Here is a 57671-nt window from a genome sequence, read left to right as displayed (position 1 = left end):
TGACTGGTCTATCTTCTGTATCTATCGCAATGACGTTAGGAAGATTCAATTCATAATCTGCTTTACCAAAAATAGCTTTGACTGAATCATTTCCGACATCGATCGCAGCAATTCTACTTTTACTCATGCCATCATACCTTTCATCAATTTTTATGGTAAAAAATGAAAACTAACACCTAACATAAGAATATACTAGATTATCAAACTCATCAACGTTAATTTTTCTGTACACAAAACCTAATCATTGTATTCATTTTTGTATACAAATTGTTAAACTCGCACACACATTGATACAAATGGATGTATACGGATATGAATACATGTACACAGTTATGAAAACAACATGAATTCATTCTGTATACAAGTTTACTTTATGCAAACAAATGAAACGTAAAAAAAAGACACGAACAATCGTGTCCTTTGATTAAGTTTTTATAACGTATGTTTTAGCAATGAAATCATGAAGCGCTTGCTTTTTTTTAGTAAGCCCAGCGATAATATATCCTATATACAAAATACCAGATAAATAAGTAGCAACTGTCCTTCCAAGAGAACGCCAAAATGAAATACGTTGACCATTATAATCGATTACTTTTAATCCAACAAGCTTTTTACCGATAGATGCTTGCCAAGTACTAGAATGAGAAATCGCAAAATATAACAAATAAATTAAGATAGCAATGAATAAATTTAAGACGTAAGCGATATCAACGAATAATGCAATCCTGTCATTGTAATCATAAGCCCCTGTGATAAAACTCATTTCTGCTAAAAATCCAATTGAAAAACCAACTATAAAAATTGGAATTGTAATGATTACACTATCAATTATAAAAGCCGAAAATCGGTGCCAAAAGCCGGCATATGTTTGAGCAGTTATCGTTATTAACATATTTCCGCAATTTATACACATCTCTTGTTTGTCTAACGTAACCTCACCGCACGATTGGCAAAAATTTGAACTTTTCATTGGTCGAAAACCACACTGAATACAAAAATCAGCTTCAGTTCCAATTGGATTGCCACATTGCCTAGAAAACATATTTATATTCTCCTAAGAAAAAATTAAAAAAACTCCCACTCCCCAACTCTCTTACCTTCTTTTAATTTTTTACCAATTAAATATCCATCAATAACAACAAGTGGCGTTGTTAAAAAAAAAGATGTTCCAAATGTAAAAAAGGCAATTATCATGCTGCCAACAAGCAATGTTGCACCTTTTTTTACTTGACCAACAACCATTTGACCAAGTCCTGATACAAGAAAAGATAACAATGCAACGAGCCATGGTTCCATCACTTGACTGTAAGAACCTGCAACAGGCTTATTTAAAAAAACCCCGCACTCGATACAGTATTCTTGATTTTCCTGTCTTACTTTACTTCCACAGTCACTACAATAGTAGTTCATCCGAAATGGTCTTACCCCACATTTCGGACAAATTTCAGCTTGCTTAGGAATTTGTACACTACAATTGGAACAAAACAATCAATGTACCTCCTATATTACACCTAACAACAGCTTACCTAATTGTCTACCGTGAGTAATTCCATATACGATTAACCAATAGACAATAAAATCAGTAGCAATCCCCGCAGATAATCCTGTGAATAAACGTCTTACGTTCGTACTTTCCCATTTACCGACAAATTGACCAAAGCCATCAACCATCAGTGGTACGAGTAATAATAGTGCAAAAAGAAATGAGATCGTTCCAAATAATAAAAAATAAACAAAGCCAAACAAATAGCCGATTAAAATCCCAGTACACCGTGCACATATTGGAAACTGCTTACCTCTAAAAAAGAAAGAACGCTCAGGTATTCTATGACAAGCAAATAGGACATGCAACAGTTTTTCCATCCAAAATCTACCTTAATATTTAATAACCAAGTGCAATTTCTGCTAAAATACCAAAAATAATCGCAAGTATGTAGAGTACAATTCCGATGCCGAACCCAATAACAGCCCATTTACAAACCGACTTTGCTGAACGTGGTTTTTCATCACGCCAAACAAAATACAAAATCAATCCTACAATTGGAAAACAACATGCAGCAAAATTTACGAGTCCTGAAGGTTCATCATTTGCACTTGCAACAGCTTGTTTATTAATGACTAATTTTGCACCACAATTAACACATAACTCTTGCTGATCCTTAGTCTCACTGCCACATGATTGACAATAGTTATGACCATTTAAAGGTCGAACACCGCAATTTGTACAAATTTCAGCATTTTCATTGACGCTGTTACCGCATTCACGACAATACATACCAATTCCCTCCAACAATAAAATAAATACAAAGCAACATGAATTTTACTAGACTTTAGAAAAAATGACCATATTAAATAGTAAATACAAGCTGTTAGACCTACTAATCACCAAATACAAACGTAGTCTAAACGATCCATTTCAAAAATTAAAAATAACAAATATATGAAGAAAGACTGATTCCAAATCTCCAATCAAAAAAATCCTTATGCTAAAAAGTTGTAGCTTAGAATGCGCTGAAATGATTAAACGATTTCATCCTAATTCTTTCCCTAATCAACATGTAACCAAAAAATTAGCTCAAGCAATCCTTAAATCCGAGCGCTTAAATAGTGTATTTCATTCAGAGGACAAACGTTCAACGATTCAATTGTAAAATCTATCGATAAAAACTTAGACAAACAAAGCGTTCGTCTGCATCATCAATCACTACATTCCATTTTACTTTCCAAGTCCGACAAAGAATTATTTCACAAATTAACACAGTAATTACTTGTTCATTGTTAATCACTTTGTTTTCTTATTGAAACTTGTGCCATCATCGGCTTTAGCTTTTTATCTCATTCTCATTAAATTTACGACAGCTGTATCTATGAAAGACAAAAAACTGGCTGTCTTCCTAGGCCAGTTTGTGTTTATCAATTATGATGTTTTATCTAATATCTCTGCCGCTTGGCTTTCCGGGATACCTTTAATCAATGCAAGTTCACTAATCAAAAGTTTACGAGCGTTATTAAGCATATCTCGTTCAGTCGCATTTAAAGACTTTTCTTCACTCAGTGAAACGAGGTTTTGAACAACTGCATACGTAGCTTCCATGTCACCTGTTTTCATTTTTTCTGAATAAACTTTAAGTCTTTCCGTCCATGTTTTGGTCACTTTTGGCTTAGTTGTCACTTGCTTCGTTCGCAATATACTGTCAACTTTGTCTTTAGCGACAGCAGAACGAATGTGCACCTTCTCTACATTAGCACAAGGTATTTTAACATCCATTTTACTGATTGGAATGTTAATGACGTAATAGCGCTGATTTTCCCCTTGAACCTCAATCGTTTCAATCGCTTTTACAGTCCCTGCCCCATGCATTGGGTAAAAAACTTTATCTCCAACTTGGAACAAATAGACACCTCCATTTGTATATATACAGAAGTATACTATATAGAAGTAAATTTGTCAAAAATTATAATAATATCATTGTAATTTATATACGTCAATAGATTTACACAAAAATAATCCTATGTATAATCAGATTGTTATTAGTCATTCATTGACTATTCATAATTAAAGTATTTATAATTTGATTTATAATCATTCTTGGAGGGGATGATATGAGCCATCGTTCATTATTACTGTTAGGGTTATTAATTTCACAAAGTCAACACGGCTACCAAATCCATGATTTTATTGAAAAAAATTTAACATACATCACGACTATGAAAAAAGCTACTGCTTATTCGCTACTCGATAAGTTGAGCAAAGAGCAATACATAGACGTGTCAATCGAATACGATGGAAATCGTCCACCCCGAAAAGTGTATTCCATTAATAAAAAGGGCACTGAATATTTCCAGAAATTATTAATGCAAAATTTAGCTTCAGCTGAAACGGCTACATATAAAAATGAAATTGGATTTATGTTCCTTGACCATTTACCAAAAGAACAAACGATGAACTTATTAAAGAAAAAACAATCTGAACTAGAAGAAAAATATAAGGCATTAAATAAAGTCCCAAACCATGAAGAAAAAGGAATAAACATAGCATTTTTACATAAGAAAAAAATGCTTGAAGCCGAAATTTCTTTTATTACTGAAATTATAGATAAGCTTGTACTAACTGGAGTGAACTAACTTGAACACTAAAAAAGCGTTGCCGATCTTATTTGCAGTCATGTTTCTCGTTATGGTTGGATTTGGAATTATTATTCCTGTCCTGCCTTTCTATGCTGAAGATATGGGAGCTTCTCCAACTCAACTTGGTTTATTAATGGCCGTTTATTCAGTCATGCAGCTATTGTTTGCACCGATGTGGGGACGCATTTCGGACCGAATTGGCCGTAAACCTATTATGGTTATCGGGATAACAGGACTTTCTCTCTCTTTTTTCTTAATGGCGATTGCAACTGAACTTTGGATGCTTTTCGCCGCTCGCATTATTGGTGGCTTACTTTCGTCAGCAAATATGCCTACTGTGATGGCGTATGTTGCTGATATAACGACAGAAGAAGACCGTGGAAAAGGAATGGGAATTGTCGGTGCTTCTGTCGGATTAGGCTTTATTTTTGGACCAGCAATCGGTGGGATTTTCTCTAAAACTAACTTAAGCATGCCGTTTTATATCGCGGGGATATCATCTTTCATAACCGTTTTTCTCGTGTTACTTGTTTTAAAAGAATCGTTACCTCAAACGAGAGAGCATGTACAAGCAGAAAAACGTTCGTTCCGCGAAGCATTTGTAGGCTCGATATCGATTTTGTACTTTCTACAGCTGTTCGTCTCACTCTCTCTCGCTGGATTAGAAGCAACGTTTGCTTATTTTGCAGCAGAAAGAGCAGGGCTAGGTACTGTACAGCTCGGTTATATATTTATGATTATGGGCTTAGCGGGGGCCATTGTTCAAGGCGGATTAGTCGGACGGCTTACGAAACGATTTGGAGAAGGATTTGTCATACAAATCGGTGCCGTCGTTTCAGCAATCGGGTTTTGGCTCATCTTGTTCGTCGACAGTTTTACGACAGCAGCGATTTTTTTAACGATTTTCGGTATCGGTAATGGAGTTATTCGTCCAGCAGTATCAGCACTACTAACAAAAACATCCACGACAGGCCATGGTAGCACGACAGGTATGCTTTCATCGTTTGATTCACTCGGACGAATTATCGGTCCACCGTTAGGTGGCTGGCTCTTCTCAATTACAATTGGACTTCCATATATTTCCGGTATTGTTTTATCCGTTATCGCTTTTATCCTCTATCAAGTGTACAAAGCGCAAACGAATAAAGTAAAACAAGTGACAACATAAAAAAGGAAGGTGTAGAAGCCTTCCTTTTCATCACATATCAACCGCTTGAATCGTTGTAAACAATGGATATTCTTTAACGATCCATTGCATTTCCACAGATTAACACTGTAAACCTTGCTAAAAACGAGCCCCACCGCGTCAGATGGCTTAATAAAACAGTTTACCGTTTCAGTAAAACCGCTTCGCTTAACGCATTTTTATGAAAACAATGTCATCACTCTTGTTCACATCCAGTATTCAAGTATACTAACATTCCCTAACGAGCGTTCTTAACGTTCTATTTCAAATTATATGAATGTAAAACTTTTTACACGATATCTCACTAAATCTCCGGAAATGAGCCTCCACTGTTGCGAATCTCCGCTTTATGTTGAATAGCTTTCAAACCGTTTAAATAACGAAGCAGCTAAAAGGACGAGCCCGATAATAAGTAAGCAAGTCGTAATAACCGTCGGGTAAAATGTATCATTCCCGTTTCCAGTCAGTAAAAACTGATTCGCTTCACTAAATGCATTTGCTGGGCTCCATTTCGTGAACTTCGGAAAAAGTGTGCTAGCGATCGACAAACCTGCAATGAAAAGTATGCTTGTTCCTGCAATGCCACCTGCTTTTTTAAGCATCGTTCCGACTAAAAGTGTTACGGTCATCGCAAATACAATCCATAAACAGTAAATCGCAAAGCTAGCGAAGAAACGCACTAATGAAACGTCATGAAAAAGGAGAATCGTATAATAGTAGGCCAGCCCGTAACTAATACTAAATGAAACGATTAAGATAATCGCATGCGCAAACCATTTGCTACTAATATACTGTAAAGGTTGCACTGGACGAGCCATAACTAATGACAATGCACCGCTATTCCGCTCATGCGAAATGCTTCCCATCACACTTAAAACAATAATTGCAGTTCCGATTAGATTAAATTGTGAAAGCGTGCTAGACAACACTTCTTCACCCGACGGAACAGGGATATCGATAACAGCTCCTTCTGGTAAATTTCCTGAACTAGATAAAATATCTGACATGTAGTATAAGGCAATCGGCTGGGAAACAGCTAAAATAATCATAACAATCGGAAGCCAAATCAATTTTTTATCACGCCACGCTTCAAGCCATTCTTTCTGGAATAAAGTTAGAAACGTTTTCATCCGTTCATCACTTCCTCATACGCATCTTCAAGTGTATGCTTTTTTAACTCAAAATGAATGACGTCCAATTCATCTTGGACACAATCTTTTAAAAGATGGATTCGATCACTTTCGTTTTCTAGCATTATTTCTGCAGACAATGGTGTACGAAGTTTAACAGTCGTTACATACGTTTTTGTTCGGAGCCAAGGCTCAAGCTGCTTTTCTTTCGTTGTAAGCAAATAAGTAGCATCTCGCTTTTTATTTTTTAATACATCTAACGTCCCTGACCATTTCAGTTTCCCGTCTTTAATCATGACCGTGCTGTCACATACTTGCTCAGCATCATGCAACACATGAGTTGAAAATAAAATCGCAAGCTTTTTTTTCAACTGTTTCATCATATGCAAAACGTCGCGACGTCCTGTTGGATCTAGTGCTGAGACTGGTTCATCTAGTATTAGTAGCTTCGGTTCATGCAGGAGCGCTTGAGCAATTCCTAATCGCTGTTTCATACCACCTGAAAACCCGCTAATCCGTTTATTTTTTACTTCATCAAGTCCAACAAAAGCAAGCATATCATCAATTCTAGTCTTTAATTCTTTTTTTGGAACGTTTGATAATTTACCAGCGAAGTTTAAATATTCACGTGCAGTCATCCACGGAAAAAAAGTTGGGTATTGCGGCAAGTAGCCAACTTTATGTCGATCGATACCTCGATTACCCATAAACGTAACTTCTCCTGATGTTGGTGTTAATAAGCCAGCAAGCATATTAAGCGTCGTCGTTTTTCCAGAACCATTCGGACCGATGAGAGCGACACATTCATTTTCATTAATTGCAAATGAAAGTTTATCAACAGCAGCTTGCGAGTTATATATTTTCGTTAATTGATTCACTGTTAAGAGCACGTCGTTCCCTCCCCTTACTTCTTACGACCAATGAGAAAATAAAGAATCGGTCCAAAAATATTAACTAAAATAATCACAAGTATCCAAGCCCACTTTGGACCGTTCGTTTCTTCGTCTTTAATACATGTAACAAGCGCCACAATCATCAAGATTATCTGTAAAACAATTAGCGGAGCAACAAGTCCCCATGAAATTTCCATACTATTCTTCCCCCCTCAACACTCATTCGTACTGTCAAAAGTTTTTTATGAACATTGTAAAACCTTGAATATTTAATGGACAAAGTGTTACCCCCTTTTTTGAGAGGGAATTAACATCTGTTGATGCATTAAATTGAGTCATGAACATGACAGGCTATAAAGCCTTACGCAACAAGGATTGCAACGTCTTTACATAACGTAGATGCTCAATGTCAAGCCATCTAAATTCGAAGAGTTTCATAGAAGTTTTAACACTATCCACTCATTTTCTTTCGATACGGTCGAACGACAATAAAGTAATAAAAAATGGTTGGCATCGGACATTGGAGCAATCCCCATATCCCCCAAAACCACGCCTTCGCTCCTTTTTTCTTCGCATCAATAAACAAAAGCGTGCTTTGGGTAATCATAATCGGTGACACGAGTAAAAGAAGAACGAATTCATTCACTTTCATCTCGAAACACCTCACTTCGACTGTTTTTTCGTCGATGTCCGAATAAAAGGAACATCGGGAAAACGAAAAGGGCGATGCCTTGAATCCATATGAACACAGTCGTCAGCTTTAGTGCGATAACAACATAGGAAGTTAAAACGACAAGTGCTGTAATGAAAAAGACTATAAATTCACGAACAAATGCTTTTTTTTGCTCTTCTTTAAATTGCCTCAATGTGATGAGCAGTTCGTCTTCAGCGGGAACGCGAACGTGATGAACGTCTTCAAAAACTGTCAAGTTAGCTTTAAATTCCTTTTCCCAATGATGTTCATCGTTACCTTTCATGACGACCACTCCTTTCGAATACGTTTTATTCCGTGATGGACACGAGATTTTACCGTTCCTTCTTTTATGTTCAACATGGCGGCAATTTCAGAAAATGTATAACCATAATAATGACGCAGTAATAACGGTGCGCGTAGACGTGGAGGCAACTCTGCGAATATTTCCATATGCTCCGTCCATTCATAACCGTTTGATAAAACGCTCCATTTTAACTTTCGTTTTTCTTCTTGTTGAAATTTTTCGAGCCGTTTTCGCTCGCTTTTTTGCTTCCGCTCGTAATCGATATACAGCCTTGACGCGATAGATATAAGCCACGTAGAAAATTTCGCTTCCCCTTTAAAACTTTGCAGGTGGACGTATGCTTTTAGCATCGTTTCTTGGACAAGATCTTCTGTTAATTCAGGTTGTAGACAAAGTTTGATTAAATATTTATATAAAAATGTGTAATTCGCTTGAAATAAGCGAGCAAATGCCTCATCATTCCCCCGCTTCGCGAGAATTATTTGTTTTCTTTCTTCTTGCTCATTCAACTGAACATACGCCCCCCCTTCCGTCTGTTCTACCTATATGACGTACGCAACGTTCTAAACGTTCAATTATTCTTGAAAAAGAAAACTCGCCTCTTTCGGCGAGCTATAAATATTTCCTTTCTTAATCGTAGTTCATACACCGTATGTAACCACGATTTCGACTTTCAAGCCATTCTCCTATTTGGAACAATGCATCTTCGTTTCCATTTTTACTCATGAGTTGAACGCCAATAGGCATGTTCTGTTTGTCCGTTTGAATTGGGATCGTCAATGACGGAAGCCCCCACACATTTGCGTATGCGACGTACGGCATATATTTTAAAAATGTTTTTCGAATGGAAAAAATCTCTTTGTATACACGTCCATGCTTCAAGGCACTCGTATGGTAAACAGGGAAGAACAAAATACGTTCGTCTAAATAATCTTCAAGCTGTTCATCACCTTTTGCAAGATAATGATTGATTTCTTGCACTCTTTTTTCCGAAGGTTTAAATAGATTCGCCCCTATTAATGCCCATGACAAAAATCGATGAACATCGGATTTCCCTGTTACAACTTCCTTCATATACTCTGTCACAGCGTTACTTTTATCAGCACCAAAGGTTATTTCAGCGATACCTTGGCCCCCATCGACCGACATTATTTCTTGCCAGAGTATCGCACATTGATCAAAAAATGGCGGAACAGCCTTCATCGTTTCATATTCATCTTGCAACTGTTTTTGGATCATTACTAGCATATTTTCCGTTTCATCTGACATCGGGTAGTTTGTCCGTGGCAAAATTGTCATTGTAAATCGGGATAAATCCTTTGCCTCTGCTGGCTTTTTCGCAATAATGTTATACAGCATTTTTGCGTCCGCAACAGACTTCGTCATCGGACCGATGCCTAGCATCCGTTCTTGAAGATCAATATCAATAGGTGGGAAACTGCCCACTTGTGAAACTTGCCGGTTACCTGACTTAAACCCGATGACTCCATTAAAATGGCTTGGAAACCGTATCGAACCACCAATATCTGAACCGATACCTGCAGCCGCTCCTCCAACAGCTAACAGTGCTCCTTCACCACCGCTAGAACCTCCTGTCGTTTTCGTTAAATCCCATGGGTTGTTCGTCCTACCATAGAGCTTGTTATCTGTTTCCTGACAGAAGCAAAGCGTTGGCGTATTCGTTTTACCTAAAAAAATTGCACCTTCTGCTTTTAAAGCAGTAACAACATGAGAATCTTGCTTTCTAACAATATGTTTTCTATGTATGAGTCCACCCGTCGTTTTCATTTCGGCAACGTCGAACGATTCTTTCATACTCATTGGAACACCGAGAAGCTTTTTATGACCTGCCCCATTTTGCTTAATTTCAGCATCTGCTTTCTCAGCTTCTCTTAAGGCTTGTTCAAACCGATCTTCAACGAGACCATTTAAAACATGATTTACCTTTTTTAAATGTGAAATAAACACACTTGTTGCGTGTTTGGAAGTGATTTCTTGATTGGCAATTTTTTTTGCAAGCGTACTCGCATCCATTGACAATAATTCTTGTTCACTGACAACGACTCGGTTTTGTTTCACTTTAGTCATTTTCCAGCCTCCCCCTTACCTCTCGTTCATTTTTTGACTAAGTACTCGTTTCGACAATTAGAACGATAATCCCTTTTTATATGGTTCGCAAAAACGGTTTATTTTCTAACCTCAAACGTATAGCCAGGAAATTTGTAATAACCGAACTAGCGTAATATCGATCTTTAACAAAAATCTTTGCGAATCGAAAACTGTACATTTCGATATTTCTCGTTTCTAGTATACTTCCTGACGATATGAAAAGAAGATATCAGTTCCTCTTTCCGACTCAAAACTTCGTTTTTGCTTCAAAAGACGGAAAGATTGCGTATAAAGCGAATGGCAGAATTCCAATCTATGAAAATCGTGATGACGCACTCTTACTTTTGCCGGGTTGGGAGGAAAAATACGAATGGAAAAACTTTATTCCACTTTCCGAGTTTCCAATTGTTCCTTCCCTCGACGGTAACAAGCGATTCACAACATGATTTGCAAACAATAACAACCCAACGATTAAAATGGGAATGATTACAAAAGTGACAAAGATGCTTTTCTTCCATTTCCAACTTTTCTGTTTAACATCAACTCTACTTGTGCCATAAAACCCCCCATTTATTAATGTTGAAATTTATTAAAATTTAAACATTTTTTATTTCAATAACATATTTGGAGCAGGATATTTCTATATAATCACGAATATAAATACTAATGGAAATATTAAAAAAAGGATGAATGGCATGAACGCTCACGATATCAAGCAAATAATCGTTGCACAACGTCTTTTTTTTGAAACGGAACAAACGAAAGATGTCAACTTTCGTTTAAAACAGCTCGATACACTTAGTAACGGACTGCTACGCTATGAACAAAAACTTTTAGATGCTTTAAAACAAGACTTGAACAAATCCGCTTTTGAAGCGTTTTTAGCTGAATTTGGCATGATTTTAGAAGAAATTCGTTACGTCAAACGAAAACTACGTTCATGGGTTCGTCCGCAACGTGTTCCAACACCAATCACACTATTCGGTGCTAAAAGCCGTATATATTCAGAGCCATACGGAGTCGTGCTCATTATATCTCCGTGGAACTACCCAATGTACTTAACGTTCGGTCCATTAATCGGTGCGATTGCAGCTGGAAACTGTGCGATCATTAAACCCTCCGAGCTCGTTCCGACAGTATCAGGCGTATTATCTGAAATGATAACGGATTTATTTCTGAAAGAATACGTCACTGTCATTGAAGGTGACGCTGAAACGAGCAGAACGATTCTCGAAGAAAAGTTTGACTATATTTTTTTCACTGGAAGCACTCATATTGGACGAAGCGTGATGAAACAAGCGGCCAAGCATTTAACACCGGTCACACTAGAACTCGGTGGGAAAAGCCCATGCATCGTAGATGAAACCGCAAATCTTCGACTTGCTGCAAAACGAATTGCTTGGGGAAAGTGTTTAAACGCTGGACAGACATGCATTGCACCTGATTATTTGCTCGTACATGAAAATATTAAAGAACCACTCATTGCAAAGCTAAAAGCAAACATTGCTAAATTGTATACGAACGACCCACTTACGAATGAAAATTGGCCCCACATCGTAAACGATCGTCATTTTGACCGGATTGTTCGTCTAATCGAAAATGAAAACATTGTCACAGGAGGAAAAAGTGATAGAGCGTCGCGAGCGATTGAACCAACCCTCCTTAACGATGTATCGTGGGACAGTCCTGTTATGCAAGAAGAAATATTCGGACCTGTTTTGCCGATCATCACGTATACCAATCTAGACGAAGCGATCGCAAAAGTTAAAGAAAAACCGAAACCGCTTGCTCTTTATTTATTTTCCGAAAATAAAACGAATCAAAATAAAGTGTTGCGCTCAGTATCGTTCGGAGGTGGTTGTATCAACGATACGATTTATCATATCGCAACCCCACATTTGCCATTCGGCGGAGTTGGAGACAGTGGTATAGGTGCATACCATGGGCGCTCGAGCTTCGATCTTTTCTCACATCAGAAAAGTATTTTAAAGCAAACAAATCGCTTCGATTTGCCCGTTCGCTATCCAACGATGAAAAATGGCTTATCACTGCTCAGACTCATTTTTACACGTGGTAAAAAAGTCGAACAAGTGCAGGAAAAATATGACGAAAAAGGATGAAGGCCATTGGATGAACAAGCAATGATTCATGAACTTACGAACATTCTCGGAGCAGACAGAGTAAGTCAAGCAGAAGACGTCGTAACAAAATATGCACGTGATACGTGGCCGTTTCGTCTTGTCGAACGCAAGTTTAGATCAATTCAAGAAATGCCACTTTGCGTCATTCACCCGAAAACGACCGAAGACGTATCAAAAACACTCGCTTTTTTAAATAAAAAAGGAGTAAACGTCGTCCCTTACGGTGGAGGCTCAAGTGTGACTGGCGCCGCTGAATCAACGCGACATAGTGTCGTCATCAATATGGGAAAGATGAACAACATCCTCCATCTCAATAAAGAAAATTTAACCGTTACTGCACAACCAGCGATTATTATGGCTCAACTTGAAAAATGGCTCAATGAACAAGACTTTATCGCTGGTCATTATCCACAATCGATTGAGCTCGCACAACTTGGCGGACTTATATCGACACGTAGTTCAGGTCAATTTAGTACGAAATACGGCAACATAGAAGATTTACTCATTGGACTAGAAGCTGTTTTGCCAAACGGAGACATCGTCCGAATAAAAAATAACCCACGCCGTTCAACAGGACCCGACTTACGCCAACTTTTCTTAGGGGCCGAAGGCATTTTCGGCATCATTACTGAAGTGACGCTAAAAGTTTTCCCGAAACCTGCTGATCGATGGAGCCAAGCATATGCTTTTGAAAGCGTTCGAAAAGGGCTCGAAAGCATTCAACAATTTATGCAAGCTGGCTGGAAACCAGCGGTCGTTCGTCTACATGATGAATTCGAGACATCACAAAAATATACAAAATATTTAAACAAAGGTGAAGCGATTTTATTACTTATTTCTGAAGGACCTGAGGGGTATGCCCAAGTCGAAGGCCATGCCCTCAACAAAATCGTTCAAGCGAATGGCGGAAGACCGTTAGGTGTTGGACCTGTTGAAGCATGGTTTGAACATCGAAATGAAGTTGGAGCTTTAGAAAAATTAACGAGCAGAGGAATGATCGTTGATACGATTGAAATTTCAGCGATGTGGTCGGATATTGCTAACATTTATGAACAAGTGACAAAACGACTGAGAAATGAGGTACCTGAATTAATTGCAATTTCAGGACATGCTTCACATGCGTATATGCAAGGAACGAACATTTATTTCGTTCTTGCGACGAAACCGTTGCAAAACTTAGACGAAGTGAAGCGAGTCTATTGGTCAATTTGGAACATTGTAATGGAAGTGACACTCGCAAATGATGGTTCAATCTGTCACCATCATGGAATTGGAAAATTACGAGCACAATGGATGCCCGCAGAACTGGGAAGCTCTTATTCACTACTTGAATTAATAAAACGCTCGCTAGATCCGAATGGCATTATGAACAAAGGCACACTGTTACCGTTGGAGGAACAGAAACTTGTCGATAGGTAAGTTTAAAAGCCTTAATTTTAATCCTAAAACAAACTGCGAAGAGGAGGGAAAACAATGCAAAAAAAGTTCATCCTTGCGATTGATGCTGGAACAACAGGGATTCGTACCGTTCTTTATCGCCATGACAGCACCCAAGTTGCATATACCTATCAAAAGATCACACAGTTCACACCGCAACCTGGCTGGCTCGAGCACGATCCAATGGAAATCTATGAAACGATCGTTCATTTAATTAAAACGACATGTAAACAAGCAAACATCACATCAGATGACATTGCCGCAATTGGAATTGCGACACAGCGCGGAACGACTGTCGCTTGGAGTCAAGCAACAGGAAAACCAATTCATCGTGCAATCGTGTGGCAAGATTTGCGCACTGTTGAACGATGCACTGAACTCACGAAGCTCATCGGAATCGACATAAATCCAAACTCAGCTTTTACAAAATACGAATGGCTGCTAAACAACATACCAAACTGCCGTGAACGAGTAGTTACTGGTGATGTGCTCATCGGAACATTAGATAGTTGGCTCGTATGGAAACTAACCGGCGGGCAAGCATTTATAACGGATGTTTCAAATGCAGTCGTTACAACTATGTGGAACCCTGTTTTAGGCAAATGGAGCCCTGAATTAGCAAGCCTGATCCAAATGCCTGTAGATAAGTTAGCAACGATTAAACCATCAAGCACCATTTATGGATTTACAGCAATCCCAGAAATGAATAGTAAAGTCCCGATTACTGCGATTTCAGGCGACCAGCAAGCAGCCATGTTCGGGCATCTTGCGACAGAGCCTGGCAATGGAAAAGCGACGTACGGCACTTCAGTGATGGTCAATGTCAACACAGGAAAACAGTGGGTTTTTGCTAAGAAGGGGTGTTATTCTTTAGCACTATGGCGTATGCACAATGTGGACACGTTTTGTTTGGAAGGCACTGTCATCACTGGGGGAGCAGCAATCGAATGGGCAAATGACCTTCGTCTTTTCGACTCTCCAGAAGAATGCGTAAAACTAGCTGAAAGTGTTCCACATAGTGGCGGTGTCTTTTTCATTCCTGCTCTCCAAGGACTCGGCACCCCATATCGAAAACCGGAAGCATCTGGTGCATTACTCGGTTTATCTCGATCAACGACAAAGGCACATATCGCTCGAGCGATACTCGAAGGTATTGCATTCCGTACCCGTCAAGTTGTTGAAACTATTAAGGAAAATTCACCTGTTGCTCTATTTGATACACTCCGTGTTGACGGCGGAATCGCAAAGAGTGACTTTTTCCTGCAATTGCAAGCAAACGTGCTTGGAATTCCTGTTGAGCGAGCAAACACTGTTCAAGTGACATCGCTAGGTGTAGCATACATGGCAGGTTTAGCTGTCGACTACTGGAAAAGTATCGAAGAGATTAAAGCGATGAAATCTACAAGCGCAATTTTCACGCCAGATGATAACCGAACAAATGTCGAGAAACAATTTGACATATGGACTACACTCATAAACTCTGTAACAAGCATACACTTAACGGAAACGGAAATTTCTTAATAAGGAGAGATGATTTGATGTCGGTCCATCCGTTTAGCCCAGAAGGGCGACTGCAAGCACTCAAAAATATGGAAAGTGAAACTGTTGATCTACTTATTATAGGTGGTGGAATCACAGGCTGTGGACTTGCTCGTGACGCCGTACTCCGAGGATTAAAAGTAGCACTTGTCGAAAAGGCTGACTTCGCTTACGGGACATCGAGCCGCTCCTCAAAGCTTGTACACGGCGGTATTCGCTATCTTGCTAATGGTGAAGTCAATTTAGTCCGTGAATCTGCTCGTGAACGAAAAGTACTGCAAACGATCGCCCCACATTTAATTCACCCGATTCCTTTCGTCATACCACTTTACAAAGGGAATAGTACGGCAAAATACCGCACAGGCTTCATCATTTTTGATAAATTAGCCGGAGTGCAACCATCCGATCAACACAAACTATTAAAAGCAGAAGAAGTTCGCAGTATAGCACCTTTGCTTCGCGAACCACTAAAAAGTGGCATCGTATATGGAGAATACATTACGGACGATGCACGCTTCACATTAGCAAATGCACAGTCTGCGGCCAAACACGGGGCATACATTGCAAACTATGCAGCCGTCACTCATTTTACATACGATAAAGACCGTGTCACTGGAGTAACTGTACAAGACTCAATTACGCATAAAGAATACAACATAAATGCAAAAGTGACAGTCAATACAACTGGTCCGTGGGCAGTAGAAACGTTACTAAGCTCAAATTTGTCACCACCAAAACGAATGCTACTTAGTAAAGGCATTCATTTGCTTTTCCGTTCCGATCGCATCCCTCTCGAAGGTGCCATTGCGTTACGCTCCCCATCGGGAAAAGAAGGCTTTGCGATTCGCCGTTTAGACTATGTATATATCGGTACTACTGATATCCCTCACGAAGGTGCAATCGATGAGCCAACAGCCGACTCACAAGCAATTCAAGAACTTTTAACGATGGCTCAACAGTGCTTTCCAGATGCGAATATAACCGAATACGATATTATTGGCACATGGGCTGGTCTGCGCCCGCTCATTGACGAAGGCAAATTAGCTAGAGACACATCACGTCATGATGAAGTCTGGAAAATAAAAAACGGATTACTTTCGATTGCCGGTGGAAAGCTTACAACGTATCGTCAAATGGCAAATCGAATTATGCAACTAGTTGCAAAAGAATTACAAGTCGAACTAGGAAACAATGACAAAACGGCAGAAGATATATTGCCTGGGGGTCACATCGAGCAAGACTACGATTCCTTTCAAAAGAACATGCAAATCAAGCTAATGCAAAAAGGAATCAAACAAAAAACCGCCGAACGTCTCACATGGCTTTACGGAACATTTATAACCAATTTACTTCACTATGGTGATGAAGACCCAATTTGGCTTGAACCGCTCGCTGAAGATGTGCATGCAATTAAAGGCGAAGTCCGACTTGCAGTTGAGCAAGAAATGGCACTTACGATTACTGACTTCATGGATCGCCGCTCCGCCTTGCTTTTGTTTAGTGAAAACCATGGTCTCTCTGCAATTGGCACAGTTGCTGACATCATGACCACGTTACTCGGCTGGGATGATGCGAAGCGGCAAAATGAAGTGGATCGTTACATTGACATCGCCAGTGCACATTCAGTTCCTATTATTAAAAACTAACTCTATTGTAGTCAGATTCTTTCAATCAAGCACTTGAATCTCCTTTGGTAGATCAAGAAACGACGGTTTACAAGCAATTCTCAATGAGTTGAGATGAAATCGATAAACTTATCGACGATAGAATCTAAAAAACTTAGCGTCGCCTCATCAATTAATTCACCAGAAGAGTCAAATTTCTCAGCGGCAAATGGAATTAGAATTTCATGTCCCCCTGGTGCAAGTACATTCGCTTGAATGCCAGGTGCTGATAAAATTTGTCGCAAATGCAACTGAGCCCGGACGGTACCAGCCATTCCGATTGTCACACCGACCGTCATGACGGGTTTGCTATTAAAAACTTTATCGACGCGAGACGCCCAATCAATTGCATTTTTTAACACGCCCGGAACGGACCAGTTATACTCAGGTGTTATTATCATCACCCCATCAGCTTCCAAAATGTCCTGTTTAAATTTTTTTACAACTTGTGGAGGAGCATGTTCTTCATCTTGATTAAAATGTGGCAAAGCTCCAATATTCGCTATTTTTAAATTCAACTTATATTTATATCGTTTTTGCATCATTTTTGCCAAATGCATATTATAAGATTCCTGTCTTAAACTGCCAACGAGCACAATGATGTTCATAAAATAGGTTCCCTTCTAAAATGTTTACAAATGTAATGTTATCCAAAAAATGAATGTAACCGACTGCAATCTATCATTGCAACAGTAAAAGTCCCTCATAAGGGAGACTGTCGATGTGAGAGCGCCATTCTTACTTATTTCATCTTCCGCATGAGATCAAGCGGTTTCACAGGCGCCTTTACTTTTGTTTTTACAATCATCATCGCTTGATTTGCTTTTTCAATCGGGGTCCCTTCTTCATTCCACAATTCTTCAATCGTTTGATACGAATGGGTAAAGCCTGGTCCGTAAAATTCCACTTCATCGCCAATACTAAAATGATTTCTCTGCTGGATTGTGGCGATTTGAGTTTCTTCATCATAATCTAACACTTGTCCGATAAACATATAACTAGGAATTTTACGTTGTTTTCCGAATAATTGCTGGTTTTCATCTGGAATCCCATAATAAAAGCCTGTTGCTAATTCACGTTGTGCCACTTTCCACAATTCATCTTCCCACTCTTGTTTGAAAACAAAGTTCTCAGGATCTTCACAGTACGCATCAATCACTTGACGATACACATTTGAAACCGTTGATACATAATGAATGGACTTCATTCGTCCTTCAATTTTCAAACTTTCGACCCCATTTTCAATAAAATCAGGAATTTGTTTAATCATGGACATGTCAACTGCACTCATTGAAAAAGCCTCCACAGGCTCTCCTGCCAATAACGATTGGCGTTCATTTAGCTCAGGCATTTCAAACAAATCGTATTTCCAACGACACGATTGTGAGCAGCCGCCTCGGTTCGCATCCCTATGAGACATATGATTTGAAAGCACACAACGACCTGAATATGAAATACACATCGCTCCGTGAATAAACGCTTCAATTTCAATATCGGTATTTTGACGAATTTCACGTATTTCATCCATACTCACTTCCCGAGCTAATACGACGCGCTCGAGTCCTTCTTCTTTCCAGAAATTAAGAGCTTCATAGTTTGTCGCTGACGCTTGCGTTGACAAATGGATCGGTAAGCCAGGCGCTTCCATGGCACAAATTTCAATAAGGGCCGGATCCGATACGATAACAGCATCAATCCCGATGTCACGCAACGTACGAAAATAGTCACCTGCTCCTTCCGTATCATTTTCATGAGCAACGATATTTGCAGCAACATACACTTTAGCGTTATGCTCTTTCGCAAACGCTAGCCCCTCTTGCATCTCTTCAATCGAAAAGTTTCCAGCGCGACTTCTCAGCCCATACTGCGTACCACCGATGTAAACGGCATCTGCACCGTAATGAATCGCCATTTTTAACTTTTCAAGCGTTCCAGCTGGTGCTAACAGTTCTGGTTTTTTCGTCATTGTTTTCATGATTCGTTTTACCCCACTCCTACTAGTTAATTTCACTTGGACTTTTTAAGAAAAATCCAGTATCCAACATTCTACTTTCAGGATGATATGTCAGTAACTCACCATTTAACTTCTCATATAATTCCGGCGACCCTTTCCCTTCAATAATCGCCCGTTTTGCTTCGACGAAAAGACTCGCAATCTTGACAAACCGCTCACCTTTCGTAAAAATTCCGTCCAACTTCCAACGAGTCAAGTTCGCTTGCATCAACTCGTCGACATGCTTCAATAAGTTAATGTCATACGTTGCAAAAATGTGTGTACCATTTACATCTTCAAAGACAGAGTATTGCGTATCTGAATTTTTATATTCGGATAAAAATAAACCTTCTTCTTTTGACGGTGATTTCGTTTGCTCTGTAAAATTAAAATAGTTGTTAACGAGCGGACGCTTCGATTGATAAATACACGTCGCACCATACACTTGCACCTCAATCGGAACGGACACTTGTTGCTGAATCGCACGTAATTCTTCAAACGTTAGTTCCCTCGCAACGACAGCACCTGTTGCTCCTCGTTTAACCCAAAAGTTAATTTGGTTTGCGCTCGTCACCATCGTCTGTGCATCATAAATATAAGGAAGCGCAATTTTATTTTTTCTTAATAGATGAATAACACCCGTATCGCCAACTGTAATCGCATCGACACGAATCGATTGCAAAAACTCTAAGTACTGCACGACCTTCGCTATTCGATCATTATGCATAATCGCATTAACTGATACGATTACACGCTTGTTTTGCTCATGTGCAATTTTTACGATTTCGGCAATCTCTTCTTTTCCCAAAGAAGCTGGCATACGGAGTCCATACGTATCTTCACCTGCATAAATTGTATCGACACCTGCTGCAAGCAATGATGTTGCTTGTTTAACCGATTCTGCAGTTGCTATGATTTCAATCATTCTTTTAACTCCCCTAAAAAAACATTCTTCCTTTTAATGTACTAACTTTTCGTTGACAAGACCAACGTAAAATTTGCCATTCAACGTGAAAGACAGGCTATCTCAATCTACTAGCATTATAGGTAATCACTAGCTAAACGACACATTTACAAACTTTTTATGGCAAAGTATAATACCCGTCGTAGATGTCATTCGCTTGTTTTTTAGATACACGATGATACGTAACATCTTCGAAAGATAGCGTATCTTTTCCTTTCATTTGAAGCGTTGTTGAATAGCCTGACATCGTTACTTTTATTTCGGATGAACTTACGTGCTCAATGTTCGTAAATTCATAATGAAACATAACGTCTGAAAATGCAACTGCACAAGCCCAATACGTATTCGTAATATGACAAGCCTCACTTTTATCTGTGCTTAACCAATATCCTTCCGCGTCACCAATCCCTTGTTCTTTCAATTTTTCTTCTGATTTTTTCCGCTCTTTTTTTACTTTTTTGGCTACTTTACGTTCTTTCTGTTCTACAGCTTTCACTTCTACATTTTCTTTCGCTGTTTTGAGCAGCGACTCAAATTTGTGCTTTACGCCAGTGAAAGCAGGATGGCTTAAATCTTGTTTTAACACTTCTTCAATTACTTTTATCGTATCATGATACTTTTCATTATCAAATTGGTCTTTGGCGGTTTGATACGTTTCTTCGTACATTTTGATACTATCCTTAAATTTGTCAATATCTTCTTTTAAAACACTCGCTCTTTCAACTAAACGTTCAGAACCGTCTTCTATCTCAGTCACTTTTACTACTGCATCATTTGCAGCTTCAAGATTGCCTTTATTGAACTTTAATAAAGCGAGTTGAAATGATTGTGTCTGCTTGAGTAGGGTTATTGCTTTATTATCATCTTTTTTCTCATCTAACGCTCGTTTAAAACATGCTTCAGCTTCTATATATTCTTCGTTCTCAATTGCATCGTAACCTTGTTGCATCACTTCTTCGTAAGCCTTATTGGAGCAGCCGATCACGAATAATAGACTTGCAAAAATAATGACTACATAAAACTTCCGCATATCCATCTTCCCCCCCCCCAATCATGCAAACACATCCATAAAGCGTGTTAATTTTATCAGAACTGGCAATATTATAGCATATAGAGCCCCAAAAAAAGACTGCTAGGTTCTAGCCTAACAGTCCAAAATCGTAACCTCTTTAATCGTCATGTTGATAATCGACTTCGACTTGAATGAATTGAGTGCTTCCTGAAGTTTCAACATGTTTCCCGACAAGTTTCTCTCCATTATCTCCATACGTATCACGAATCAATCTCCATTGTTGACCCGTGCCTGGATTAAACTCAAATGTGAAGTACGGTTCTTCAGAATATTCGTAACCCATTTTCAAGTCAAATGTTCCGTCAGGATTCACTCTTGTCGAATCCCTTTTTGACGTCCTCGAATATTTACCTGTAATATAGCTACCTTCATGCAAATTTGAACGTCCTTTAATATAGAAAAACTCTTTATCATCTGTTATTTCATCAACTTCAATCCAAACGCGGGGATCGCTGTAATCTTCAGGCTTTTCCTCCCACTCAAGTGCTGTTAATTCGTGTGTATCTGTATCTGCGTCTTGAGTTAATTGAACACGGACTTCCGCCCTTTTCTTCACTTCATTCCAGTGTTCATCTAAATAAACGTAAGGACCTTCTAATTTTTCACCATGCTCACCATAATGCTCAATAATCTCTTCATCTTGTAAACTTGAAAAATCGAACGTTATGACAACTTCCGCATCGCCGTACTTGTGATGGTCCATTTCCATTTGAAACTTGCCTTTGTCTGAGACGACTTCAGTCGTATCAGTAAAAACCTCTTCTCCATCGTCAACAAGTACTTTACCCGTTACTCGTGAACCAGGAAGCAAATTGCTTTCACCTTCAACGACAATTTTATCATCTTTTTCAATCACTTTACCGCCAATTTCAACTTCGACATCGCCAAGCTTCTTTCCGCAAGCACCAAGTAAAACAACTATACTTAGCAAACTAGCAATGACAAGCTTATTCTTCATTTTCTTCCTCATCCCACGGAATCCGTTTTTCTATAAACTGTTTATCCGTATTGTATTTATTCTGTTCAACGAGCTCGCCGACAAGCTTTTGTCCATTTTTCCCGTACGCTTCCTCAATTTCATTCCATTGAAAATTAGATGGATCAAATGTTATGACAAGATCTTCATCCTCAAGGTATTCATAATCAAATTTAAAATGAAATGACCCGTCAGGTAATACTTTCGTTTCGTCTCGATTATACCTATATTCAACTTCCAACTTACTTCCCTCAAGAAGATTGCTACGGCCACTTATATAGAAAAATTCTCCGTCTTCTGTAATTTCATCAACTTCAATCCAGACACGCGGATCGCCATAATCGTCCGGAAGCTTATTCCATTCTGGCGCTTTAAAGACGAGCTCATTCTTTTCATCTGGATGATAGGCTATGCGAGCTTCCGCTTTTTTAAAAATTCCATCATATTCCTTATGTTTGTAAATAAACGGTCCTTCAAGCTTTTGTCCACGTTCACCGTAATGACGCTTAATTTCATCTTCTTGGACACCATTTAAATCAAACTTAATGACAATTTCTGCCTCTCCGTATTTGTGATGATCAATTTCCATCGTAAAGCTCCCGTCATTAGCGACAACCTCAGTAGAATTTGCAAATGGCTCTTCCTCGTTATCTTCAACCCAAACTTCGCCGACGACTCTCGACCCTGGTAAAAGATTCGTTGTTCCATCTATGATGAAAGCGCCGCCTTCCTCTGTCACCGTTCCGCCCAATTCAACGTGATAGCTTCCAAGATCACCGTTCGCACTTTCAGCTTTTTCCTCTTTCGTTTTTTCTCCATCTGATTCCGCAGCATCACTGCCTGCATTCTCATTCCAACTTCCACACCCGCTTAAAAGGAACGCACTCAACAGTACGATAAACAGCGTGATCGTTTTCTTTTTCAACTCGCATACCCCCATTTTCTTATCTTAAATTAATAACAATTTCGACACGTCGGTTTTTCGCTTGCCCTGCTTCAGTTTCATTTGATGCGATCGGCTTCGTATCACCATATCCTTTAGTCGTAAACGTCGCATTTTTTACATCACCTTGCTCAGTAAAAAACTTTTTAACTTCTTCTGCACGTTGCTCTGAAAGCTTCATATTATAGTCGGAATCACCAACATTGTCAGTATGCCCGTTAATGACAATCTCAGCATCTTGTTTAAATTGCTTAAGCGTCTTGCTAATTTCCGTTAACGTCTTTTTTGCATCCGCTTTTAAATCGTATTTATCAAAGTCAAATAAAACATTATCAGGAACACTCATCGTCACTTCTGTTCCGTCTATCGTTAAATCAACATTATCAGGTACTTGAATTTCTGTTGATTCTAGCTCAACTTCCTTTTCAATAAACTGTCGATCATTATATTTATTGACGACTACGAGATCGCCGACGAGCTTTTGCCCATCTTTTCCATACGCTTCTTCAATCGTATTCCACTGATAATCAAACGGTTTAAATTCGATAATGAATGGTGTATCTTCTTGATATTCATATTCAATTTTTAAATCAAACGATCCATCAGGCATCACAAGAGTCTCATCCTGATTAAGATGAAATTTACCTCTAATTTTACTGCCTTCAAGCAAATTACTACGCCCGTGCAAATAGTAATACTCTTGATCATTATTAATTTCTTCAATTTCAATCCAGACGCGTGGATCACCGATATCTTCAGGGATCTCATACCAATCTGGTTCCTTAAAATGTCGCACCGCTAGCTCTTCCTCTGGTACGAACGTGACTTCTGCTTTCGCTTGTTGGTATATATCTTTCGGAGAACGACCGCCAACCTTACGCTGATGTTGATAAATGTATGGTCCTGTCAGCTTTTGCCCCCGATCACCGTAATGTCGTTTAATTTCATCCTTTTGGTTGCCATCAAAGTGGAAGCGCACTGCTACTTTCGTTTCTTCTTTATAATCGTGATGATCAATTTCCATATGGAACGTTCCATCTTCTTGTACGAGTTCAGACGTATGTGCAAACACTGTATCGTCCTCTACGAGCACTTCTCCAATGACGCGTGAGCCAGGCAGAAGATTGCTTTCCCCATGAATTATAATTTTGTCTTCGGTTTCAATCATTTCTCCGCCAAGATAAACATCATAATCACCTAATGCACGTTTATCGCCTTCATCATTCTCTTGTTCGTGTTCCTCTTCTGTTTCAACACGTTCTTCCTCTTCAACCGGTGTTTCCGTTTCCTTTGAAGGTTCTGAATTTGCTTTTTCCTGCTTATTCTCGTCGTTACAAGCGACGAACAGAAGCATACTCATTAATAAGCAAAGAAGAAATAGGCCATTCCGATTCACGCCCACCGCACCGTACCTCCATCCCTGTATTTAATTTCTTTTCCCACATGTCAAATATCTGTACATCCTTCGGATTACAGTTACTATTAACCAGATAAGTCTCTTTAAAAATTGGCGAGAAAATCATTAAATAAAGTCTCGCTATATAGATTACCGCATAACGAATGAAAGAACGTTACTTTTTGTTAAAATGAGAGAAAGAACCAATGTAAAAGGTCTATTACTTTACATTAAATAACAATAATAAATTACTTTAGATGCGGAAAGAGACGAGAGGGAGATTTGTCTATCATACGAAAGAAGGGATTAACTTAAAGAGAACTTTACAAGTTATTAATGTTTTGACGATTCTTGACAATCGATGGATGGCGCCTATTCAATAATAACCTTAAAGTTTACAACCTTAGGAGGCATTTGATTGGAGGACAAAACATACGCTTCAAAAATTAAAGGAATCTGAACGGAAAAGTCGAAAGCAATTGATTATGACAGCCACTATTCACCTATTCGGAAAAGAACAAATTTCAAAAGTCGGTATGCATGATATTGATCATGAAGCTTGGTTCACCAGCTCTTATTTATCGGCATTTTAAAGCTCGAGATGAGCTATTGATCGAAGCTTTTGTTAAAAAAAGCAAAAAATGATAAAAGGGTTTGAACCCCATCTTTCTAACCGACAAGCTGTCTCGATCAAAAATTCTTCCGCTTTTTATTAAATAACTCTACACTGTTTAGAATGATAGCGTATTTTTACTCGAACATACGCTTGTAGAAAAACTTACTTCATTAATTGGAGAATTATTTATGCAAGCCACTACCAATGAATAACGCCCCAATCGATGCAACAGCAACAACTAGTTTCCCGTCCAATACATAGCTCATCGTTATAGCCTCTCGCTCATTTTTTGTAATGTATGAGCATACGTACTATAATCTTCTTCCGAAAATAACACCATAACCACTTTTCCAAAATGAGTAACCTGTAAAAATTGCATGAGCGTAGTAAGAGCCACTTGTGAGGCACGATCTACCGGAAACCGATACACGCCTGTTGAAATCGACGGAAATGCAATACTCGTTAACTTATATTGTTGTGCAAGTCGCAAGCTATTTTTATAACAATTAGCTAGTAATGCTTCTTCATTATAGCCTCCCCCTTGCCAAACTGGTCCAACGGTATGGATAATGTATTGCGCTGGCAATTTATATCCTTTTGTAATCACGGCATCCCCAGTTGGAAGCTCTTCTCCTTGCAACTGTTCTTGGCGGATTATTTTGCACTCAACGAGCAATTCAGGTCCCGCAACACGATGAATCGCTCCATCGACACCACCTCCACCGAGTAACGTTCCGTTAGCCGCATTCACAATTGCTTCGGTCTCCTGTTTCGTAATATCATCAGTAACAAGCATCAACGTGTTGCCATTTACTTTAATTTCCATACGTTTCACCTCTTGTAACATAGCATCATTCTTCTTTCTATCATACAAAACTTTCACCTTTTTCAAAAACCTTGCAAATTTTGTCGTTTAATATTGAAAATGAGTCTTTCCTAGTAGTTATAAGTTCGCTATTTTTGCTTAATTTCTATGGTAAACTATTCTTAAACCAGGTGCTTTGCAATAAATATATATTAAGAAGGGAGCTGAAAATCAATGGGCATACTCATTGGTTTTATTGTAATTATTGTAGTCATTGTTGGGTTTTTCATCGCTTCATACAACTCACTCGTTAAATTAAGAAACTGGGTGAAAGAATCGTGGAGTCAAATTGATGTGCAACTGAAACGCCGCTACGACTTGATTCCAAACTTAGTTGAAACCGTAAAAGGGTATGCAGCACATGAACAGGAAACGCTTGAAAAGGTGATCCAAGCGAGGAATCAACTCGTACAAGGAACGCCTCAAGAACGAATTGAAGCTGATAACATGATCCAGGGAGCTTTAAAATCAATTTTTGCCTTGTCTGAAGCATATCCAGACTTAAAAGCGAATCAAAACTTTTTAAAACTTCAGGAAGAGCTGACCACTACAGAAAACAAAGTCGCCTATTCACGACAGCTTTACAACAAAACAGTCGCTGACTACAACATCAAACGCGAAACATTTCCAACTGTATTAATTGCTAGCACGCTCGGATTCCAAAAAGAAGAACAGCTTACAATTCCTGAAGAAGAACGTGAAGCACCACGTGTTTCGTTTTAACTTGGGAGGATAATTGATGCTTTATAAGCAAATCGAACAAAATAAGCGTAAAACTATTTTACTAATGTTGCTATTTAGTGTAACTGTTCTCGTAATTGGGTGGGCAGTGGGCTATCTGTTCAATGGAGATTACTTTTCAGGACCAATCATTGCGCTTATCATTCTGGCAATTTACTTGCCAATTACTTACATGAGCGCCAATGCACAAGTGCTTAAAATGTCTGGTGCAAAAGAAATTCAAAAAGAAGACAACCCGATGCTTTTTAATATTGTCGAAGAACTTTCACTAGCCGCCCGTATCCCGATGCCAAAAATTTATATCGTTAACGACCCTGCACCGAACGCATTCGCAACGGGAACGAAGCCTGAAAATGGTGTCGTCGCATTCACAACAGGGTTACTTGAGCGGCTGAACCGTGAAGAACTTGAAGGGGTTGCCGCCCATGAAATTGCACACATTCGCAATTACGATATTCGGCTGATGACCGTCTGTATCGCATTAGTCGCTGTAGTTGCGCTCATTGCAGAAATTGGAATGCGTATGTTTTATGTCCGTGGGGGAAGAAACCGCAATCAGCGTACACACCCCGCCTTGCTTATTTTAGCGATTGTTTTCGTCATTTTAGCTCCGCTTGCAGCTCGGTTTGTCCACTTTGCAGTATCGCGTAACCGCGAATATTTGGCCGATGCAACCGCAGTGGAACTAACGAGAAACAAAGTTGGTTTAAAAAACGCACTTATAAAAATAAGTCATAGCGATCTTGATGTAAAGAAAGCAACAGAAGCATCTGCTGCTATGTACATTTCTAACCCTTTTCGAAATAAGACAAAGAAAAAAACAAATTGGTTCGCAACCCACCCACCGATCGAAAGCCGAGTCGAACGACTCGAAAATATGTAAAATCAGCTCCATCATACAAAAGTGTGAAGGAGCTATTTTTTTGTAAGACTCGTATATTAAACATTCTAAGTAAATAGCCTATGTCGATGACCCTATAAACAAATAAATTGATAGACCTAATGAATCATTAATTTTAGAAATCGATTTTCACCACAAATGAATAGAAGTAATTTAGCACTTCCACCAAAATAGAATGACAGGTATACAACAATGAAAAATAAAGCAAGGCACAATAATAATTATAATCGTGACAATTCATTCTCATAACGACATGCCATCTTTGTATTGATTTTTTAGCCATCGTTGGTAGCCACTGCAAGTAACAGAAAAGTATTTGGGTACCAATTTTTGGAGTTTGGGCATTTCCATTGACTTTTAGAAAATCAACATGTAACGTATAATCTAGCAATTAAATACCCCGTTTCTTATCAAGAGAGGTGGAGGGACTGGCCCTGTGAAGCCTCAGCAACAGACTGCATGTCGTGCAGTACTGTGCTAATTCCAGAAGCGTCACGCTTGGAGATAAGAAGAGTATTAAGAAAGCTCAAACCTCTTCTTCATTTTCAGGAAGGGGTTTTTTGATTGCAAAATCTATAGAAAGAAGGAATTTACATTGCCACCATTTAAAGCAGACCATGTCGGGAGTTTGCTCCGACCTGAGCGCTTACACAAAGCACGCAAAGCGGTCAAAGAAGGTCAAATCACTAAGGACGAGCTACGTAACGTCGAAACAGAAGAAATTGCACGCATCGTTGATAAACAGATTGAAATTGGACTTGAAGCGGTCACAGACGGAGAGTTCAGACGTTCATTCTGGCATATCGACTTCCTTGAACATTTAAATGGTATGGAAGGGTACGTACCTAAAAGAGGTATCCAATTTAAAGACGTCGAAACTGAACCTTACGACATCCGAAACATCGGAAAGATCTCTTGGAATTCGGAGCACCCTTTCATTCAAAACTTTATCGAATTTAATAACATCGTTGCAGGCCGTGCAGTTGCAAAACAAACGATCCCGAGTCCAAACCAATTATTCCACCTCGGCATTCGCAACCGAGACATTTATACGAACGTTGAAGACTATGCAAATGATATTATTCAAACGTACCGCGATGCACTGCACGCCTTTTACAATGCAGGTGTCCGCTATTTGCAGCTTGATGACGTGTACATTGCAGGCCTCGGTGCACCTGATCTTTTCTTCTATGAACAAGGCTACTCAAGACAAGAATTAATTGATTTAGCGCTTAGCGTAACGAACGGTGTCTTAGAAGGAAAGCCAGACGATCTTTACGTCACAACACACTTGTGCCGCGGAAACTATCGCTCTACATGGGCTTTTGAAGCGAGCTATGGTCTCATTGCCAACACATTGTTTGCGAAAGAGCAAGTCGATGGATTTTTCTTAGAATACGATGATGAACGTTCGGGTGACTTCAGACCTTTAAAGCATATTCCTGACGGCGGTGCACAGGTCGTTCTAGGCCTCATTACATCAAAAAGAGGCGAGCTTGAAAACAAAGAAGCGATAAAGACCCGTATTAAAGAAGCATCCCAATACGTTCCGCTTGAACAGCTATGTTTAAGCCCTCAATGCGGTTTTGCTTCGACACATCATGGCAACATTTTAACGGAAGAAGAACAGTGGAACAAACTCAAATTTATCGTTGACATTGCAAATGAAGTTTGGAACTAATTTTTACAAAAGCAGGTTGAATTTCCTCACCTGCTTTTTCTTCACTTTTTATGCTAATCTTTCTGTAAACACAAACTTTAGGTATGCAACTAATGGATGAATATATAAAACAATGAATTGAAATTATGAAATGTTTTGAAAAAAAAGGATTGAAAGGATAACAGAATGGAAGTATACGTCGCTCGCCAACCCATTTTTAACAAAATAGAAGATGTCGTAGCATATGGAGCTTCTTTATCGAAGCGGTAAATCAAATGCATTCTCAGTGACGAATGAAGATAAAGCAACGGTTAATGTTATTATTATAATTTTTTAAACATTGGCATTTTTGAAATATCACAAGGGAAACCATGCTTTATTAATTTTACCAAAAAACTATTAGAGTTTGATCTTCCAACTTATTTTGACCCGTCGGAAATTGTAATTGAAGTTTTAGAAAATGTCGTCCCTAATCCAAAATTAATAACCATCTGTCAAAGGCTAAACAGCCTCGGTTACACACTCGCACTCGATGACTTCGTCTTTCACGAAAGTGACCCGTATATTCTCGAATTATTAAAGCACGTCAACATTTTAAAAGTAGACTTTCAAAACACGTCACAACAGATGCGTAGAAAAATTGAAAAACTAGCGAAGTCACAACATCTACACCTTTTAGCAGAAAAAGTGGAGACAAGAAACGAGTTCGAAGAAGCAAAAAAGTATGAATATGTTTATTTCCAAAGCTACTTTTTCTCAAAACCTGTCATTTTTTCCTCCTATGATGTGCCAACATATGTTCATATCTATTTTAACATTGTCCAAAAGTTATCTGAGAAAGAACCTAACATTCAGGCGATTGCCTTAATTGAAAGAGACCTTTCCTTGTCTTATCAACTACTAAAATTAATTAATTCTTCTGCACTTCGCCCAAAATATAAATTCACTCGATCATACAAGCGATCACTTATTTAGGCTGAAATGAAATTAAAAAATGGATCTATGTCCTTGCACTTAGAAATTTTTTAGGTGAAAAACATATGCCGAGCGAAGTGATTCACACATGTTTAGTGAGAGCAAAAATGTGCAAAGAAATCGGTAAACTTCAGAACAAAACATCTTCAGATACCGGTTATTTTATGACAGGATTATTTTCACTTATGGATTCCATTTTAGGCATTCCTACGGAAAAAATATTAAAAGACTTGCCGATTACCGATGAAGTAAGCCATGCACTTAAAGGAAACGACAATCACCACAAACAAGTGCTAAACTTAGTCATCACTGTAAAAAACGGAGAATGGTCAACGGTTAGCGAACAAAGTAAAGCCCACCATATTAAGGAAAGCGATGTTTATCACATTTATAGAAAATCTCTAAAATGGTCCGTTGAACTTTAGTGAAGTAGGCACCTTTATTTTTTCATCGGTCTAGCGCAATATAGTGAATGCTTCCGCCGATAATGAAACCACTTGTTCATAATCAAAAGAAAGAAAATAAACTAGCTTAGCGGAAGTATTCTAAATGTCTCGAACGAACCGATTCAAGATAAAACAAAAAACAACGTTACCTCCTTCTCCCCTTCACCTCTAACTCTTGATTGAAAAATCCTTCTCTAGGAATAAACGAATCAAACCCACCCCCACAGCCTCTCAATTTTTTTATTGTAAAAAACCCCAATTCCTTTTGTATTGAAAAGGAATGGAAATGGTGATATTATAAAAACTAACTTCAATTCCTATAATTATGGTATGTTTAATATAATTGATTGGAATTAACGAAAATAAGACCCAATTGGAATGGGAGTGGAAAACGTTTTGAATCATAACATATCAAAAAATGTAGAAAAAAACTTGCAAAATTCACCATCACATCTAACTTCGGAAGGAATTAAATCGATTAACCGAACGATCCCCCTTTCCAAAAAGCGATGGACCAAAGGAATGGAAGCAAGTATAAAGGGATTCTCCATCGTTATTATTGTGTCACTTTGGTATCTCGTTACAAAATTGGAACTCGTCTCACCCACTTTATTTCCTTCTCCAGCGTCAACGTGGGCAGCTTTTACGGACCTTCTTACACATGGTTACAAAGGAAATATGCTTTGGGAACACTGGGGACATAGTATGTTCCGAATGCTTCTTGCATTTTTGTTAGCAATAGCTACGGCCATTCCACTAGGCTTACTGAGCGGATATTCATCAAAAGTTCAAGCAGCTTTAGATCCACTCGTTGAATTTTATCGTCCGATTCCACCACTAGCTTATTATGTTTTACTCATTCTTTGGTTTGGCATCGGAGATCTATCTAAAATTGTACTGTTATATTTGGCTGCATTTCCTCCAATGTACATTGCTGCGATGTCAGCTGTTCGAGGTGTACATGAAGACCAAATTTATTCCGCTCAAAGTTTAGGCGCAAACAAGTGGCAAGAATTTCGTTATGTCATTTTCCCTTCGTGTTTACCAAATATTTTTACTGGTTTGCGTACCGCAACAGGATTTACCTATACGACACTTGTTGCTTCTGAAGTTGTAGCAGCGGTAAATGGGATCGGATGGATGGTGCTTGATGCAAGTAAGTTTTTACGAAGTGATATTATGCTAGTCGGTATTATTATTATGGGTTTAACAGGTATCTTCCTAGATTGGTTGATCCGCATCGCAGAAAGAAAAGCTGTGCCATGGAAAGGGAAAGCTTAAATATTGAACTATCGGTCGATTACATGAACTACAAATTATATCGTTCTGAACTATCGATGTCAGAATCACCTTGATTGCATACAAGTCACGAAAACAATAAAACTAACACCATTTAGTTAAAAATTAGAAGTCATGCTCGCAAAAATGAAACATGAAGGAGATTTTACTCATGGCATTCGTAGAAGATGTCGCAAAACAACAACGTCCAAATGTCATCGAAATCCGAGATCTTAATTTAGATTATAAAGCTGGGCTTCAAAGCGTATCCGCATTAAAAAATATCCACCTAAACATTCAAGAAGGTAGTTTTGTTTGTGTGCTTGGCCCGTCTGGATGTGGGAAAACAACACTTCTTCGTATTATTGCCGGATTTTTACAACCGACCAGTGGTGAGGTTTTTCTTGATGGAGATCCCATTCCAGACAAACCAGATAAGCATCGAGGAGTCGTTTTTCAGCAACCAACACTCTACCCTTGGCTCAACATCGAGCAAAATGTGGAATTTGGATTGAAAATGCGAAAAATTCCTTTGCATGAACGTCAAAACGTTGTACATGAATATTTAAAAATGGTTGGTTTGGAAAAATTTAAAAAGCTGGCGCCTTACGAGTTATCTGGGGGAATGAAACAACGTGCATCGATTGCCCGAGCACTTGTCAATGATCCGCGAATCATCTTAATGGATGAACCGTTCGGTGCCTTAGATGCAATGGCAAAAGAGCAGATGCAAGAGGTCATTCGCTCCATTTGGAAAGAAACAAACAAAACAATCTTTTTTATTACGCATGATGTAGAAGAAGCTTTGCTTCTCGGAACGAACATCATTATCATGTCAGCGCGCCCAGGACAAATCATCAAACAATACGACAACCAACTTCCGTATGAAATTGGGAATGGACAAAGTCGTAAATTTAGGTCGACAACAGAGTTCATCGAAAAGCGCGAAGAAATCGTAAGTTTGATACAGCTTTAACTAGTTATCTTTAAATTTACATTTTGAATATTCTATTATGAAGGGACGAATTAAAATGAAAAAGTTTAAATTTAACACGATTTATTTTTTACTTATAGCTTTTCTACTCGTTTTAAATGCTTGTAGCAATCAATCAGGTGATTCAAAAGAACCGAAATCGAATACTGAAACGAGTGATACTGTTGTATTTAATATCGGTTATCAATCGATACCTAATGTGGAAATTCTCACAAAGTCATTAGGATTAATCGAAGAAAAACTTAAAGAAATGAACGTAGAAGTAAAGTGGCATCATTTTGACACAGGAATTGATGTCAATATGGCTGTTGCTGCTGGAAGTATCGATGCTGGTTTAGTCGGGACACCGATGGCAGCAAGCGGAATATCTCAAGATCTTTCGTATAAAGTCGTCTGGATTTATGACGTTCTTGGAGATAACGAAGCCTTAGTTGTGAAAGAAAATAGTGGCATTAAATCATTAGAAGATTTAGAAGGAAAAGATATTGCCGTTACATTTGGTTCAACCCCACACTATATGCTGTTAAATGCTCTTAAATTGAATAACATCGATGAAAATTCCGTTACACTTTTAGATATGCAGCCACAAGATATATTCGCGGCTTGGGAAGGGGATCTGATCGATGGTGGATACGTCTGGCAACCGGTGTTAGGGAATATGGCGAATCGTGGCGGTAACGTCATCCTTACGAGCGGAGACCTCGCAAATGATGGGTTAATTACAGCAGAAGTCTGTGTTGTTAATACTGACTTTATTGAAAAACATCCTGACATTGTTGAAAAATATATCGAAGCTTTTCATAATGGCGTTGAGTTTTTCCGTTCTTCTCCTGAAGAAGCTTATCAAATCGTAGCTGATGAATTAGAAATTTCAGTCGAAGATGCTTCTGAAACGATGGATCAATTAATATGGTTGAATGCCAAAGAACAAGCTAGTGAAAAATATTTAGGTGGCGATATGGCAGACGTATTAAAAGATACCGCTGATTTTTTAGTTAATCAAAAATCAATCACTTCTGCCCCTGATTTAGAAGCTTTCAAAAAAGCAATCGATCCACAATTTGTCAATGCAATTGCTCAATAAGAACAAGTTCATAGAAATATAGAAAACGTAACTCTCTATTTCCTCTCCCCCTAGTACCGATTCAATTTGAAAATGATTTAATCCGTAAACCTATCATATAAACATAAGGTTAGAAAGGGGTTAATTGTTAATGACAAATCACAACTTAAAAATAGATCAACTGTATGAAAAAGCGAATCGCCATTTATGGCAAAGTTTAAGTGAATCTGATGAAAACTCAAAAACGCAGATTGCAGTTAAAGGGGAAGGCGCCTGGTCAATCGATCTTGACGGAAACAGATATTTTGAAGCAACCTCTGTGCATAGCTGTCTAAACTTAGGCTATGGTCATGAAGAACTGATTGAAGCTGCAACAGAACAAATGAAACATTTAGCTTATTTCACACCTGCAAAATTACAAATTCCAGCCATTGAACTAGCAACAAAACTAAGCGACATTCTTCAAGGAAATTACACGACGTTTTTTTCCACGAGTGGTTCAGAGGCAAACGAAGTGGCATTAAAAATAGCGAGACAGTATCACATTCAAAGTGGAAATCCTAACAAATATAAATTTATCTCACATTATAACGGTTACCACGGGGGAACTTTAGGTGTCCAAAATGTATCTTCAACGCCTGTTTTTAAATCGGACTTTCCAGGATTGATGACACCTGGATTTATACACGTGCTACCGCCTTATGAGTATCGCCCACCATTCGGAAATCAAACAGAAAGTATTGAACAAAGTGTTGCTAACTATATTGAGGAAGTTATTCAACGCGAACAACCCGAAACGATCGCTGGTATCTTTGTAGAGCCTGTCCTTTTTGCTGGTGGTTGCATCGTACCTTCACAAGAATATTTACAACTACTATCGAAGATTTGTAGGAAATATGAGATTTTATTAATCGTTGATGAAGTCGTCACAGGTTTTGGAAAAACGGGGAAATGGTTTGGCTTCATGCACTCTAAGGGCGTTCAGCCAGACATCGTTACGATGGCGAAAGGAATGACGGGAGCCTATATCCCATTAGCAGCAACATCAGTACGTGAAAAAATATATCGCACATTTAAAAGAAAAGGCAATCAGTTTAATCACTTTTCAACGATGGGGCCTCATCCGGTCGGATGCGCCGTTGCTTTAAAGAATATCGAAATTATTGAAAGAGACAAGCTCATGAACAAAGTTTCCAAACAAAGTGATACCATTTTGAGTAGGCTACACGAATTAAAATCGTTAAATATCGTTGGAGATGTACGTGGAATCGGATTTCTTTATGGAATTGAGCTTGTCAGTAATAAAAAAACGAAAAAACCGCTAAATGATGAAAGGATATCTCAAATTACTGCAGCATGTGAGGACAAAGGGCTTCATTTTGCGATGGACGAAAACGTCATCCGTTTAAATCCACCACTTATATCAACAGAAAACGACTTACATTTCTTAGTCGATACGCTAACAGCCGTGCTAAAAGATTTTAACCTTTAATTAACGGATTCTTCGGACTGCACTCCAAAAAAATTGGAGGTGCAGTTCTTTTTGACTTATATTCATTTTCAATTAACAAGTACAGCCCTGTAAAGACTAAGATGATATACAGCGCTATTTGAAAGTGGTACTCACTGATACGCCTAAATAATCGTTGACCGACAAACATACCGATAAAAACAAACGGCTATGCAAACCCACTCGCCATCCACGTCAACTTCGTCGTTCCCCCAACACTCACTTGAACCCCTACACTTAGCGAATAAATAACTAAATAAAACACGAGCGTCGTACTTCATACTATCGCTTTATCTGTATGCGTCCCTGCAAAGTAAAGAAGCACCGGTGGACCTGGCATCCCAATACTTGTCGTTAATAGTCCCGCCATACTACCTACGATAAGATCTCGAAGTTTCGTTTGCTTCATACGGAAGTTTAAAAGAAGCATAATCGTTAAACTTATAATGACGAGGCTAATACTGAGTTTTAATGTTGAAAGGTCGAGCAATAAAAACAAAAACATACCAACTGGCAGACCGACAGCACTTCCGATTAGTAGTCGCTTCAACATACCACCGTGAACATCTTGTTTTATTTTCGTATAAAGCACAACAGAAATTACAAACGATAAAATTAAATTAATTTGAATCGCTTCCGCCGGCTTAAATAATAGCAATAAAAAAGGCGTCGCCAAAATCAAAAATCAAATCCTGTACTTGATTGCAATGTCGACGCAAACAAAATAATAATAATAATAAATAAAAGAATATCCAACCAAACACCTTTTTTTTAAAACCACCAAGTCGTCAGTTTGCATTCACCAAACCTAATCACTCTTGACATAACACCATAAAGCAAAGCGGAAACATTATTTACGTAACCCCCTTTTGTCTTCATATCGCAATGCTGCACGGATGCCCGATACGATAATATACCGAAAGGGCTCAGGCGGAATCGAAAAGATTCGTCGATTCACAATAAAGAAGTTTGTCCGTTTCGATTCCTCTTCAAGCATTAACTCCGCTAACGTCAATCCGTTGTAATTCGTTAACGATACACCATGTCCCATGCAACCGATGCTATACCAAATATCGTTACTTATTTTCCCAATCGTCGGAATAAAATCGAGTGATGCAGAGATCGGTCCTCCCCAATGATGCGTAAATTGAATCCCATCAAGCTGGGGAAAGATTTCAGCTACGGTCTGTTGAAGCCGTGCATCCATCTCTTTGTTTTTGTCCCGATCGAGTGGACTTCCATAATAATAAAAGGCCTCACCTCCACCGAACATGAGACGATTATCAGGCGTCAACCGATAATAATGCAAAAAGTTGCGGAAATCTTCTACGCCAACTCGCTTCTCCCAATTTAAGGCTTGTAGCTGTTTATCCGAGAGCGGCTCGGTTAATGAAATATACGTGTAAATCGGAATTTGCTTCTTCTTTAGCTTCGGGTAAAACGATGAGTATGCATTGGTTGCGAATAAAATTTTTTCTGAACGAACCGTCCCACCTGATGTCACTACGATTTTCGTACGTGTTTTTACATCGATGACAGTTGTATTTTCATAAATTTTCACGCCTAAACGTTCCGCCACTTTCGCCAACCCTCTTACGAGCTTAGCAGGATGCAAAAGAGCACAATGCTCATCATAGCGAGCAGCTAAGTATGTCGGTGAATTGACGAGCTCACGAGTGTCCTTTTGATCAATCCATTTGAAACCTTTTAATCCGATATCGTCGATAAGCTCCATCTCTTTTTCAAGATGGTTTAACTGTTGAGCGTTTGTAGCAACAGTCATCATCCCATCACGTACATAGTCACAATCAATCTCGTAACGCTTAATCAATGTTTCTAAGTAGTCAACGGCATCAACCATATACATATCAGCTTCCTTCGTTTTTTGCTTTCCGTGTCGAAACCGTGTAATGTCCATTGTAATTCCAAACAAACGCATCGAAAATCCACCATTTCGTCCACTTGCCCCAATGCCAACAACACCAGCTTCTAAAATCGTTACATCTAGCGAAGGATTTTTCTCTTTCAAATGAATCGCCGTTGACAAGCCTGTATATCCCGCTCCAATTATACAAACATCCGTTTTCTGATCATCTTGTAACGAAGAATAGTGTTCATAATTTCCAACATGTTCGAGCCAAAAGCTTTTGTAATCCATCATGAAAAAGCCCCCTTATCCGTCCCTATTGTTCATATTATATCGCTATTCGCATATTTTTCGTAAAAAGATTACAAATTTTCGCTATTATTTTTTAAATGACTTGCCTGACCTCCTACAATCGATTACGCTTTAAATGATAGCGTTTACAAAAGGAGCTGCATCTGAATATGAATAATGATGTGACAGTAGCTGCCATTCAACTAGAACCGAAAATTGGTGATCTACACGCTAATCTTACCGCCTGTGAAAACATGGCGAACGAAGCAGGGAAAAAAGGAGCAAAGTGGATTATCATCCCTGAATTTTTCACGACAGGAATGGCCTTTAACCCTCGGATCACCGATGCAATCCAGCCCCCGAATGGTCCAGCATTAAATTTATTGCTTGATTTAGCAAAGCGTCATCATGCGTACATCGGTGGGTCTTTCATTACTAGAGATGAAGACAATATCGTTCGTAATGCATTTTACCTCGTATCTCCAGAAGGAATTGTCGGTAGACACGACAAAGACATTCCAACGATGTGGGAAAACTGTTTTTACATCGGTGGAACGGATGACGGTATCATTGAAATGAATGATCGTCAAACTGTTGGGGTTTCATTATGCTGGGAGTTCATGCGTTCGCAAACAGCAAGGAGACTACGCGAAAAAGTTGATGTCATCGTCGGAGGAAGCTGTTGGTGGAGTGTCCCTTCGTGGGTACCAAAGTCTGTCACTGCACGTTGGGAAGAAAAGAATGAGCGGACTGCTCTAGAATCCGTTCGTGTTTTTGCGACTTACGTCGGTGCACCAATTATTCACGCCGCCCACGTTGGGGAAATTGAATGTCCGTTGCCGTGGATGCCAATGAATTATAAAGGGCACTATGAAGCGGGTTCAATGATTGTCGACGGTGAAGGCAACACGATTGCACTACGCGATCGCCACGAAGGGCAAGGGATTGTCATCGGAAACATCAAAATCGGACGCACAACACCGCAACAGGACATACCAAATAAATACTGGCTACACGACCGTGGACCGATTCCAACGCTCGCGTGGAACTATCAACACTTACATGGTAGAAGATGGTATAAGAAAAACGTTGCACATCGAAAACCGAGTGTTGCAGAAAAACCGAAATCCTTAGCAAAATAAGCTAAGGATTTTCATGTTAACTGTTCATAGCCATTCGTCCAAGAGGACCACCTTCATCAATGATGTCTTGCAATTCATATACAGAGATTGGAAACATTGGAAATCCGAAAACATAAGGAGTAATTTCATATAACTGGAAATAAATAACAAGTGCTTTGTCTGCGATGTAAAAATCTTGATTAGGTTTGATGGCTGTGAAGTCACCTAGTGTCTGAATATCACGTTGCTTTATTTGTTTTTGAATTAAAGTTGAAAGCCGATCAACATAGTTGCTTCCTAGTTTAAACAAATCTTTCAGTTCACAAAGTTTTCCCTTTTTCAGATCAAACGTTAAAGACTTAATATACGTCATCCCGTGGGCAGCATAGTAATGATACGTATAATTCGATAATGATAAGCTCAAAACTTTTCGCTGATTGTTCTTTATTTCATACGTTCCGATCATCTCTTCTACTTGTGACGGCATCTCCTCAACTTGTAAGTTGATCAACTGTTGAGTGTGGGCAACGATTGTCTGATTCACAAACTGTTGTAATTTTAAGTTTCTCATATTAATCACTTGAGGGTAATACACAACTTTCTTTGGAGCATTACTAATTTTTAGCGTTCTAACATCCACCGGAAAAGTAATATCCATCCCTGCTAACCCCCAGCATTTTTTAACTATTGTATTCTTGAAAAAGGCTAATGTGTCTGTGATTCTGTTAATTCAGAAGAGCCCGTAGCGATCCCGATGTTAGATTTACTACACCTCATCCATCCGCATAAACGACACAACATCGACTTCTTATCCGAAGCTTGCCATACATCTTAATCCTGAACTATAGATGCAGAGAGGGCAACATATACCACTACAAGAAATTACCTTTAACGTCCTCGGTACAAGTTTGTGAGTGTGTTTAATCACTTGATATGGCACTTTTCTTCCTGTCCATTGAGCACATTTTTCATCTCGTTCAATTGCTACTGGGTGCGGAACATAAACAACATAAGCACGAATTGCATAATCATGTTTTTTCAACTTCTTTACGAGCATTTTATAGTTTCGAGTTCTTGCCTTTGAACTTTTATAAATAAAGTTCTTCCGTTTTTTTGATTAACCGATTTAATAGCAACATTCCCCGATATCATAAGATTCTTTATGAACGAGACGCGCAGCCTCGTTCAGATCTGTTTTCTTATACTTGCGTATTTGGGGATATAATCCTTAATTTCGTCAAGAGTGACGATTGTCGCAGAAATATATTTCACCTTTAGTTCGTTTTCAACAATCGCAATGTTGTTTTCCCCGAATCCGTTCCTACCCCTTTAGAATCGCGACCGGCTTTTTACCTTTCTTCGGATACGTATTTGCTTTTTCTCGATCATACATACGATCTTTTTGTGCAACTGATAACGTTTCTGTTGTGTATGTTTTTGAAGCAATGGAATACATATGCTTCATACCTTTAGCAATATTCAGTTTTCTTTTGAATCGTGTTCAGTTCGGTCATTCTTCAATCAACGTTTTAAAAATATGCCGCTCCGTTCCCCCATTTTTCACTAAATTACGAAAGATTATTTTTACGCGCAAAGTCCTTTCCGCCTATCATATACACGTATTTTTAATGTGAATAGTTATAAGTCTAACGTGTCGCTACATCCTTGGCACCCACCGTTCGCTCGTCTCCTATTAATGAAACGAACCTTCAGACACTCCTTTTTGTGACATGTGCCTATACACCTTGGTACATATAACCATATAGTAATGAGAAGGAAGGGAGGAAATTGTAAAAATGAATTATTATTATCAGTATCCGTATTATGATGATGATGAGAGACAACTTTTCCCAGATTTTTTTAATCAACTTTATCCTGGATTTCCAAGTGGAGGCCAAGGGAGACAGCCCGGGTTTCCTAACTTTGGACAATTTCCAAGCGGTGAGCCTGTAGGACCACCAGGACCATTCCCTAGTAGCGGATCTGGAGCTGGGCAAGCGGGACCCCCAACGAGTCCACCACCATCATTCACGCCAGAACAGCCACAATTCCAAACTTTTGCAGTCGATCCTGGTGCAATTAGAGGATGTCTTTTCCGGTTTACGTACGTTTGGCTAAGAAACAGATCTTTCTGGTTTTTCCCAACATTTGTCGGTAGAAATTCCGTCGCGGGCTTTAGATGGAGTAGATTTAGATGGGTTTATTATGGCATCGACTTAAATCGAATTGAGTCATTTCAATGCTTTTAAATTTTCGGCGGGTATGTTTCCAATAGGATTCATACTCGCTTTTTTATAAAGCTTGCTTCTTTTTATTTCGGAACTGAATTCTCTGACTTGAAAAGCACCCTTAAGCATATGTCGAAGGCTCAGTCGAACAAAACCCTTGGAAATGACCCTAGTAATTTAGATGTGAGAAATTAAAGTATTTTCCTTCGTCTACTCCATTTAATGATTTTTGGACAAGCCCTATAAAAACAATTTATTTTTATTGTCATGCCTTCGACTGGCAGCTCAATTCCAATAATATGGCTCGTTTCATCCGATGCAAAAAACAATATTGTAGCCGCCGTGTTTCAAGTTCTCCTTACTTGAAACAGAAGGGTTCTTAATTATATTTCCAAACGTCGGAGCACTCATTAGCGGAGCAATATGACTAACTTCAATGAACTGAGTTTACTTCCATAATCGTCAGCTGTCACTCAGCATCTCAATCCCGAGATTAGCATTCAACTGTCATCAAACGCGTCGCATTCCGCCGTAATCACATGTAAACGTCCAATCCTCTTCAAATAGCACGATCCAAAAAATTGTCTCTTTATAATCTTTCCAATCTTTTTTAAAGCAATTTCATATTCTCTGTTAAAGCAAGATAAAAATCTTGAAAATAAAACAAGTGACTAGACTTATGGATTATTGAGCTCATCATGGAAATAACTCCAAGTCTCTTCAGTTTCCATTGATAATGCCCAACTGGCCACGCCTTTTAAATCATATTTATGAACTAAACTAAGCTTTGATGCGATTGACTTTTCATCTTCATACCAAATCGTATATTTGCCGGGTACGAAATATTCATTTCCGTGAATAACGTGAAGCTTCGCTTTTGGAGATTGGAAATTTTCATTATAAATAACTTGAGATGGGTTTGAATGAAGCATTTCAGCTATTAAATAATTTCCCATACTCGTACCTTTAAAAACTCCATCTTCAGACCAAATTCTTCCATAAAAAGGGATCCCCATCACAATTTTTTCTGAAGAGACACCTTGTGAAAGTATATAATGAATTGATTGTTCAACCCATGGAAGACTTGCAACTGGTCCTTCATCGCTTCCTTCATAACTTTGGTCATATGTCATTAAAATAAAATGATCTATATGAGGTACAAGCTTTTGATAATCAAAAGCGGAAAAATAACCTTCATTATGACCGTCTGGATTTGAAGGAATGCAGATCGAAAGCTCTTTATCCGTTGGGAGTTTATTGCGCAGCAATTTGATAAAATGAACAAAGTCCTCCCTGTCTTGTTCTGTTAAATTTTCTAAATCGACAGAGACTCCTCCTAAATCGTTCTCTTGAATAAAGGACGCAATTTGTGTACTAAGGGATTCCCTATTTTTTAACGCCTTCTTACCCAAATCTTGATCCCAATGGTTGGAAAGAAAAGGAACCACTTTTACCGATCTTTTTTGCATTTCCTGAACAAAGCTGACATCAAAATCTTCCGTCACCTTCAGTTCTCCGTCACTTTTCAAATTAAAATAGTTGGGTGAAACTACGTTTATCGCTCCATTCGTACGATCCACAAAATCAATATAATCATTTTTATCTCCAAAATATATAAAAGACATGCTATATATTTCACTTTCCTGTTTAGATGTGGACAACAAAAACAATAGCAAGATCCCCCCAATTATACTAAGTGAAACGAAAAAAATATAAACGAATTTTTTCATAGATCCTCCGTTTAACTTTTTCTTATAAAAAGAATTATATTATAATAGAACTAATACTCTTAAAAAAAGGAGGTTGAGTTGTAATTAACAACTATTTGCTAATAAGCCTCTTAGTGCTATTTGCCGGATCATGCATAGGATTAAGTTTATTTACAATGTTTCGATACCATAGAAAAAGAAGAGAATACTACAAAAATTTGTTTTTAAAAATCTATTCTCCTTTTATTCCTAGAATTACAGCGTTAAAAAGAAAATACGGTTTTTTCGAAAAACACCTTTATATCATAAAAGAACATCGAACGAAGCAATCTGAAAAAATCAATGAAGTGTTACACATAGCGACTGACGTTTTTAATCAAGTGAAAGCAAATGAATCATTTATTTCCAAAAACGTTCTCAAGCATTATTTTGCTATACAAGAGTTAAGCATTGAACAAACTGACCGAGATAACATTCCATTAAAAACAAAACTCTATTTTGAAAGCCTAACAAACTACAAATTAAAACAAGAAATGCTCTTTATGCTTAAAGCTTTTTTTGAAGATATGAAAACAATATCAAAAAGAGCGAATGTTTTATATTCGGACTTAGAACAAACACTTGCTTTTCTATCAGAGTTTGTAAATCACTTAGAACAGAATGAATTAGTTCTTTTATATAAAAGCGTTGATGAAACGAAATAAGATTTACTAATTAGCCTTTATTCCAGAAAAGTATTATTACGAGCCATTAATCATCTTCAAAATAGGCGAGCAAAAATAGCAAACAGGGTCCACAAAATCTTTTCAGATTTTGTAACATAAATTTATTTTTCCAGAGAATGTTTTTAAAATAAGGACTTTTCATGCAGCTGTTTTTAAACTAGCATTGCCCGCACTTGCAGCAGACCTAATCCGCATCTTGGCAATACTATACAAACCTCCCTCAATAGGCTCAGACTGATTCTTTAGGAAATAACGAGGATGATCAAAAAAATTCAAAGATGGTGGTCAAAACAGGATCATCCTCTTCTCCAGCCTTAAGAGAAATGTGCTTCGACAATCAATTCGCTGAACTGAAAGAGACACCACTTCCAAGTTGTTCAGTAAATACGAATTAGTATAAAGAACTGAGCATTGATCGTCCCTCGTTATTTTTCGCCCAAATCGTACGTAACTAAATTCTTAAAGATTTCCATTGTTGTAGATGGATAAACACCCCTTCTAGACAGTTCCAGCCAATTGTCATCAGGATGAACCATACCTTGATCGATTACTGTAAAAGCCATAGGAATATCAAGCTCTTTTAGAATGGCCATCGTTTCTTCATCGTATTCCCCGAACGGATATGCAAACGCATTGTTATCGCCAATGATTTTAATAGCTTTTTGTAAATCATCCTTAATCGATTTTTTATCTTTTGAAATGAGAAATGCCTGACCCTCATCATCTCGCTCATGAAAAGCGTGGGTATGATTAGCGAATGTAAATACATTATTTGATTCGATAATATCTCTTTGACTTAAATATTGTGGTTCTTTCGGATCATAGTCTGCTGGATCCTTTTCAATTTTGCTTGTAATAAGGAATATTGTTGCCTTAAATCCATATTTATCTAACACTGGATACGCATTCGCAAAGTTATCTTTCCATCCGTCATCGAAAGTAATCAAAACACTTTTCTTAGGGACTTCAATTTTTTTATCCATAAACGCTTGAAACTCTGCCAATGTTAATGTCGTAAAATTATTATCATGAAGATATTTCATCTGTTCTTCAAATTGCTCCAGCGTAACAATCGTATCGAATAACTTTCCTTGGTAATGATGAATGTCTTCATCAATTTCTTCTTCAGAAATAATTCGGTGATACATTAAAACAGGAATTTTTTCAGCTTTTTCATTTGTTTTAAAAGGACCAAATTTTCGCAACTCATAATTGTAATCTATTTCTAGAGCACTTGCTTTAGAAAATTCAAGTTTGCTATTTGCAATAGTATTAAAATTAAGTACAAAGAATGCGGCTAAAATAGAAAAATGAATTAAAAAAACTGTAATAACAATATGATTTATGTACTTCTTTAAAATAATAACTCACTCCTAGCCCAATTTCTCTTTATCGCGGTTAATTGGGATAACTGTTCCGTTTTCAGAAAGATCATTTCCGTAGTCTTGGTGGCTATCACCGACTCGCTTTACTTTATTCCAACTATCTTTATTAATGAAATAACCTACTGTTCCAAATACATTAAAAAGAACGCCTAGAAATCTATACGTAACTATTTCGAACGGTATAAACAAACATAAACGCAAACGATCAGTTGCCGTAAAACCATGCCCTAATCGATTGTTAATGATTATGGATGTTATGCTTTGAAAGATTCCCAAACTAAAAGAGAAGCTGAATAACATTAACGCCAAATAGGCTCCATTCCCAGTTAATAGAATGATAAACGGAACGATTAAAGTCGGGAAAGCAGTAAGTGATCCTAATAACAACGCATCAACGATTAAAAAAACAGTCAGGCTGGGCTTAAATCTTGTAGGCAAGTATTTTGCGTAATTAATGATGCAATCAATAAACGCTTTTTGCCACCTTATGCGCTGCTTAAATAAATCTTTCAACGTCTCCGGACCTTCCGTGTAACATACTGCTTCCGGAATGAATTTTACTTTCGCATCTTTATACTTTGTTTTAATCAGGCTCTGGATACGCATAGTGATATCCATATCCTCGCCAATTGTAATGCGATATCCTCCAACTTCAAATAATATTTCCTTTTTAAAAATACCAAAAGCACCAGAAATAATAGCTAACGCATTAAATTTTGTTTGAGTCGACTTATATAAATAAAAATTAGCTAAATATTGGATAAACTGAAACTTTAATAGATTCGAAATTTTGAAATAAGGTTTTGGATTCGTATAATCTCCATGGAAAGCTTGACCAATGTGAACCATTCCTCCTGCAGCTAACACTTTATCATCTTCTAAAGCAGTGTTAATTACTTGCAAAGAATTTACATCAAGAACACTATCTGCATCTAAAGTAATAATATTTTCAAATGCGGCATAGTCAGTTCCAGTATTTAACGAATCTGCCTTTCCTCCGTTCTGCTTATCAATCACATATATTTTTGGATATCGTTTTGATTGATAAACACTCTTTACTTTTTTATGCAATAATCTATTGGCTTTCTCTCTTTTAACAGTTTGTAAATCCAGCAAACTATGAAGTACGTCCATTGTTCTGTCAGTGGATCCATCGTTGATAATAAAGGCCTCGTAGTTTTCATAATCAATATGCAAAATACTTTGAATACAATTTTTAATGATATGTTCTTCGTTAAAAGCAGGAACTAAAATAGACATTCCTTTTTCTTTTTTCAACCGTTCTGTGTACCGGCCGCCTTTCACTGTGAACAAAGGAACAAAGATGTATAAAACTTGGAAAATAAAAAAGATTGTGTACAAAGCAATTGTTATTTTTAACCCCATTGCCGTCCCCCCCTACAAACTAAACTAAATCAGTCCGTTAATTTTCTGAAGTCAGTTTTTTTAATTTCCCTTAGAAAATAAAATCATCTCCTCATGCATTATCGTTCTAATCTTAAGCTTTTACGTTAGTTGAAAATTATAAAATATGTAAGCAGACAGAGGTAATTTAAAGTGACTCTTTCTTTCGAACCATCTATGCAGCTGGATATCTGTAAACGAAAAGAGAACACCTCTATCTGACAAATAGCAAACCAAGTATTTATGTTTGTATGGCATGGGTTAAAAGTGAATTGATAACTTATTCCTAATAAAAACTAAATTTCAGTGTTTGTCACAACGAAGTGATATTCGTTTTTTCATCTTAATGAAACGATTAAACAAGCATAACGATTCACGGCATTAGTTCAACAAACTTGATTATTTATATGAAGAGCGTCTTTTTATCTAGAATGAACAAACCTTAAGAGACAAGACCTCGGTAGTATCCAGATTTTTTTTGGATACATTTACATGCATTTAGTGATAGGCTTAGGTTATTAGGAAAACGAAACTATGCTCTTATTTTTGATTATTTAAACTTCATTTCTCGTCTTTTCAGCATATTCAACAAGTATACTAAAATACTGTATTTTACTATAGCACCTATTGACAAAAAGGAAAATAATCTTCGAAGACTATTACGAATTGTTTATTACAAACAAAAACAGGTCTACATATTTTTTTAGTAATTACTATTTCAGAATAAAAAGGAAATATAACCGTAAAATGGTAACATCAGTGTTTTCACCTATATAAACCTCCTTCTTCTAATCGATATTCGAAGAAACTAATCAAATGGAATTTTTTGATTTTACCCCTACTCCCTCTACTTTATGCCCAAGACGAGGAGATTAAATTTTCGAACAATGTACACATTTTAGACATTCCTGAAGTAGAATTTTTTGTATTAAACTTTGTGTCAAAAGTGTGAAATGTCTCCTTATCCCGGATACATTTGCAGTTGATTGGCTTCCATATGATGGCATTCTCTACAAATACGATGCTGGTCGAAAAACAGCACAACGAATGAATATACCTGCTAATTAGATTTTTTTACGACGTCTTGCTTGGTTTGTAATACAACTGCATAAAACAATAAAAAGTCCTGTCATTTCACGATCAAAGGTAAATATCTGTCGAAATCGGCATACTATTCGTCCTAATTCTAAAACATGCAGTTGAAACAATTAAGACGTGGCCATCTGAACCCTTAAGAGGAAGTGTAAATAAAACGCAACTTGGATAAGGATTAACTTATACTGAGGTCAAAAGATTGGGGCATTTCCTACCCAGGGACCTGCTTTCTAGGAATGACGTAATTATTAAACAACCTTGCAATTGAAAGAACACTTACTCAAATCCCGGGCAATAAGTTATGGGATTAAAAGGAAATAAATAATTTTGAATACAAAAAAGTAACTTCAATTTCAGACAAGACGTATTTAGTCTTAAATCAAATAGGAGGAGGTGATTAACCTCCGTCCTCTCACACCACCGTACGTACGGTTCCGTATACGGCGGTTCAATTCAGGTTGGTAACGCAAGAATTCATAACGGTCATGTAGACTTCTGAGCCCTCAGCTTCTCCAATAGGAGATGTCAAGAGTTCGATATAGTATCGAACTATTTGCGCTTCGCCAATAGCCTTTTCGACTGTTTCTCCACTCATAGGCTTGCCAGTGAGATACTCCCAGTTTCACTAAGTTATGTATCTTTGCCTTTGGCTTTTTCCAAGCTTTCCATAAGCACATGCGAGAAGTCTCCGACGTATCCAACCATCTAGGTTTTCAAAGGTGGATGCAGTGTCCTCTATTGCATTGCAAAATAACCACACCAGCCGATTAAGTATTGGTTCAGCTTCTTCAGTCGATATTCCATTCGAATATGACATCTTGTAAATGTTAATAGAAAATTGAACCAGATGATGTGATGATAATTAAAAAATGCTCGCCCTAAACCAGTTATTTTTAAACTTTTCTAAACTCCATTGGCTTTATATAGAGAGGTGGGTATGATATCCTTGAGCGTTTGGTGGGGTGCTAACCACGCTTTCGCAAATAAGTCTACCCATAGAGGCTACGTGTCAAGCCTGTGCAGATTCAAATAATTACCATCTAAACTGGTGAACAGCATCAAATTAAGATGGTTCAATTTTCATTTGCGAAATACACCTTATCAAAGAATTTTTCTAAGTCCATGTCTATTACCCATCTGTACCCATCCTAGATATATTCTTTTTCTTACTGTAGCATGGGCACTCTGATTAGGGCGGAAGCCATAACTGTGTTCAGAAAAGGTTGGGTCATATCTCTGCGATAGTACTTGGGCCATGGCTTGTTGAATCAAAACGATCTGTCACGGTTGGGATGCCGAGTAGCCGAATGCCGCCGTCAGGTTTCGGGATCTCGACTCTACGGACGGGCATGGGTTCATAGGTACCCTTAAGAATAGCTTCTCTTATGGATGAACAGTTTTCGAGAATGTGCTGACGTAGGTTTTGTACGGGCATCATATCTACACCATGGCTCCCTCTATCCTGTTCCACTCGTTTGAGTGCGAGAAGTATCTTCTGTCGTGATAGAATTTGATTCAAAAGCATCGTTATTCTGTCCTTCCGTGAATAGCGCCAGCGGTCACTCCACCCTCCAAACGGTTCCCCAACGGAATTCACCGTCTCCTCCCTCAAGTGAGGTACTCATGTTTTCTGTGTTCATCATGACCGACTGAATGCAAAGGGCTATTCTCTCTTCATTGTTCCGTCCTTCCGAATCATTCTAGACCGATTCGTACTATGACGTCTGCTGACTCCTGATGGTTCAGCTGCATATCTCTAAGCAGGTTATGAAAGGGACTTCACGTATCCATCGGACCTCTCAAGGTAAGGATGTAATCTTTCCTTCCATCTATCCGCTTCATTTACTCTGTATCACCTTTGGCAGAAAGGACTTTGTTTTGTTTGGCAAACTCGTCCAGTGATACCTAGCTTCATATGATGTTCATGTTCCTCGGACCGGAAGTTTGCCGCTCGCTTCCTTCAGATTCCGCGTCACCGCGAATTAACTAACCACTACTTCTGCCTTCGTGGCTCGCGACTAGCACCCTATAGACTACACCCTTTCCGATCACACCAAAAGAAGCGTAAACTTGCCGTTTTGGCAAATTTACGCTTCCTGTAAAATTTGAGATTTTCGTTCTGTATCATCCTTTAAGCCAAGCGTCTGCGCGGTTAGCGTCTGAATATCGTGAAGTAACTCCGGGTTTTCCATGAGTGACTGGCCGTAAGACGGCACCATTTCTTTAATTTTCAGTTCCCACGTTTTTAAATGTTGCGGAAAGCATTTTTTAATAACTTCGAGCATAACGTGTACGGCAGTAGAAGCGCCAGGTGAAGCACCTAGCAATGCAGCGATTGAGCCATCGGCGGAAGTAATCACTTCCGTACCAAACTGAAGCGTTCCTTTACCGCCTTCCTCTGTATCTTTAATCACTTGCACTCGCTGACCCGCAACGACAATCTCCCAATCCTCACTTTTCGCATTCGGAATAAACTCACGCAACTCGTCCATTCGCTGTTCCTTCGTTAACATCAATTGCTGGATTAAGTACTTCGTCAATGATAACTCTTTTGCGCCCGCTGCCAACATCGTTAACACATTATTCGGTTTAACTGAAGTGACTAAGTCTAAATTTGAACCTGTTTTTAAGAACTTTGGTGAAAAGCCAGCAAATGGTCCAAACAACAACGTTTTTTTATTGTCGATATATCGTGTATCAAGATGTGGGACAGACATTGGTGGCGCACCGACCTTCGCTTTACCATACACTTTTGCATGATGCTGCGCAGCAACCTCCGGATTTTTACACACCAAAAAGATTCCACTAACTGGGAATCCTCCAATCTGTTTACCTTCAGGAATACCAGATTTTTGCAGCAAAGGAAGGCTACCTCCCCCGCCACCGATAAAAACAAATTTCGCTTTATGGTATTTAACACGACCACTCTTGAGATTTTTCGCTTTCACTCGCCACGAACCATCGCTAGCCCGTTTAAGATCATCGACTCGATGGTTGTAGTGAATATTAATATTTTTCGTTTTCAAATGCTCAAACAACATACGCGTTAACGCACCAAAGTTAACATCCGTACCCGCATCAATTTTAGTTGCTGCTATCGGTTCATTCGAGGTACGACCTTGCATAATAAGCGGAATCCATTCCATTAGTTTTTCCGGGTCATCAGAAAATTGCATACCTTCAAAAAGAGGATTGTTTGACATCGCTTCAAAGCGATTTTTTAAAAACGTTACATTTTCCTCTCCTTGTACTAGACTCATATGAGGCAATGGCCGAATAAAGTCCTGTGGATTATGGATCATCTTGTTCTTGATGAGATAAGACCAAAATTGCAATGAGACCTGAAACTGTTCATTAATTTTAATCGCTTTGCTAATATCGATAGAGCCATCTGGTTTCTCGTCAGTATAATTGAGCTCGCATAATGCAGCATGCCCTGTTCCCGCATTATTCCATTCATTCGAGCTTTCCTCTCCAGCTTCTGATAGCTTCTCAAGTACGGTAATGTTCCAGTCAGGCACCAACTCTTTAAAAAGAGTCCCCAACGTCGCACTCATGATCCCAGCACCAATTAAAATAACGTCTGTTTCAGTTTGTTCGCCGCCCATTTTAACCACCTTATATAATTATGATTTGCAGAATGAATACAGATGCTCTGCTTAAGCACCTAGTTAAACAAAACGACACCAAACACATCTTCTCCGAATCAATGATAATACTAGATTTATACCCGCTACTATTATACTACTTTTAGAAGTTAAAAGGGACTTAAAAACAAGTAGAGTTGGAAAAACTTATGGACTGATTATTTTAGCATAGATTTATATACAAAACCGTGATAGAAAATTAAAAAAATACACCACTCTTTTTAAAAGAGTAGTGAATATCTAAATAAAATATTTCAAAACATGAACTTTACTTTTCTCGTAACATCTCAGCAATTTCTCGAAAAACAGTCGATGGGCTATTCCTTAATAAATCTAAGGAGTAGATTTTAATAATGCTTCCACGTCTTGATATTTCTATGGTCCGCTCTTTTTCACGAATGAAAAATCTAAACCCCTGAATCGAATAAGCCTTAATCCGATTTGCAAGATCAAGGGATCGACTATCTAAATCAATGTTTACCTTTTGATGCAATCTACGCAACATACGCCATAATGCTAGTTCTTCTTCTGACTTTACGAAAAGTTCCGGAAGTTCACGGGCTCGCTTTAACATTTGAAGCGTTGTAAATGTGTATGATATGATTCCATAACCTACAGGACCAATCGTATGATCTAATCTGCGCCAACCATCAACATGGAATTGAACGTACCTTTCTTCGTTTATTGATGGAATCTCCTTGATATCTGATCGTTTCACTATATCTGTACTAACAATTTTTCCAAAGTACGTAATCCCGTTTCGCACTTCAGCTTTTGACGATACTTTTTGCGGGACATAAAGCGCAATATAACGTGCTTCATGCCAATTTCCTTTTAGTCGACGAACAGGAATATGATAAAAACGATAACGCATATGTGCATGATATCTGTCTAAGCCATTCACATTTCCAACGATAACTTTTTCTTCTAACGATGATTGCCAATATTCTAAAGTTCCACGTGGTAAAATACCCTCTTGGTGTATTTCTTCTGGACTTGCATTAATTAATCTTTCTACAAATTGTTCGACAAGAGAAGTGGCACTCGGTAAAAACGGTAAGCCACCTATGTTCACTTGATCAATGCTTTTATAAAAATGATGGGATTGGTACCCAAACTCATCATTCCAAGGAAAAAGCACATACGCGCCAAAAGCATGTCTTTCATAAGGACCTTCTTGTTGAACAACTAACGCATCCCGATATCTATGCATCGTGTTAATATCTTCTTCTAATGGTCCTGGCTCCTCATATTGGTATTCATAATAACTACCTGGTGCAGCAAAATCAATTCGGTATTTCGCATCGAACACATAATTATACGGAAATGCTTGATCCTTTTTATCAATACTTATCAAAATGTCTGGTTTTTGAGGCACGGTGGGCAAACCTTTCCCTCTTGCTTGAAAATTCAAGATAATTTTCTCGTGAGTTAACGGGTGTCTAAACACACGTTTTGCTGATTTCGTTTGATCTAAATCAACAAATAATCCGTCCCGCTTCACTTTTACGATATTTTGAGAAACCGTCTCATATTTCTTTGCAAGAATCTGCCCCATCTTAAGGAATGTCCAATATTCATAAAGGGTCGCAATATCTTTTACTGACATTTTCATTAGTTGACCTTGAAGTGTTAACCCTCTTGAGACAATAAGGTAAATGCGAAAAGCTTCTTTGTATCCTGGCTTCATTTGTAAAACAAGACTCATCACCGTGCGATCAAGTTTCCCAATATCTTGCCAGAACGGCTGTCTTATTTTATGAAGTAATTGCTGTCTCATTGCTGAAACTTGCACCAATAAGTCTTCATCTACTTTTTTATCATAAAATCCATGTTTTTCTGTAAGTTTATCGTAAAGATGTGCAATCTTATGAATTAACCTTTCCATCATCCACTTCACAAATCGATTTTCTAACGTATCAAAGGATAGGTCTTGCTTAAATGTCCAACCTTTACGTGGCAATACTTCGCGTCCATGAATTGAAAGACCACTTTGAACATCTTCAAAAAGACTCGCTCTTCTTTGTAATCTTCGCCGAATTGTTCCATCGATCCGTTTCATTTGATCGCCACGAACATAACGATATTGAGTAACCAATTGATGATGTGGTTGTTGTTCGATGCGTTCAATCGCTTGTAGAAACTGCTTATAAAAATGTTGCAAAAGACGGTAAAATTCCGTGAGAGATGGCTTTCCTGAATACACTGGTGAAGAACCTAAGAACGTTTTTCTCAGGAAGTCAAACGCCAAATTATAGATCTCATCATTCACTTCTTTTAACAACTGTTGGTAATCCTCTTTATAATCAAGTTTCGTCGGATAAATTTCCAACGTCACTTCAAGTAAAATACGTCGGTTTTCTTTTATCTGAAAAGTTGTCAGTCCAACTTCATTTGTAAAGATTAAATTGCCAATAAGTATGCGACCATCTTTACCAACTGGTCCTATTGCTTTACGTAAACCGGGGTGCTCATGGTCAAAAATTAATGTTTTCCCACGTTTCGATTCGACAACAAGTTGATACACACCGTTTTCAAAAAAGATGGGCGGATGCTCCCCTTTTTCAATTAATCGTCCTTCGCTTACATCAAATATTTCAACAGACTCTAAGCCCACACCTTTACAGGAAAATTGCATCGTTTCAATGAAGCCATCAGCCATCGGTTTGTATCGTTTTAAGCTCTCAAACTTTTCCTGATATGGCTTTCCTTTAATGTAGAGCGAGAGTTCAGATGTCTCAATAACGACGAGTTGAGTCACGGATTCATCAGAACCAGAAGGAGGTAAAGCCATCTTCAAACTGCCTCCTAATCATATCAGCCAACTTTGAAGCTGATTTAGGATATGTCACATGCTCCAAATCTTCTTTTAATGTATCGATTTGATCGTCTTCAACAATGCGATTCGTGCAGAATTGGTAAAGGTTTTTAAGCACACGATACGTTTGCTCATTACTGCCCGTCAGTCTAGGTAATATCTTTTGATGTATTTGAAAATCAAATGCTTCATCCTCGTCTAATAACTGAGCGTTTTTGTTATGAATCATATAAAAACAAATTTCATCACGAATTCGATAACCAAATGACGCATTCATTTCACTTAAAATTGAATTAATTTCTACAAGCTTTTCGGTCACTTTATGAATGAAGTCTTTTTCTTGACTATAAGCTTCTTGCAATCGAATATATTGCCCTCGTAACAAAACGTTTGAAACCTCGACAGGTTCTGGTAACGCAGTTTCATCATCAAAAAATGAAAAATCATCTAGCTTTACATCGTTAAACTCAATGGCGTTCGCTCGATCAAGAACCTTTTGACTAAACGGATGTGTCGTTTCATCCATATTCACAGTGCCGATCATATACACGTTATCTGGAATACTAACACTTTTCCCACTTTCATTGTCTAATCGAATGGAATCCGTGACAATTTGATCGCCTTTCCATTCACGACTTTCCATGATGCTTAATAAATCACTGAAATAATACTCCACTCTTGCTAAATTCATTTCGTCTAACAATATAAAATATGGCTTGTCCCGATTTTCTTGTTTAGAAGCTTCTTGTAACAAAATCGTTAAAGGACCTGGATTAAATTTCCCTTTCAAATCGGTATAACCTAATAAATCCGACCCATCACTCCAGTCTGGACGGACTGGAATCATCATGAGTCGACCATTATCAACAGTGGCACCTAAACTTTCAGCAAAGTTCCTCACAATTTGTGTTTTCCCAGTTCCAGATATGCCTGATAAAATAACGAAAGGCTTTGTTTTTAATGAAAGATACAAGTTCATAATATTTTCTTTTGAATAGAAAAAGCCTTTTCCTGAAATGTAAGTGTGAATGTGATCAATTAATTCTTCACTTGATGCAAAGATTGGCTGATTCTCTTTTACCTCGCTATGTTCTTCAGTACCTTGAGAATCATAATTATAAAAAGTTTGATAGTATCCGATCATTTTTTCTAAATCATTTATCAATTCTTGGTCAGAAGGAAAATCATCTAACTCATATTTTATATATAAGGCTGTCGAGAACTCATATTGTTTTGCTTTTTGACTATCACCAAGTTGAATATCATTATCCTTCTTTACTTTTGGATCAGTTTGAATCACATTTCGTATTTTATTTTTTCTTTTTGCCATTTGATCCCTAGAAGATTCTGTTACGCCTTGAGCAAGTGTGAGGTATAACCTTTTCATGTCTTCACTAAAAAGATACACAATATAATAACCCTCTTGGGTAGTGGTCGTAACTTTGTTATCCATAATTGCCAACCAAGGCACAAATGCCCAATTTCCCATTCCAACGGAACCTCTAACCAAATATCGTTCTTGCTGAATAAAAGACAGTTTGTTTAATTCATCCGGGAGATCTCTCCTAAGTACTGAACCGATTGGATGGCCAGAGAAGGGATCCCTTTTGGCGTCGAGATATGTATTCATAATTTTGATAAATAAATCACGTATTTGTCCCAATTCAATAGGATCTCCTTTTTCATCGATTAAACCCACGTTCTTAAACCATGTGAGAAGATTACGAGTTCTCTCACTTGCAACTGATTCAACCATAAGATTATCCCCGCGCGAATTGTAAACTACAGTTCGTCCTACCTCTATCAATAGTTGGCGTTTTTCAGACAAAGAATAAGCTTTTAAATATTTAAGCAACTCAAACACCATTGATAGATAAGGAGATTTCAACATAAGTTCTCTCAAATATTTTGTTTTATCAGGAGATGTCGAATACTCTTGAAGTATCATATGATTTTTTTGATAATCCTCATTAAGAAATCCTAATATTCTTAAATCGAGTCTTGTTCGAGACTTTAATCGATATATCTTATCATCCTGGATTTGTTGACTAAGCCTATCCGGATCATATTTTCCATTTACGATGTCATTCAAAAATTCTATCACATTTTGATATCGTTCTGAAGGTAAATCATCCGTCTGGTATTTTTTAAACTGGATAAAAACTTTACCTTTATATTTAACTTCCTCAATAAATGGTAGTGTTACAAAAAAAGCCATAATAAATGATTGTCTTCGTCCAATGTGCTTAAAATCTTCATATGTACATTGTCTTTTATTGCAAAGTATTTCCCAAGCTTCTACTATCCATTCTTTTTTAACGAGAACATATGGACTCTCATACTTACCAGTTTTATACTTTCCTCTGGAACTATTTGTTTCAACATAAAATCCATTATCATTTACTTTAGTAATTTTATTAGGCATCACATTGCCAAGTGTTTCTACTTGTTTGATTTGGCGTCCATATTCGAGTAAAAGATCTATTATCATCTAAAACACTCCATAGTTCTGCATAAATAGTATTGAAACAATTATACCATCTTGGACTCATTGTAATGCCCCCTTTGTCAAAACACAAAGAGAAAAAATTTAAGTTATGTGTTTTCTCTCCTTTCGCTCTGAATGTGGGAGTGGGACGATCCATAAAGGCAAGACATGGAGCCTCTACAGGCAAGATTCACCTGCCGAGAAGCCAGATGTCACAGCATCGGCACCGCCAAACGAGGCTATCATGCCCGCCTCTCCATGTAAAGCCTCCATTACGTTGTTTAGGATGCTTGTGCAATCTCAGGTTGCTTGTGAACCGTTTCGGTGTATATGGTAACTTAAAAGTGATCCACCATGACAATTGAAAACTGATCCACTCTTGATAGAAAATAACCCTAACGATTCTAGTTAGGGGGATATCTTAGGAGTGATTACGTTGACAGAAAAACAAACAATTATCCAATTACATTTAGAAGGGATGAGTAAAAGAAAGATTGCCAAGAAGATGAAAAAATCACGGAATACAGTAGCGAAATATATTCAAGAATTTGAGAACAGTAAAGAGAAGGATGTGCGTAACCTTCCGCTTACAGAAGAGATTTTAAAGCCACCCACTTACAAAAAAAGACGAGGCAGAAAACGAGTCTTAACCGATGAAATCAAAACGAAACTACGTGGATACATAAGGGACAATGAGTGGAAAAGAAAGCACTACATGGGAAAGCAACAAATGAAAATGATAGACATGCATGAGGAGCTGCTTAATGACGGGCATTTGATCAGCTATACAACGGTACGCAATTTTGTGAATGAAGAAACTGCAAAATCAAAAGAAGTCTTTATTCGAAGACACTCAGAACCGGGGCATGAAGTTGAGTTTGATTGGGGTGAAGTCAAGCTAGAGATTGACGGAAAACTAAAAAGTTATTCCTTAGCTGTCTTTACACTAGCTTACAGTAACTACCGTTTCGCTAAGCTGTATCAATCTGAATCAAAAGTTTGTGTTTTAGATGTGCATTCAAAGTTTGTTGACGAGATAGGGTTCATTCCATCCGTCTTCACGTACGATAATATGCGCACGGTTGTTAAAAGATTCATCGGGACAGAGCGGAAAATTACAGACAGTATGAAGCATCTATCAAACTACTACGGATTTCATATCCGCTTATGCAATCCAGGAAAAGGTAATGAGAAAGGACATGTAGAGCGAAGTGTTGAGTTTATTAGACGAAAAGCTTTTTCTTCACTACACACGTTCTCAAGTTTACATGAAGC

Annotated in this window: 50 protein-coding genes, 1 pseudogene and 1 riboswitch (1 of these 52 running past the window's edge); of the genes and pseudogenes, 20 read left to right on the top strand and 31 right to left on the bottom strand. The window is 38.2% G+C overall.

What is annotated here, in order from left to right; all coding sequences use genetic code 11:
• The 6 genes from ABU914_RS02330 to ABU914_RS02305 all read right to left on the bottom strand — a co-directional run.
• Positions 1-127 carry the 5' end (the start) of an Alp7A family actin-like protein gene (locus ABU914_RS02330; RefSeq protein ID WP_379668150.1) on the bottom strand. Its footprint begins 1058 nt before the window's first position, so only the first 127 of its 1185 coding nucleotides appear in the window; its start codon is at positions 125-127; its stop codon lies off the left edge, out of view.
• Between the two features lie 297 nt (positions 128-424).
• On the bottom strand, positions 425-1042 hold the full coding sequence (locus ABU914_RS02325; protein ID WP_379668149.1) for an RDD family protein: 618 nt from the start codon (positions 1040-1042) through the stop codon (positions 425-427).
• 23 nt (positions 1043-1065) lie between these two features.
• Positions 1066-1488: a zinc ribbon domain-containing protein gene (locus ABU914_RS02320; protein WP_379668148.1), complete on the bottom strand. Its 423-nt coding sequence runs from the start codon at positions 1486-1488 to the stop codon at positions 1066-1068.
• Between the two features lie 12 nt (positions 1489-1500).
• Entirely contained in the window at positions 1501-1863 is a 363-nt protein-coding gene (locus ABU914_RS02315; RefSeq protein ID WP_379668147.1) for a DUF2085 domain-containing protein, read from the bottom strand.
• 19 nt (positions 1864-1882) lie between these two features.
• Positions 1883-2275 carry a double zinc ribbon domain-containing protein gene (locus ABU914_RS02310; RefSeq protein ID WP_379668146.1) on the bottom strand — a complete coding sequence of 131 codons (393 nt, stop codon included), beginning with the start codon at positions 2273-2275 and terminating at the stop codon, positions 1883-1885.
• A gap of 642 nt (positions 2276-2917) precedes the next feature.
• Positions 2918-3394, bottom strand: a complete 477-nt coding sequence (locus ABU914_RS02305) for a CarD family transcriptional regulator (RefSeq protein ID WP_379668145.1) — start codon at positions 3392-3394, stop codon at positions 2918-2920.
• A gap of 209 nt (positions 3395-3603) precedes the next feature.
• On the opposite strand from ABU914_RS02305, the gene ABU914_RS02300 reads away from it, so the two are divergent.
• Both ABU914_RS02300 and ABU914_RS02295 read left to right on the top strand, forming a co-directional pair.
• On the top strand, positions 3604-4125 hold the full coding sequence (locus ABU914_RS02300; RefSeq protein WP_379668144.1) for a PadR family transcriptional regulator: 522 nt from the start codon (positions 3604-3606) through the stop codon (positions 4123-4125).
• Between the two features lies 1 nt (position 4126).
• Positions 4127-5296, top strand: coding sequence for an MFS transporter (locus ABU914_RS02295; RefSeq protein ID WP_379668143.1), 1170 nt, complete (start codon positions 4127-4129; stop codon positions 5294-5296).
• A 365-nt stretch (positions 5297-5661) separates the two neighbouring features.
• On the opposite strand, the gene ABU914_RS02290 is transcribed toward ABU914_RS02295, so the two are convergent.
• From ABU914_RS02290 to ABU914_RS02260, 7 genes are all read right to left on the bottom strand, one after another.
• Complete coding sequence (locus tag ABU914_RS02290) at positions 5662-6444, bottom strand: ABC transporter permease (protein ID WP_379668142.1); 783 nt, start codon at positions 6442-6444, stop codon at positions 5662-5664.
• A complete protein-coding gene (locus ABU914_RS02285; protein ID WP_379668141.1) occupies positions 6441-7334 on the bottom strand; it encodes an ABC transporter ATP-binding protein in 894 nt (297 codons plus the stop codon). The genes ABU914_RS02290 and ABU914_RS02285 overlap by 4 nt, the downstream gene beginning before the upstream one ends.
• A gap of 14 nt (positions 7335-7348) precedes the next feature.
• A complete protein-coding gene (locus ABU914_RS02280; protein WP_379668140.1) occupies positions 7349-7534 on the bottom strand; it encodes a PLD nuclease N-terminal domain-containing protein in 186 nt (61 codons plus the stop codon).
• 254 nt (positions 7535-7788) lie between these two features.
• Positions 7789-7989: a transcriptional regulator gene (locus ABU914_RS02275; protein WP_379668139.1), complete on the bottom strand. Its 201-nt coding sequence runs from the start codon at positions 7987-7989 to the stop codon at positions 7789-7791.
• Positions 7976-8314 (bottom strand): YxlC family protein, encoded by a 339-nt coding sequence (locus ABU914_RS02270; protein WP_379668138.1) that lies wholly within the window; start codon positions 8312-8314, stop codon positions 7976-7978. Before ABU914_RS02270 ends, ABU914_RS02275 begins: the two co-directional genes overlap by 14 nt.
• Positions 8311-8844, bottom strand: a complete 534-nt coding sequence (gene sigY, locus ABU914_RS02265; RefSeq protein ID WP_379668137.1) for an RNA polymerase sigma factor SigY — start codon at positions 8842-8844, stop codon at positions 8311-8313. The genes ABU914_RS02270 and sigY overlap by 4 nt, the downstream gene beginning before the upstream one ends.
• Before the next feature lie 121 nt (positions 8845-8965).
• Entirely contained in the window at positions 8966-10423 is a 1458-nt protein-coding gene (locus ABU914_RS02260; RefSeq protein ID WP_379668136.1) for an amidase, read from the bottom strand.
• Positions 10424-10659: 236 nt separating this feature from the next.
• On the opposite strand from ABU914_RS02260, the gene ABU914_RS02255 reads away from it, so the two are divergent.
• The 5 genes from ABU914_RS02255 (at position 10660) to ABU914_RS02235 (ending at position 17207) form a co-directional block, all read left to right on the top strand.
• A complete protein-coding gene (locus ABU914_RS02255; RefSeq protein WP_379668135.1) occupies positions 10660-10890 on the top strand; it encodes a penicillin acylase family protein in 231 nt (76 codons plus the stop codon).
• Positions 10891-11130: 240 nt separating this feature from the next.
• Positions 11131-12564, top strand: a complete 1434-nt coding sequence (locus ABU914_RS02250; RefSeq protein WP_483880141.1) for an aldehyde dehydrogenase — start codon at positions 11131-11133, stop codon at positions 12562-12564.
• 6 nt (positions 12565-12570) lie between these two features.
• Positions 12571-14004 (top strand): FAD-binding oxidoreductase, encoded by a 1434-nt coding sequence (locus ABU914_RS02245; protein ID WP_379668134.1) that lies wholly within the window; start codon positions 12571-12573, stop codon positions 14002-14004.
• 54 nt (positions 14005-14058) lie between these two features.
• Positions 14059-15543, top strand: coding sequence for an FGGY family carbohydrate kinase (locus ABU914_RS02240; protein WP_379668133.1), 1485 nt, complete (start codon positions 14059-14061; stop codon positions 15541-15543).
• 17 nt (positions 15544-15560) lie between these two features.
• Complete coding sequence (locus tag ABU914_RS02235; protein WP_379668132.1) at positions 15561-17207, top strand: glycerol-3-phosphate dehydrogenase/oxidase; 1647 nt, start codon at positions 15561-15563, stop codon at positions 17205-17207.
• A gap of 80 nt (positions 17208-17287) precedes the next feature.
• On the opposite strand, the gene ABU914_RS02230 is transcribed toward ABU914_RS02235, so the two are convergent.
• The 8 genes from ABU914_RS02230 to ABU914_RS02195 form a co-directional block, all read right to left on the bottom strand.
• Complete coding sequence (locus ABU914_RS02230; RefSeq protein ID WP_379668131.1) at positions 17288-17833, bottom strand: NADPH-dependent FMN reductase; 546 nt, start codon at positions 17831-17833, stop codon at positions 17288-17290.
• A 134-nt stretch (positions 17834-17967) separates the two neighbouring features.
• The gene (locus ABU914_RS02225; RefSeq protein ID WP_379668130.1) at positions 17968-19200 is read right to left on the bottom strand and encodes a peptidase U32 family protein; all 1233 of its coding nucleotides are present in this window, start codon (positions 19198-19200) and stop codon (positions 17968-17970) included.
• A gap of 22 nt (positions 19201-19222) precedes the next feature.
• On the bottom strand, positions 19223-20143 hold the full coding sequence (locus ABU914_RS02220; RefSeq protein WP_379668129.1) for a peptidase U32 family protein: 921 nt from the start codon (positions 20141-20143) through the stop codon (positions 19223-19225).
• Between the two features lie 157 nt (positions 20144-20300).
• A complete protein-coding gene (locus ABU914_RS02215; RefSeq protein ID WP_379668128.1) occupies positions 20301-21218 on the bottom strand; it encodes a tetratricopeptide repeat protein in 918 nt (305 codons plus the stop codon).
• A 133-nt stretch (positions 21219-21351) separates the two neighbouring features.
• A complete protein-coding gene (locus ABU914_RS02210) occupies positions 21352-22212 on the bottom strand; it encodes a hypothetical protein (RefSeq protein WP_379668127.1) in 861 nt (286 codons plus the stop codon).
• Complete coding sequence (locus tag ABU914_RS02205) at positions 22202-23155, bottom strand: hypothetical protein (RefSeq protein ID WP_379668126.1); 954 nt, start codon at positions 23153-23155, stop codon at positions 22202-22204. Before ABU914_RS02205 ends, ABU914_RS02210 begins: the two co-directional genes overlap by 11 nt.
• A 19-nt stretch (positions 23156-23174) precedes the next feature.
• Positions 23175-24575: an OmpA family protein gene (locus ABU914_RS02200; protein ID WP_379668125.1), complete on the bottom strand. Its 1401-nt coding sequence runs from the start codon at positions 24573-24575 to the stop codon at positions 23175-23177.
• A gap of 878 nt (positions 24576-25453) precedes the next feature.
• Positions 25454-26011, bottom strand: a complete 558-nt coding sequence (locus ABU914_RS02195; RefSeq protein WP_379668124.1) for an O-acetyl-ADP-ribose deacetylase — start codon at positions 26009-26011, stop codon at positions 25454-25456.
• Between the two features lie 213 nt (positions 26012-26224).
• Between ABU914_RS02195 and ABU914_RS02190 the strand changes: the two genes are divergently transcribed.
• From ABU914_RS02190 to ABU914_RS02150, 9 genes are all read left to right on the top strand, one after another.
• Positions 26225-26773, top strand: coding sequence for a LemA family protein (locus ABU914_RS02190; RefSeq protein WP_379668123.1), 549 nt, complete (start codon positions 26225-26227; stop codon positions 26771-26773).
• 16 nt (positions 26774-26789) lie between these two features.
• Positions 26790-27674 (top strand): zinc metalloprotease HtpX, encoded by an 885-nt coding sequence (htpX, locus tag ABU914_RS02185; RefSeq protein WP_379668122.1) that lies wholly within the window; start codon positions 26790-26792, stop codon positions 27672-27674.
• A 422-nt stretch (positions 27675-28096) separates the two neighbouring features.
• Positions 28097-28203: riboswitch (SAM riboswitch) on the top strand.
• A gap of 84 nt (positions 28204-28287) precedes the next feature.
• Positions 28288-29373, top strand: coding sequence for a 5-methyltetrahydropteroyltriglutamate--homocysteine S-methyltransferase (locus tag ABU914_RS02180; protein WP_379668121.1), 1086 nt, complete (start codon positions 28288-28290; stop codon positions 29371-29373).
• Positions 29374-29691: 318 nt separating this feature from the next.
• A complete protein-coding gene (locus ABU914_RS02175) occupies positions 29692-30327 on the top strand; it encodes an EAL and HDOD domain-containing protein (RefSeq protein WP_379668221.1) in 636 nt (211 codons plus the stop codon).
• A 65-nt stretch (positions 30328-30392) separates the two neighbouring features.
• On the top strand, positions 30393-30752 hold the full coding sequence (locus ABU914_RS02170; RefSeq protein WP_379668120.1) for a YuxH family protein: 360 nt from the start codon (positions 30393-30395) through the stop codon (positions 30750-30752).
• A 417-nt stretch (positions 30753-31169) separates the two neighbouring features.
• Positions 31170-32054 (top strand): ABC transporter permease, encoded by an 885-nt coding sequence (locus ABU914_RS02165; protein ID WP_379668119.1) that lies wholly within the window; start codon positions 31170-31172, stop codon positions 32052-32054.
• A 169-nt stretch (positions 32055-32223) separates the two neighbouring features.
• A complete protein-coding gene (locus ABU914_RS02160; protein ID WP_379668118.1) occupies positions 32224-33027 on the top strand; it encodes an ABC transporter ATP-binding protein in 804 nt (267 codons plus the stop codon).
• A 55-nt stretch (positions 33028-33082) separates the two neighbouring features.
• The gene (locus tag ABU914_RS02155) at positions 33083-34129 is read left to right on the top strand and encodes a taurine ABC transporter substrate-binding protein (protein ID WP_379668117.1); all 1047 of its coding nucleotides are present in this window, start codon (positions 33083-33085) and stop codon (positions 34127-34129) included.
• Positions 34130-34259: 130 nt separating this feature from the next.
• Positions 34260-35600: an aminotransferase gene (locus tag ABU914_RS02150; protein WP_379668116.1), complete on the top strand. Its 1341-nt coding sequence runs from the start codon at positions 34260-34262 to the stop codon at positions 35598-35600.
• Positions 35601-35895: 295 nt separating this feature from the next.
• Here ABU914_RS02150 and ABU914_RS02145 read toward each other — a convergent pair whose 3' ends face one another.
• Positions 35896-36300 carry a TSUP family transporter gene (locus tag ABU914_RS02145; RefSeq protein WP_379668115.1) on the bottom strand — a complete coding sequence of 135 codons (405 nt, stop codon included), beginning with the start codon at positions 36298-36300 and terminating at the stop codon, positions 35896-35898.
• Between the two features lie 168 nt (positions 36301-36468).
• Positions 36469-37779 (bottom strand): NAD(P)/FAD-dependent oxidoreductase, encoded by a 1311-nt coding sequence (locus ABU914_RS02140; protein ID WP_379668114.1) that lies wholly within the window; start codon positions 37777-37779, stop codon positions 36469-36471.
• A gap of 167 nt (positions 37780-37946) precedes the next feature.
• Here ABU914_RS02140 and ABU914_RS02135 point away from each other — a divergent pair, with 167 nt between their 5' ends.
• On the top strand, positions 37947-38918 hold the full coding sequence (locus ABU914_RS02135) for a carbon-nitrogen hydrolase family protein (RefSeq protein ID WP_379668113.1): 972 nt from the start codon (positions 37947-37949) through the stop codon (positions 38916-38918).
• 16 nt (positions 38919-38934) lie between these two features.
• Here the strand turns inward: ABU914_RS02135 and ABU914_RS02130 are convergent, their stop codons facing one another.
• Positions 38935-39555 (bottom strand): DUF3298 and DUF4163 domain-containing protein, encoded by a 621-nt coding sequence (locus ABU914_RS02130; protein ID WP_379668112.1) that lies wholly within the window; start codon positions 39553-39555, stop codon positions 38935-38937.
• 1138 nt (positions 39556-40693) lie between these two features.
• Between ABU914_RS02130 and ABU914_RS02125 the strand changes: the two genes are divergently transcribed.
• Positions 40694-41146 carry a hypothetical protein gene (locus tag ABU914_RS02125; protein WP_379668111.1) on the top strand — a complete coding sequence of 151 codons (453 nt, stop codon included), beginning with the start codon at positions 40694-40696 and terminating at the stop codon, positions 41144-41146.
• A gap of 656 nt (positions 41147-41802) precedes the next feature.
• Here ABU914_RS02125 and ABU914_RS02120 read toward each other — a convergent pair.
• Positions 41803-42855, bottom strand: a complete 1053-nt coding sequence (locus tag ABU914_RS02120; protein ID WP_379668110.1) for a glycosyl hydrolase family 18 protein — start codon at positions 42853-42855, stop codon at positions 41803-41805.
• 197 nt (positions 42856-43052) lie between these two features.
• Here ABU914_RS02120 and ABU914_RS02115 point away from each other — a divergent pair, with 197 nt between their 5' ends.
• Positions 43053-43538, top strand: a complete 486-nt coding sequence (locus ABU914_RS02115; protein ID WP_379668109.1) for a hypothetical protein — start codon at positions 43053-43055, stop codon at positions 43536-43538.
• A 446-nt stretch (positions 43539-43984) separates the two neighbouring features.
• Here ABU914_RS02115 and ABU914_RS02110 read toward each other — a convergent pair whose 3' ends face one another.
• The 6 genes and pseudogenes from ABU914_RS02110 to ABU914_RS02085 all read right to left on the bottom strand — a co-directional run bounded on the left by ABU914_RS02110 (position 43985) and on the right by ABU914_RS02085 (position 56399).
• On the bottom strand, positions 43985-44764 hold the full coding sequence (locus ABU914_RS02110; RefSeq protein ID WP_379668108.1) for a polysaccharide deacetylase family protein: 780 nt from the start codon (positions 44762-44764) through the stop codon (positions 43985-43987).
• Positions 44765-44932: 168 nt separating this feature from the next.
• Positions 44933-46330, bottom strand: coding sequence for a glycosyltransferase family 2 protein (locus ABU914_RS02105; RefSeq protein ID WP_379668107.1), 1398 nt, complete (start codon positions 46328-46330; stop codon positions 44933-44935).
• Positions 46331-48537: 2207 nt separating this feature from the next.
• Positions 48538-48968, bottom strand: a pseudogene (locus ABU914_RS02100) (reverse transcriptase domain-containing protein); the annotation flags it as partial.
• 562 nt (positions 48969-49530) lie between these two features.
• Entirely contained in the window at positions 49531-51051 is a 1521-nt protein-coding gene (locus ABU914_RS02095; RefSeq protein WP_379668106.1) for a malate:quinone oxidoreductase, read from the bottom strand.
• 307 nt (positions 51052-51358) lie between these two features.
• Positions 51359-53884 (bottom strand): DUF2357 domain-containing protein, encoded by a 2526-nt coding sequence (locus ABU914_RS02090; RefSeq protein WP_379668105.1) that lies wholly within the window; start codon positions 53882-53884, stop codon positions 51359-51361.
• Positions 53859-56399, bottom strand: coding sequence for an MrcB family domain-containing protein (locus ABU914_RS02085; protein ID WP_379668104.1), 2541 nt, complete (start codon positions 56397-56399; stop codon positions 53859-53861). The genes ABU914_RS02090 and ABU914_RS02085 overlap by 26 nt, the downstream gene beginning before the upstream one ends.
• Before the next feature lie 433 nt (positions 56400-56832).
• On the opposite strand from ABU914_RS02085, the gene istA reads away from it, so the two are divergent.
• On the top strand, positions 56833-57671 hold an 839-nt coding region (gene istA / locus ABU914_RS02080), incomplete at its 3' end, for an IS21 family transposase (RefSeq protein ID WP_379668103.1).

Source organism: Pueribacillus sp. YX66 (assembly GCF_041725775.1).
Lineage (GTDB): Bacteria > Bacillota > Bacilli > Bacillales > UBA6769 > Pueribacillus.
The sequence above is the reverse complement of the archived record's forward strand: the minus strand, read 5'-3'. Positions and strand labels throughout refer to the sequence as shown.

What these genes read in the sequence shown, in the direction of transcription:
- ABU914_RS02325 (WP_379668149.1), bottom strand. Translation starts at nt 1,042, where the DNA reads ATGTTTTCTAGGCAATGTGGCAATCCAATTGGAACTGAAGCTGATTTT.
- ABU914_RS02315 (WP_379668147.1), bottom strand. Translation starts at nt 1,863, where the DNA reads ATGGAAAAACTGTTGCATGTCCTATTTGCTTGTCATAGAATACCTGAG.
- ABU914_RS02310 (WP_379668146.1), bottom strand. Translation starts at nt 2,275, where the DNA reads ATGTATTGTCGTGAATGCGGTAACAGCGTCAATGAAAATGCTGAAATT.
- ABU914_RS02300 (WP_379668144.1), top strand. Translation starts at nt 3,604, where the DNA reads ATGAGCCATCGTTCATTATTACTGTTAGGGTTATTAATTTCACAAAGT.
- ABU914_RS02290 (WP_379668142.1), bottom strand. Translation starts at nt 6,444, where the DNA reads ATGAAAACGTTTCTAACTTTATTCCAGAAAGAATGGCTTGAAGCGTGG.
- ABU914_RS02280 (WP_379668140.1), bottom strand. Translation starts at nt 7,534, where the DNA reads ATGGAAATTTCATGGGGACTTGTTGCTCCGCTAATTGTTTTACAGATA.
- ABU914_RS02275 (WP_379668139.1), bottom strand. Translation starts at nt 7,989, where the DNA reads ATGAAAGTGAATGAATTCGTTCTTCTTTTACTCGTGTCACCGATTATG.
- ABU914_RS02270 (WP_379668138.1), bottom strand. Translation starts at nt 8,314, where the DNA reads ATGAAAGGTAACGATGAACATCATTGGGAAAAGGAATTTAAAGCTAAC.
- ABU914_RS02260 (WP_379668136.1), bottom strand. Translation starts at nt 10,423, where the DNA reads ATGACTAAAGTGAAACAAAACCGAGTCGTTGTCAGTGAACAAGAATTA.
- ABU914_RS02255 (WP_379668135.1), top strand. Translation starts at nt 10,660, where the DNA reads ATGAAAAGAAGATATCAGTTCCTCTTTCCGACTCAAAACTTCGTTTTT.
- ABU914_RS02250 (WP_483880141.1), top strand. Translation starts at nt 11,131, where the DNA reads ATGAATGGCATGAACGCTCACGATATCAAGCAAATAATCGTTGCACAA.
- ABU914_RS02240 (WP_379668133.1), top strand. Translation starts at nt 14,059, where the DNA reads ATGCAAAAAAAGTTCATCCTTGCGATTGATGCTGGAACAACAGGGATT.
- ABU914_RS02235 (WP_379668132.1), top strand. Translation starts at nt 15,561, where the DNA reads ATGTCGGTCCATCCGTTTAGCCCAGAAGGGCGACTGCAAGCACTCAAA.
- ABU914_RS02230 (WP_379668131.1), bottom strand. Translation starts at nt 17,833, where the DNA reads ATGAACATCATTGTGCTCGTTGGCAGTTTAAGACAGGAATCTTATAAT.
- ABU914_RS02225 (WP_379668130.1), bottom strand. Translation starts at nt 19,200, where the DNA reads ATGAAAACAATGACGAAAAAACCAGAACTGTTAGCACCAGCTGGAACG.
- ABU914_RS02220 (WP_379668129.1), bottom strand. Translation starts at nt 20,143, where the DNA reads ATGATTGAAATCATAGCAACTGCAGAATCGGTTAAACAAGCAACATCA.
- ABU914_RS02215 (WP_379668128.1), bottom strand. Translation starts at nt 21,218, where the DNA reads ATGGATATGCGGAAGTTTTATGTAGTCATTATTTTTGCAAGTCTATTA.
- ABU914_RS02210 (WP_379668127.1), bottom strand. Translation starts at nt 22,212, where the DNA reads ATGAAGAATAAGCTTGTCATTGCTAGTTTGCTAAGTATAGTTGTTTTA.
- ABU914_RS02195 (WP_379668124.1), bottom strand. Translation starts at nt 26,011, where the DNA reads ATGGAAATTAAAGTAAATGGCAACACGTTGATGCTTGTTACTGATGAT.
- ABU914_RS02190 (WP_379668123.1), top strand. Translation starts at nt 26,225, where the DNA reads ATGGGCATACTCATTGGTTTTATTGTAATTATTGTAGTCATTGTTGGG.
- htpX (WP_379668122.1), top strand. Translation starts at nt 26,790, where the DNA reads ATGCTTTATAAGCAAATCGAACAAAATAAGCGTAAAACTATTTTACTA.
- ABU914_RS02170 (WP_379668120.1), top strand. Translation starts at nt 30,393, where the DNA reads ATGCCGAGCGAAGTGATTCACACATGTTTAGTGAGAGCAAAAATGTGC.
- ABU914_RS02160 (WP_379668118.1), top strand. Translation starts at nt 32,224, where the DNA reads ATGGCATTCGTAGAAGATGTCGCAAAACAACAACGTCCAAATGTCATC.
- ABU914_RS02155 (WP_379668117.1), top strand. Translation starts at nt 33,083, where the DNA reads ATGAAAAAGTTTAAATTTAACACGATTTATTTTTTACTTATAGCTTTT.
- ABU914_RS02150 (WP_379668116.1), top strand. Translation starts at nt 34,260, where the DNA reads ATGACAAATCACAACTTAAAAATAGATCAACTGTATGAAAAAGCGAAT.
- ABU914_RS02140 (WP_379668114.1), bottom strand. Translation starts at nt 37,779, where the DNA reads ATGATGGATTACAAAAGCTTTTGGCTCGAACATGTTGGAAATTATGAA.
- ABU914_RS02135 (WP_379668113.1), top strand. Translation starts at nt 37,947, where the DNA reads ATGAATAATGATGTGACAGTAGCTGCCATTCAACTAGAACCGAAAATT.
- ABU914_RS02130 (WP_379668112.1), bottom strand. Translation starts at nt 39,555, where the DNA reads ATGGATATTACTTTTCCGGTGGATGTTAGAACGCTAAAAATTAGTAAT.
- ABU914_RS02125 (WP_379668111.1), top strand. Translation starts at nt 40,694, where the DNA reads ATGAATTATTATTATCAGTATCCGTATTATGATGATGATGAGAGACAA.
- ABU914_RS02120 (WP_379668110.1), bottom strand. Translation starts at nt 42,855, where the DNA reads ATGAAAAAATTCGTTTATATTTTTTTCGTTTCACTTAGTATAATTGGG.
- ABU914_RS02105 (WP_379668107.1), bottom strand. Translation starts at nt 46,330, where the DNA reads ATGGGGTTAAAAATAACAATTGCTTTGTACACAATCTTTTTTATTTTC.
- ABU914_RS02095 (WP_379668106.1), bottom strand. Translation starts at nt 51,051, where the DNA reads ATGGGCGGCGAACAAACTGAAACAGACGTTATTTTAATTGGTGCTGGG.
- ABU914_RS02090 (WP_379668105.1), bottom strand. Translation starts at nt 53,884, where the DNA reads ATGGCTTTACCTCCTTCTGGTTCTGATGAATCCGTGACTCAACTCGTC.
- ABU914_RS02085 (WP_379668104.1), bottom strand. Translation starts at nt 56,399, where the DNA reads ATGATAATAGATCTTTTACTCGAATATGGACGCCAAATCAAACAAGTA.